Genomic DNA, 56,182 nt, shown 5'->3' with positions numbered 1-56,182 from the left:
GAATGGCTCTGGTCCTACAACAATGAGCGCCCAAACATGGGCAACGGCGGGATGACACCCGCACAGAAACTGAGAATGGCCGCGTAAATTCTACGACCAAGCCCCCACAAAAATGGGGGGATTACCCGCCCACCAAAACAATCCGCCATCGTCCGTTCTTGTCGAGAACTTCGGTGATGCCGCCGTCCGGTCGAATACTCGCGCTTTCGACGAATAGAGCCTGCCCGAGCCGCGCATCAAAACCCCGCAGCTTTTCGTTCATTTCTTTCTTGCTGAGAGATATGAGATGCCGGAACTCTAGCTCTGGGAACTGTTCAGCCAGCTTTGCCAGAACACCAACCATCACCTCACGGATGGACAGGTCGTGCTTCTGGGCAGCCGCTCCGAAGATGCTTAGCGGTCCTCCCCCGAGTTCTTGCTGCACCCCGAGTCTAAGTGCTTGACCCTTGCCCTTGAAATCAACCTCGCCCGCCACTGCGATCCCCCGAAATACACGATCTTGGGGTTTTCTCTATCAGACGGCACTACCACAAGATAGTGGGGATCGTCCTCATCTGTGAGGTGGCGTCAGCTTGCCGGCAGTCGTGATGGCAACGCTGGCTGGCAGTGACCAACCAATGCTGTGAGACGGTGCGAAAGTTCTTCGGCCATTACCAAACATTCTGAATGGGCATGCGCGTTCCGATAGGCGATTCTGTCGCCCATGCGGACTATTCTCCATCGCCTTCTCGGCCTCGCGCGCGCTCGCGGCTTCAACGCTGCGGGTGGCGGGCGGCGTTGGGAGGGCGCGCGGACGGTCGACGGGCTGAACGCGGCGATCCTCGCGGGCGCGACCACGGCGGCGCGGCGGGCCGGGTGGTATGCGCGGAACAACCCGTGGGTCGCGGCGGCGGTGGACAGCCTGGTCGGCAATGTCGTCGGCGCCGGGATCAAGCCGCAATCCACCCATCCCGACCGTGAGGTGCGCGAACGGCTGCAGGCACTCTGGCTGCGCTGGACCGATCATGCCGCTCCGGACGGGCTGGCGGATTTCTACGGGCTTCAGGCCATGGCCGTGCGTGCGATGGTCGAGAGCGGCGAAAGCTTCGCCCGGCTGCGCGTCGCCAGCGACGCCGCCACGGTCCCCCTCCACCTCGAGCTTCTGGATCGCGAGCAGGTTCCGATGGACCTGCACCGCGAGATCGGCGGCGGGGCGCGGATCCGCGCGGGCATCGAGTTCGATGCCGCCGGTCGCCGGGTCGCCTACCGGGTCTTGTCCTCCCGCCCGGGCGATCCGCTGGGGTCTCTCCGCATTGACCCGCTCCGCGTCCCTGCCGCCGATTGTTTGCATCTGTTCAAGCCGCTCGCGGCGGGCCAGCTGCGCGGAATCACCTGGCTCGCACCGGTGCTGCTGCGGCTTCACGAGCTCGACCAGTTCGAGGACGCCGCGCTGGTGAAGGCCAAGGTCGCGGCGCTGTTCACCGGCTTCATCACCGACCCGGACGGCACGGCGGGCGGGCTGAGCGGCACCAACACCGGCGGCGCGCTGACCGTGGGCATGGAGCCCGGCAGCCTGATCCCGCTGCCGCCCGGCACCGACATCCGCTTCTCGAACCCGACCGAGCACGATGCCTACGCGCCGTTCGTGAAGAACCATCTGCGCGCCGTCGCAGCGGGGATGGGCCTGCCCTACGAGCTGGTTTCGGGCGACCTGGAGGGCGTGACCTATTCCTCGATCCGCGCCGGGCTCATCGAGTTCCGCCGCCGCGTCGAGCAGCTGCAGCACAACGTGGTCGTTCACCTGTTCTGCCGCCCGGTCTGGGAGCGGTTCGTGCGGCTGGCGGTGCTCACGGGCGAGCTGCCCGCGCGGGACTTCGACCGGAACCCCGAGGCTTACCTCGGCTGCGAATGGCTGCCGCCGAAGTTCGACTACGTCGATCCGATGAAGGACGTGCAGGCCGAGATCATGGCGATCGGCGCGGGGCTCAAGAGCCGGTCCCAAGCGATCTCTGAACGCGGCTACGACGCCGAACAGGTGGATGCCGAGATCGCCGCCGACCGCGAGCGCGCGGAGGGGCTGGGGCTCGCCTTCGGCCAGACGGGGTCGCCGCAGAAGGAGGAGACCGATGGCTGATACTGCGATAGACACCCTGCCAGGCCAGGCGCCGCAAACCCTTATAGACGGAAAGGGTATCCTTACCCGCCGCGCGACGCTGGCGCCCGCGACCGCCGATCCGGGGGCCCGCACCGTCGAGGTGGTCTGGTCGACCGGCGCGCCCGTGCGCCGTCGCGACATGGCGGGCCAATACATCGAGCGCCTCAGCCTTGATCCGCAGGCCGTGGACCTGTCACGCCTCGAAGGCGCCAGCGTCCTCGATGCGCATCGCCAGACCGCCGTCCGCGATGTGCTGGGCTCGGTGCGCAGCGCCGCCGTCGACAGCAAGCGTGGCACCGCCTTCATCCAGTTCTCGGCCCGGCCCGAGGTGGAGCCGGTCTGGCAGGACGTGCTGGCGGGGATCCTGCGCCATGTCTCGGTCGGCTACTCGGTCGAGGACTGGGCCGAGACGACCGAGAACGGCGTGCGCGTGCTGACCGCCGTGCGCTGGACCCCCCACGAGATTTCCCTGGTGCCGACGCCCGCCGATCCCGGCGCCCACATTCGCATGGAGACAGAGATGACCGACACAAACACCACCCCGGCCCCGTGCGAGGCGCAGACCCGCGCCGAGGCAAACGCCGAGATCCGCTCCATCGCCCGCATCGCCGGGCTGGACCAGTCCTGGATCGACGGCCAGATTGACGGAGGCGCCGATCCCGACACCGCGCGCCGCGCGGCCTTCGAGGCGCTGGCGAAGCGATCCGCGCCCGCGATCCGCACCGAACAGGTCCGCGTCGAGATGGGCGAGAGCCAGGACGATCCCGCGCTCCGCGCCCGGCAGATGGGCGAAGCGCTCTATGCCCGGATCAATCCGCGGCACGACCTCTCCGAGCCCGCCCGGCGCTATGCCTACGCGACGCCGGTCGACATGGCGAAGGAACTGCTGACCCTGCGCGGCGAGTCCACCATGGCGCTGTCGCCCGCGAGCCTCGTCACCCGCGCGCTGCACACCACCTCTGACTTCCCGATCATCCTCGGGGACACCGTGGGCCGCGTCCTGCGCGACGCCTACCAGGCCGCACCCTCGGGCATCCGCCGCCTCGGCCGCCAGACCACGGCGCGAGACTTCCGGGCGGTGAACAAGATCATGCTGGGCGAGGCCCCGCTGCTGGAGAAGCTGAACGAGCACGGCGAGATCAAGGCCGGGACCATGGCCGAGGCGCGCGAGGCCTACAAGGTCGAGACCTGGGCGCGGAAGATCGGCGTCACGCGGCAAGTGCTGGTGAACGACGATCTTGGCGCCTTCGCGGACCTCGCGCGGCGCATGGGCCAGGCCGCGGCCGAGACCGAGGCGCGCATCCTCGTCACCCTCCTCGAGGCGGGCAGCGGCAACGGGCCTACGATGTCCGACGGCAAGACCCTGTTCCACGCCGATCACGGCAACAAGGCAGGGACCGGGGCGGTGATCTCCGACGCGACGCTCTCGGCCGCCCGGCTGGCGCTGCGAACGCAGAAGGGCATCGAGGACCGCACCATCCGCGTGACGCCCCGCAACCTGCTGGTGCCGCCCGCGCTGGAGACCACCGCCGAGAAGTGGCTGGCGAGCATCGCGCCCGCGACGGCCGCCGATGTGAACCCGTTCTCCGGGTCGTTGTCGCTGGTGGTCGAGCCGCGCCTGTCCTCGGCCACGCGCTGGTACGTCACTGCCGATCCCGGCGAAATCGACGGGCTGGAGTTTGCCTACCTCTCGGGCGCGGAAGGCCCGCAGGTCGAGAGCCGCTCGGGCTGGGACGTGGATGGCGTGGAGATCCGGGTGATCCTCGATTTCGGGGCCGGGTTCATCGACCATCGGGGCTGGTTCATGAACGCCGGGGCGTGAGCATGGCCGACCTCGCCCAGCTCACCGCCTGGCGGGACGCCCTGATGGCCGCGCGCTATCGGGGCATCCGCACCGTCGAATACGACGGCAAGCGCGTCACCTACGCGAGCGACGGCGAGATGGCCGCCGCGCTTGCGGACCTCACCCGGCAGATCACAGGGGCGACCGACCGCATCTCGGTCGTCCGCATCCAATCCTCGAAAGGGCTCTGACCATGCGCAACTACCTCCAGAACGGCCACATCCTCCGTGTCACCACGCCCGCGGGCGGCATCGCCTCGGGCGACGCGCTGATCGTGGGCACCATCTTCGGCATCGCCGCCTATTCTTCGGCCGAGGGCGACCCGGTCGAGCTCTCCACCACCGGGGTGTTCCAGCTGCCGAAGGCCAGCGCCGCGGTCGTCACGGTCGGTGCGCGCGTCGCCTGGGACAACACGGCCAAGGAAGTCACCACACCAGCAGCTGGGCGCTACCCTATCGGCGTCGCGGTGGAGGCCGCAGGGAATGGCGTCACCGGCGTCGCGGTGCGGCTGGACGGCGTGGCGACGGCGGCGGCGTGATACGGCAAATCGCGTTGGCGGCGACAACGCGTTCGCATTTCCGGTTTCGGCTGCCATTCCTCGATCCTACTCTGGGCCCGGAAGACGAATCTTTCGGGCGTTTTCATGGACGGCGGTACGACACGAACAGCAAAGGACCTCTCCCGCGAGGAGCTCTATGAGCTCGTATGGGAACGGCCGCTCAATCGTGTCGGCCCGGAACTTGGTCTCGACGGCCCGCGGCTCGCCAAGCTCTGCGACAAGCGCCAAGTGCCCTATCCGCCTCCGGGATATTGGCAGAAGAAGGCTGTCGGCCGCGCCCCTGCTCCCACGCTCCTGCCCCCGGAAGAGGTGGTTGCCGTAAAGGAACTCGCGCCTCGGACGTCGCGCACTCCGCGTCCGACCGCCGTAGCACCACAGAACTCTCCGGCGGAGGCGCTGCCGAAAGAGGCACGCGCACCTGAACCTCCGTCCATCACAGACGCCAAGGAGACCGTGAAGGACGACGGGCTGGATCTGCTCGACGGGCTGCATCCCAAGATCAAAGCGTGGATCGCGGAACACAAACGGGAGCAGAAGGAGCGCTCGCAGGAAAACCGGCGACGGAGGAACGACATCTGGTCCTGGGGCAAGTCCCTCTTGGACGATCTCACGCCGCGCGATCTGTACCGCTTTCGTGCCTGCAGCACGCTCTGCCGCGCCATCGAGGCGGCAGGCGGCCGCGTCAAGGAGGCCGACATACACGGCAAGCTGACCTTTACCGTCGGGGGTCGGGACATCGAGTGCATGGTCAAGGAGAAGATGTCGCGGCCAATCAAGCGGCCGGAGGGTGAAGCTGCGAAGTGGACGTCCTACCCTCACCATCACAATTCGGGGCTGACCTCATCGGGATTCCTCCGGGCGCAGATCACAACATTGCTTCCGGGCGAACAGCCTCAGTGGATCGAGAGCCCGAGGAAGCCATTCTCGCAGCTGATCCCGTCAATCGTGGAAACGGTCGTGGCGAGCGTTCCGCGTCTGATCGAGTGGGAGCGCAAGCGTGAAGAGGATCGCCGCCGATATCAAGAAGAGGAGCGGCGCCGGTGGGAGAGGCGGCGACTCAAGGAGATCGATGACACCCACTGGGCTCGCTTCCGGTCTGCAGCGACGAACTGGCAGGAGAAGCAGCTTCTCGATGAGTTCATCACCGAGCTTGAAGCGCGGCTCGCATTCGAAGGGGAGCAAGCAATCGGGGAGAAGTCGACCTCCGAGTGGCTGGACTGGGCGAAGCACCGCGCCGCGGAACTAGATCCTTTCGCCGAGGGTCTGGCCGGGCTGTTTCGCGATGTGCAGCGCCCGTGAGGGCTGACTATGCCTTGGCGCTCCACAGTGGGGCATGCTCCCCTTCGGCGTAGATCGCGTCCGTGATCCGCTTGAGCAGTGCGGCGTGATCTCCAAGGGCCGTGACGTGGCCCCAGTGCACGTCCTCGGGGTTGGCAAAGAAGTGGTCCTCGCTGGCTGCTCGGATGCGGTCGAGGGCTTCGTCGATCTCGGCCTTCCGCGCGGTGAAGGCGGCGAGAGCGGCGACATTGGTCTTGTGCATGATGGTCTCCGGCAGAACATCCTGATCCATCACGCTCTTGTCGACTACGATAGCAAGTCGGGACCGACCGCTATTCGGAGGGCAGGAACGCGATTCCCTGATCCGGGAAGGCGTCGCGTAGGTTGATCATGGCCTGCTCCCAATCGGTGCCGCCCCACTGGCTGGAGAACGCATAGGTGCGACCGCGGAAGTGGAGAAGTTCGTCATCGTCGCTGAAGAAGCGTTTCGAGTCGAAGTTCCGCCCTTCCGCGGCGCGGGCTTCCTTCGCCAAGCGATAGAAGTCGTCGCCCGTCACCTTGCCCTCGGCCGACACGAGGGCCCGATTGGCTCGCGGGCCACAATGCTTGGCGACCTCCTCCGGTGCGACTCCGCTCTCCACCAGATGGCGGAACACCTGATAGATCGCGTGTCGCTTCCGCAGTCCCGTCAACTGGCGCCCACCGAGGGCGACGTCGTAGCTGGTCCAGTCTCGCGTGTCTGTGCGCGCCTCGCGCTCCTTGCGCTTCTTCTCGGTGACGCGGACCTGGTATTCTGCCACCTCGGGGAGCGGTATGATCTGCTGGACATCCACGAGAACCCGCCCATCAAGCCCGTAGGGCTGGAGGCGCACGCAGCGGATGTCGATGCCGCGCTCGATAAGCCAGAGAACCGATGTTGTCAGCTCGCGGCTGAACTCGGCCGACGCCAAGACGATGCGGACGTCCTGCGCGAAGGCATCCTCGTCGGGCTCGTCCCACCCGAGGAAATCGAGCAGCTCGGCCCGCGCATCTGTATCGGCCTTGCCGATCTGCGCGAGGTAGCGTCCGAACACATCGGCGGCCTGAGCGAAGGTCATGGTCGAGACCATCGCCGCGTAGCGGATAGACTGCAGTTCCATATGACCGCCGTCTTCCGTCCGCTTGAGCTCGATCACCACGAGGTTCGCGTCGCGGTCGATGCCGAGAAGATCGATGCGCCGACGCGACTCGTCCCAATCCCCGAACTCCTCCGCGATCACCAGCGTGTCCGGCGCGACCACTGAGATGTTCGCCCGCAGCAGGCGCTGCAGATCGCGCCGTTCCTGCAGTTGGGCGAGACTGAAGGTGGTCTTGCTCAGGGGACGGATTTCTTCGCTGGCAAACTCGTAGATCGGCATGGGCAATTCGGACCTTTCGGGAATTGCCCTATCCAAGCGCAGCGGCACCGCATGGGCAAGCACGATCAGTCGCGAACGTCTGCGGAACATCGGCTCGGTCCCGTGTCGCATCCGTGTTGCACGGAGGAATCGGGGCTGGTTGTAAGCCTTTGGATTCTTTGGGGAGTATTCGGGAATGGCTTGCAACACGACGCGACACGCAAAAGCCGCCCGGAGGGCGGCCTAAGTGTTTGATATCTTGTCGGAAAGTTTGGTTGCGGGGGTAGGATTTGAACCTACGACCTTCAGGTTATGAGCCGATCAGAGGCGAAATTGCGAAACTGAAGGATTTCAGCGCCTTACGCGATAACCGTTTGATTTCTTGCGATTTCCATTCCGGCATTCGACCGCATCATGCGGCTTTCGACGGCACAACCCGCGCGAAAACTGCAGCCAAGGGTTGAGGTGGCGTTGAGGTGAACGATTTTGAAGCTGCATCAAATGCTGCCCTGCGCGCCGGCAAATACTCGGAAAACCATGCGCTGCGGCATCTACCATCGCTTGCCGCAGCATTTCTTTAATTTATGTTCGAACCTTCCTCTGGCATGCAGCGAAGGCAATTTTCACGCTGATTTCCCAAAAATCAGCATAGCGCGAAAATCATTAACGTTTGTCAACGTAGGGCCCGGGGCGATCTGATCGCCCAGCCTACGAAAGAAGCTGTGGCTGTCGTTATCGTCCAGAAATGCCTGTGCGGAAAGACCGGCGGATGTCGCGCGCTGCAGGGTCGTTTCGTCAATCAGAGCGCCGGCAACCTCGGCCGCCCCGTCGACACCGTCGGTATCGCAAGCAATGGCAGCAATGCCTGCTACACCGTCCAACGCGCAACTCAGGGCAAGGCAATACTCGGCATTGGGTCCCCCGATCCCTCGTCCGCGTTGTGTCACCGTGCATTCGCCTCCCGAGAGGAGCAGCGTAACCTCGTCGACAGCAAGTCCTGCCTGTGCTTCAAGCGCGATCTTCGCATGGTCGGCTGCGACATCACGCGCCTCACCCTCAATCGCATCCCCGAGAATCCGGACAGAGACCCCAGCGAACCGGGCCAGATCTGCCGCCGCTTGCAGCGACAATGCCGGCGCGGCGACAATCCGGTTCTCGGTCCGAGAAATGCGTATATCGCCTTTGCTTACAGTGGTCGAATGACCATCAAGAACCGCCTGCATGGAGGGGGAAAGCGGAATATTCCATCTGCGGGCGATCTCGCGTGCTTCCCGCTGGGTCGTATCGTCAATAACGGTGGGACCAGAGGCGATCATGGCGGGATCATCGCCCGGCACATCCGAGACGATCAGCGACAGCATTCTTGCAGGCCAGGCCGCTGCTGCCAGATTACCACCCTTGGCACGGGATAGGTGCTTGCGCAGGGCGTTCATCGCGGTGATCGGGGCGCCCGATGCAAGCAACGCCTGCGTCATGGCCCGCTCTTCCTCAAGCGTGACATCGCCCGCCGGCCAAGTCAGAAGCGATGATCCACCACCTGAAATGAGTGCGAGGACAAAGTCCTCCTCGCCGCATTGGTCAAGCAGATCGAACATTCGGCGCGTGGCCTCCAACCCTCGCACATCCGGCACCGGATGCGCGGCTTCGGCAACCTCAACGCCTTGGAGGTACCTGCCATAGCCGTCGCGGGTAATGACAAGGCCCTCGCAAGGCCCCCATCGGGCTTCAACCGCCTCGGCCATCCGTGCCGAGGCTTTTCCCGCCCCGATAACGATGACCCGGCCTGCCGGGCGAGCCGGCAGAGCCTTGGGTATGACACGCATCGGGTCGGATGCAGCAACAGCCGCATCGAAAAGCTGACGCAGAAACAAACGCCGCGCTGGCAAGCTTTTCAGAGCACCGACCCGGTCTTCACCCGAGCGCATCGACCACAGCCTTGCCACATGTGACGGTATCTGCAGCCCCGCCAAGGTCGCGCGTGCGCAGCGCGGGTTCTGACAGCACGCGCTCGATGGCTACCATGATGTCAGACGCGGCATCGGGGTGGCCCAGATGGTCCAGCATCATCGCCCCGGCCCAGATCTGCCCAATCGGGTTGGCCACGCCCTGCCCGGCAATGTCGGGGGCCGATCCATGAACCGGCTCGAACAGCGACGGGAACTTGCCTTCGGGGTTGATATTTCCCGAGGGTGCGATGCCGATGGTGCCCGTGCAGGCCGGACCCAGATCCGACAGGATATCGCCGAACAGGTTCGAGGCGACGACCACGTCAAAGCGATCCGGGTTCAGCACGAAATGCGCGGTCAGGATGTCGATGTGATATTTGTCGACCACAATATCGGGAAAGGATTTTGCCATCTCCTCGACCCGCTTGTCCCAATAAGGCATGCTGATCGAAATGCCGTTCGACTTGGTGGCCGAGGTCAGCCTCTTGCGCGGACGCTTCTGCGCAAGATCGAACGCGTATTTCAGCACCCGGTCCACCCCGTGCCGGGTCATGACGGTCTCCTGCAGCACGACCTCTCGATCCGTGTCGGGGAACATGATCCCCCCGACCGAGGAGTACTCGCCCTCGGTATTCTCGCGCACAATCCACATGTCGATATCGCCGGGGCCGCGCCCGGCCAGCGGACTGGACACGCCGGGCATCAGGCGTGCCGGGCGCAGGCTGATATACTGGTCGAACTGGCGGCGGAACTGGATCAGCGACCCCCAAAGAGAGATATGGTCCGGCACCGTATCCGGCCAGCCGACCGCGCCGAAGAACAGCGCGTCATGCCCGCCGATCTGGTCCTTCCAGTCATCCGGCATCATCTGGCCGTGCTTCTGATAGTAATCGCAGGACGAGAAGTCGAATTCGTCAAAGCGCATGTCGATGCCGCGTCGGGACGCCACTGCTTCCAGCACGCGCAGCCCCTCCGGGACGACTTCCTTGCCGATGCCGTCACCGGGAATGACGGCGATTTTCAGGTGATTGGTGGACATCGTAAACCCTTTCAGGAATTGCGGCCGCGCAGGTGGTCGATCACGGCGTCGGTCACGATGCGCGTCGTGGCCTTGCCGCCAAGATCGGGGGTGTGCAGGTCGGGATCGGCCGTCACCGCCTCGACCGCTTGCATCAGGCGTTCGGCGGCGGGCTTTTCGTTCAGATGATCCAGCATCATCGCGGCGGTCCAGAAGGTCGCGACGGGGTTCGCGACCCCTTTGCCCGTGATATCAAAGGCCGAGCCGTGGATCGGTTCGAACATCGACGGCGTGTCGCGTTCCGGGTTCAGGTTCGCGGTCGGCGCGACGCCGATGCTGCCCGACAGGGCGGCAGCCAGGTCGGACAAGATATCGGCATGCAGATTCGTGGCGACAATGGTGTCCAGCGAGGCCGGGTCCATCACCATGCGCACCGTCATCGCATCGACCAGCATCTTGTCCCAAGCGACATCGGGGAATTCAGCCGCGACCTCTGCAGCGATCTGGTCCCACAGGACCATGCCATGCCGCTGCGCGTTGGATTTCGTCACCACCGTCAGCCGCTTGCGCGGACGCGACAGCGCAAGCTGGAAGGCAAAGCGCATGATCCGCTCGATCCCCGCGCGGGTGAAGATCGACACATCTGTCGCCACTTCGAGCGGAAGGCCGGGATGGGAGCGCCCGCCCTGCCCGGCATATTCACCTTCTGAGTTCTCGCGCACGATCACCCAGTCCAGTTCCTTGTCATTCACTCCACGCAACGGCGACTTGATGCCCGGCAGCATGCGCGTCGGGCGAACATTGGCGTATTGATCCAGCGGCTGACAGATCGCCAGACGCAGGCCCCACAGCGTCAGATGGTCGGGCACATCGGGCGCACCCACCGCGCCGAACAGGATCGCATCGAAGGCGCGCAGTTGATCGGCGCCGTCTTCCGGCATGAATGCGCCGGTCTTCTTGAAACGGTCGGTGCCCCAATCGAAAGTCTCGACCTCGAAGGCGAAATTGCCGTCACGCTCGGCCAGGGCATCAAGGACTTCCAGGCAGGCATCGACGACTTCGACACCGATCCCGTCACCGCCAATCGCGGCGATCTTGTGCAGACGTTTGTTCATATCACTGTTCCTGTTCAGAAAAATATTCCGGCGGGCATACGCAGCAGCAGCACATTGGCCATCAGCCACCAGAAGCCCGTGCAGATAACGGCGCCAGAGATCAGCCAGATCGCCCATGTCCGGGCCGGCACGCGGTCGTAATTGGCGATGACCATGATCAGCGCAAAGGCAATCAGGCTGGTCACGAGAAAGCCCAATTCGGGCATCAAGACGACCCAGCCCATCATCGCCGCGCCAAGTGCAAGCCGGCGCTTGCCGCCTTCGTCCAGCACAATGCCCTCGGCAGGGCCGGCGGGCCGACGAAGCTGCTGGCCGATCAGCAGAAGCGACAGCGCGATCAGCGCGACCGCAATGGTCACGGGGAAGACCGCGCCCAACATCGACATGGACCGCGCGCCCATGATGATCCAGATTCCGATCAGCACGAATATAACCGCGATGATGATCGAGGGGATGCTGCGCGTCTTCACCTCATCCGGGATTTCGGCGCCGGCATCGCTGACTGCCTCGCCCGCCGTATCAAGCTGAGCGCGGCGGCGGGCCTTCCAGTCGGCCCAGATCGGGAAGGCCAGCGTGATCAGCGCGGCAAGGATGATGCCGATGCTGATGGGGCGGTTGAAGAACATCTCGGGCAGGCGGCCGGACGCGTTGCCGATCAGCCAGGTCTGAACAAAGCCCTGTTCTGCGATGGACCCCAGCACCAGACCCAGCACGATGGGCGAGGGCTGGAATCCATAGCGGTTCAGGATCCAGGCCAGAATGCCCAACCCTACCATAAGCTGCGCATCTTCGACATTCGAATGAATGGCAAAGGCGCCGATGATGGTCAGCAGCGCCACGGTGGGCGCCAACACGGCCTTGGGCACCTTGACGATGGACGCATAGGCATAGCGCCCGATCAGCAGCCCGACCGGCAGCATCAGCAGCGTCGCGATCAGCAGGCCCCAGATGAAGGTGTAGACAATATTGCCGTCTGTCGTGAACAGCGTCGGACCGATCTTGATCCCCTGCACCAGCAGCGCGCCAAGAATGATTGCATCGGGCGGCGTGCCGGGAATGCCCAGAACCAGCGTCGGGATGAAGCCGCCGCCGACGGTCGCGTTATTGGCAGCCTCGGTCGCGATGACGCCATCGGGGTTGCCCTTGCCGAAGCTGTCGGGATCGCGCGACGACCGTCGCGCCTCGGAGTAGGACACCAGCCCGGCGATGGACCCGCCCGCGCCCGGCAGAATGCCGATGATCGTGCCGATCACCGAAGATCGGATCACGTTCAGCTTGCGCGCCAGCGACATGCGCAGCCCTTCGGCAACGCGCAGCCCGCCGGTGACGGAGGGCTTCAGATGCGGGTCACGCGTGGCCACAAGATCCAGAATGACCGGCACGCAATACAGCCCGATAATGGCCGAGGTCAGGTCGATCCCGGCCAGAAAGCGCTGCATTCCCATAGTATAACGCACGTCGCCGCCGACAACGGCCACGCCAATCATCGACAGGAACAGCCCGATACAGGCCCCGATCAGCCCTTTCAGCGTATTGCCGACCGACAGTGCTGCGATCAGGGTCAGGCCGAACATGGCCAGCCAGAAATACTCGGTCGGCCCGAACGCAAGCGCCACCCGCGCAAGCGGCGGCGCCAGCACCAGCAGCGCCACCGCGCCCACGACGCCCCCCACGACCGAGGCGATGGTGGCCAGCGAAATCGCCAGCCCCCCATCACCCCGCTTGGCCATGGGGAAACCGTCGAAGGTTGTCGCAATCGCGGATGGCGTGCCGGGCGTATTGACCAGAATGGCGGCGTAGGCACCGCCATAGATCGCGCCGGTATAGATCGCTCCGAGCGCGATCAGGCCCGCCGCGGGGTCCATCGTGAAGGTGAAGGGGACAAGAACCGCCACCGCCATCGTCGCCGAAAGGCCCGGAAGCGCGCCGATCACCGTCCCCAGGATCACGCCAACCAATGCCAGCAACAGGTTGAACGGCGTTAGCGCATCCAGCAGATAGCCGAGAATCTCCATCCCCTGCCCCTTTACTCGATGATGCCCAGAGCCTTCGCGCCGGCGGTGTATTCCTCGACACGCGCGGCCACGAACTCATCCATCTGGTCATAGGTGACGTCGGTCAGAACGAAGCCTGCCTCTTCCATCTTTTCGACGAAAGCGGGGGCCGCGTTTATTTCGGCCACAATGTCGGAGACGCGCTGGCGCAGCTCTTCCGAGGCGGAATTGGGCAGCGCAACACCGCGATAGGCACCGCCGACAATGTCATAGCCAAGCTCTTTGAAGGTCGGCACGTCGGGGAAGGCCGGCAGACGTTCTTCCGACGCAACCGCCAGCATCCGCAGCGCATCACCCTGCGCCACGCCCGAGGTGGCATAGTTGAACCCCGCCATGGTCGACCCTCCCAGCACGGCCGTGATTGAGGGCCCGGTGCCCGAGAACGGCACATAGGTCGTCATCACCTCGGCCAGTTCATTGAAGCGGATCGCCGCCAGATTGTTCGACGAGTTCGAGCCAGAGCCGGCCATCGTCACCAGCCCCGGATTTTCCTTCGCATAGTTCACGAGGTCTTCCAGCGTCTGGAACTGGCTATCCTGCTTCACGAAGATCGCGTCGGGGGTATAGTGAAAGTAGTGAACCGGGGTCAGATCCTCGGTCGCGTAGCCCACCGAACCAGCCAGCGGCTGCAGAACGGTATGGGGCAGGTTGATGCCCATGATCGTATAGCCGTCGCCCGGCAGCGAATTCAGCTGCGACCAGGCCTGCGCGCCACCGGCGCCGGGCTGATACTGGATGACGACCTGCTGGCCAGTGACGTTCTCCCATTCGCTTTGCTGAAAGCGCGCCGAGATATCGGATTCGCCACCCGCGTTGAACGGGATGATATAGGTCATCGGCTTGGTCGGAAAATCAGCCGCGTCCTGCGCAGCCAGCGGTGTGGCCGCGACAAGCCCGGCAAAGATGGTCACAAGTGCAATTTTCATCATATCCTCCTCCTGGTTGGGTCTGGCGCGTCCCGGCCCCCACCGGGTCATGCGACGCCACAGCAGGCGCGCCGCAAGTGTCACCAGACCAGAAAAGACTATACTGCTTCCAAAATTTTATTAATGTCGGAGTTGGAACAACATTAGTGCGTCAGGTTCAGCAATGAGTGAAGGCGATCTGGGCTTTTTCGTCCTGCTGGCGCAGCGCGGCAGCTTTGTGGCGACAGCGCGCGAGATGGGCGTCACCGCCTCGGCCGTGTCGCGGCGGCTGGCGCGGCTGGAAGACCGGCTGGGGGTGCGCCTGATGAACCGCACCACCCGCCGCGTCAGCCTGACCGGCGAGGGCGAGGCTTATTTCACTAAGGCCGCCCGCCTTCTGGCCGAGATCGAGGATCTGGAAAGCAGCCTGCGCGCTGGGCGCGACACGCCTTCGGGCCTGCTGCGCATCAACGCGACCTTCGGTTTCAGCCGCCAGCATATCGCCCCGGTCATTCAGGAATATTGCGCGACCTATTCCGGCATAGACGTGCAGCTTGTCGTGACCGACGCGCCGATGAACCTTGTCGAACAAGGGGTCGACCTTAACATCCGCTTCGGCGATCCGCCAACCAGCAATCTGGTTCAGCGGCTGTTGCAGCGGAACCGGCGCTTCATGTGCGCCTCGCCGGAATATCTGGACCGGCACGGCACGCCCGCCAGCCTGCAGGATCTGGGGCGGCACGACTGCATCGTGCTGCGTCAGGAACATGATCTTTACGATGTCTGGCGCTTCGACGATCTGGGGCGGCAAAGCCCTTCGGCCCGCGTTGGTGGCAGGCTCAGCACCAATGACGGCGATATTGCGCGCGAATGGATGCTGGGCGGTCGCGGGATCATGCTGCGCTCGGAATGGGATATCGCGCGGCATGTTCGGCAGGGGCGGCTGCGGGTCGTGTTGCCGGATTATTGCCAGACCGCAAATATCGCCGCTATCTACCCCGAGCGGCATCATCTAGCGGCGAAGGTGCGCGTCTTCGTCGATCTGCTTGCTGAACGCATCCGCGCCAGCGATGCCCATGACCCGATGCAGTTGACGGCGGCAGAACTGCGTCCGCGCTAGCCAGGATTGTGCGGCGCTTCCATGCCGATTATGCATATGTCAGGGGGTGTGCCGATGGATCTGGCCCTGCTGGAGGATTTTCTGGAACTTGCGCGAGAGATGAATTTCTCGCGCGCGGCGGCCAATCGCAACATGACCCAGCCCGCCTTCAGCCGCCGCATCCGCGCGTTGGAAGACGCGATGCAGACCCCGCTAGTCACGCGCACCACCCGGCAGGTCGCACTGACGCCTGCGGGCGCGGCCTTCCATCCGCGCGCCGCCGCCATCATCCGCCAGCTTGCCGATGCCCGCGCCGAAGCGTTGGAGACCGCGGGCCGCGCCGCGCGCAGCCTGAACCTGGCGGCGACACATGCGCTGTCTTACACCTTCATTCCGCGTTGGCTGATGCAAGTCGCGGACCCCGCCGAATTCGGCGCGCTGAACATGGTATCCGACACGCAGCGCCAATGTCTGCTGCTGATGCAGCGGGCCGAGGCGAGCTTCTTCATCTGCCATCGCGGTATGTCCGGCGCGCCGATCCTGCCGGAACGCCAGTTCCTTTCGCAAGTCATCGGACGCGACGATCTGGTCCCGCTATCCGCGTCGGATGTGTCGGGCCGGCCGCGCTGGCGGCTTGGCGATGCAGGTGCGCCGGTCATCGCCTATGGCCCTGCATCCGGCCTTCACTCCATTATCGATGCGCATTGGGCGCGCCACGGCCGCCCCGATATGGCCCCGGCGATGAGCTCGATTCTGGCGGCCACGAATATGGAAATGGCAAAGGCGGGCCATGGCATCGCCTTTCTTCCGGCCTCGCTTGCCGAAGGCGACATGCAGGCAGGGCACCTGATCCAGGCGGGCGGGCCGGCGGATCATATCCCCGTCGAAATCGCGATCTATCGCCCCCGGTCGCGACTTTCGCCGCATGGCGAGGCGTTCTGGCAGAAGGTGCTGGCGTGGAATTAATACCTTTCTAGCATGAATAACCGCGCAATCGGCATTGGCCCTGCCCGCCCCTGATCGCTTAGCTTCGCGTCAACTCTGGACCGGAATCTTTGCCTCAGAAAGGGCCGCATATGCGTATCGTCGACATTCGGGAAGTGACCAAGCCGATCTCTTCCCCCATCCGCAACGCCTATATCGATTTCAGCAAGATGACCGCCAGCCTTGTCGCCGTGGTCACGGATGTGGTGCGCGACGGGCGGCGGGTCGTGGGATACGGCTTCAACTCGAACGGGCGATACGGTCAGGGCGGGCTGATCCGCGAGCGCTTCCGCGACCGGATACTGGAAGCCGATCCAGCCTCGCTGATGAATTGCGAAGGCACCAATCTGGACGGCCACAAGATATGGGCTGCAATGATGCAGAACGAAAAGCCGGGCGGGCATGGCGAACGCTCGGTCGCGGTCGGCACCATCGACATGGCTGTCTGGGACGCCATCGCGAAGATCGAGGAAAAGCCCCTGTTCCGCCTGCTGGCCGACCGCAAGGGCGTTCAGGCCGATCCGCGCGTCTTCGTCTATGCTGCCGGCGGATACTATTACCCCGGCAAGGACGACAGCGCGTTGCGCAAGGAAATGCGCGGCTATTTGGATCGCGGCTATAACGTGGTGAAAATGAAAATCGGCGGCGCGCCCTTGGACGAAGATCAGCGCCGGATCGACGCGGTGCTGGACGAGATCGGCGATCAGGCGCAGCTTGCGGTCGATGCGAATGGCCGCTTCGATCTGGAAACGGCCATCGCCTATGCCAAGATGCTGCGCCAATATCCGCTGTTCTGGTACGAAGAGATCGGCGACCCGCTGGATTATCAGCTTCAGGCGGCGATGGCCGAGTTCTATCCCGGCCCGATGGCGACGGGCGAGAATCTGTTCTCGCATCAGGATGCTCGTAACCTGATCCGATATGGCGGGATGCGCCCGGATCGCGACTGGCTGCAATTCGACTGCGCGCTGTCTTACGGGCTGGTCGAATATCTGCGGACGCTGGATGTGCTGGATCAACTGGGCTGGTCGCCCTCGCGTTGCATTCCTCATGGTGGCCACCAGATGTCACTGAATATCGCTGCTGGCCTTGGCCTTGGCGGCAATGAAAGTTATCCGGATCTGTTCCAGCCCTATGGTGGTTTTCCGGATGGCGTGAAAGTCGAGAACGGCCATATCGTGATGCCTGAACTGCCCGGCATTGGATTCGAAGGGAAGTCCGACCTGATCAAGGTAATGCGCGAACTTGCCGAGTAGATTTGCACTAGGCCGGCGCTATGACTCAGCGTCAGAAGCGCCCGCCTCATATTACCCGCTCCAGAACATTCCCATTTGCCCGGCACCCTTCCCTCCGACTTCCGCCCCTTTCCGCCTCCCTGCCGGTCTGGTGTGCGATGTATGACTTGCCATGCGCGCGAGGCTGAGCCTTGTGTGGGATGCAAGAAGGAGGCGCCGGGCATGGTGAAGCGATTGAGGTTGAACGAGAAATCGGTGCGGGAGGCGGCGCCGCAACCGGGTCGGGACTATCAGATCTTCGACAGCGAGGTGCGGGGATTTGCGATCTGCATCTACCGATCCGGCAACCGGGCCTTCACGCTGGATTACCGCCATGCCGGGCGGCAGCGGCGCATGACGCTGGGGCGCTGGCCGGAATGGTCAACGGCAGCGGCACGGGAGCGGGCCAAGGAGTTGCGGCGTGACATCGACGCCGGTGGCGATCCGCTGGGCGCGAAGGAGGACTGGCGGGAGGCGCCTCGGGTGAAGGATCTGATCGCGCGCTATGCCGAGGTGCATCTGCCGAACCTCGCCAAGACCAATGCCTCTGACCAGCGTTCGATGCTGACCAAACGCGTCGGGCCGGACTGGAACAACCGTCTCGTGACCGAGATCACGCCTTACGACGTGGAAAAGCTGCTGAACCGCATCGCCGAGGGCCGCGTCCGGCCGCACAAGGCCAAGCCCAACAACCGGGCCCGCAAGCTACAGGGATCGAAGCCCACGCCCATCCGCGCCAATCGCGTCGGCGAGGTGCTTCGCAAGATGTTCACCTATGCACAGAGCTGGGGCTGGCGCGAGGATAACCCGGCCTCGGGCTTCCGCCGCCGGATCGAGAATCCGCGCGAGCGGTTTCTCTCACAGGAGGAAATCCGCAAGCTCGCTGCGGCGCTGGACGCAGCCGAGGATCGCCGCGCGGCGGATATCATCCGGCTCTGCATGCTGACCGGCGCGCGCGTGGGCGAGGTCAGGCAGGCCCGGTTCGAGCATTTCAACCTCGAACATCTCAGCTGGTCGAAGCCCGCCAGCATGACCAAGCAGCGGAAGATCCACCGGCTGCCGATCTCGGATGAAGCCGCCGCCATCGTGCGCCAGCGCCAGTTGCTGGTCCCACGCGGCTGCCCGCTGCTGTTCCCGGGCGATGTCCCCGGCGAGCCGGTGAAGGAAATCCGCCGGTTCTGGAAGCAGATCCAGAAGCAGGTCGGCATCGAGGATGTCCGCATCCACGACCTGCGCCACACCTTTGCTTCGCTACTGGTCAGCGGCGGCGCCTCGCTGGAAATGATCGGCAAGCTACTGGGCCACAGCCAGACCCAGACCACCGCGCGCTATGCCCATCTGATCGATTCGCCCCTGCGCGCCGGGGTCGATGCCGTGGCCAGCGCGTTCTGGCCGAAGCCGGTGCTGGTTCATGATACTGAGGAACAGGCGCGCAGAAGCGCCTGATCACTCAGATCGCCGCCGCGCTGGGCGGTCAACGCCCTGCCCTACACCGTCTCCTGCAACGACTTCCAGACCGGCCCGAGCCTGCGGCGGATCGTGCTTTCGTCGGGAACCTCGCCATCTTCGGAATGCTGCGCGAACCAGTCGAGCGCGATGGCAGTCCATTCGCCCTGCGTTGCAGGCACACCCTCAACATGAACGCGCCGGATCAGGTAGGCCAGGACGCCCTCCCAGTCATGGCGTGACGGGGCACCGCTGCTGACGCGTCGCATCAGCCCGTTCGCGGTCTCGAAGCGCTGCATCTCCTCGGCGGCAATCATCAGACGAGAAAGACGAACCTCAACGAAATCCGCAGGATTTTCGATCAGCACCCAATCCTCACCCTCAACCGGGCGAAAACGCCGAAGCGTTATCCTTCCGGTCGTGCCGTCACCGGGCCAGAACAGGTCCAGAATATCCGACACCGGCACGGCGACGAAGCCAGCATGGATGTGGCCGCCCTGAATCACCGGCCGTATCGCTGTCACAATCTCCAGCCGTCCGGACGCGGCCCATCCTGCGAGCCCGCCCAATGTACAATCCCATCGGAGCGCGGCCTCCTGGACCGTGTAAAATGCACGTTGCGGCAATGGCATGTCTGCCTCATCTCCCTTTATTCGTTGGCGCTGGCCACCCTTCCCCCAAGCCCACGCGCCTGCTTCATTTTCCGATCATGCAGGCACATCTCTCCCGATCACGGGCTCTGAAAAAACCCGCGTCGCTCGACCGCATCCGGCGTGATTGGGCCGCTTTGTTCACCACCGGGACGCGACTTGTCCAGCCGATTTCATTGTGGAAAAGCGAGTCTTTGTTCTTGACATGTTCTTCTCGCAGCAGGCGCTGATCCTGTTAGCGGCAACCGGCATAATCAATTCCGCCGGTTGTGGTTTCGACCGCATTCGACGGCATTCAGACCCGGCACCGGCTCACGCTGATTGGCCGCGAACTGCGTCAAACCCAGCAAAACATGGGGCGGCATAACTTCCCGGCAATTACGCCACCTTCCGCCTCCCCGCCGGTCGATCCGATGTGATTGTTCTTCTCCCCGTCAGCCGCCGGGTTCGCTGTTCGTGGGCCGGGCGATGCGAGAAGGAGGCAAGAGCATGACACAACCCATGAGTGCAGATCCCGGAATTGAACCGCGCCTGCTACGTGGCTGGATCAGCCGCTACGATCTGGCCCAGGAGCTGGGCCTGACGGTAGACACGCTGGGGCGTTGGGAGCGGCGGCGGAAGGGCCCCGCCTGCGTCCGCGCCGGTCGCAAGATCTTCTATCGGATGAGCGTGGTGCAGGACTGGCTGCAGTCGCAGGAAATGCCGCGGGTCGCCGAAGCGAAATCCAGCAAGGCACGGGGGCGGAAATGAACGCCATGAGCCCAATCCGCGACACCAACTGCAACAGCACGCCTGCGGCGCCCTGCTCCGGAGACTGGCCCGCCCAGCGCCTCTCTGAGGCCCGCGGCATCGTCGCCGATTTCGTCCACCACCCGGACAGCCTGATCATCCTCGCCTGTCGCGCCATCGCCGCCCACAGCCCGGATCCGCAGGAACGCCGCGAAGCCCTGGCACTGGCCGGTCCGCTGATCGCCGTGTCGACCCGGAAGCCGAAAGGCGGTGAGGCATGACCCGTCGGACACCCGAGGCCGATATCCAGCGCGCCATCGTTCACACCCTCCGCGTCGTGCTGCCGCGTGAGGCCATCATCCACCATTCCGCCAATGAGGTTGGCAGCGGTGGCAAGGCCGCACGCCAGCGGCAGGCCATCCTGACTGGCATGGGTGTGTTTCCGGGCTTTGCCGATCTGATCATCCTGACCGGAGGCCGGGTGCTGTTTCTGGAGGTGAAGAGCCAATCTGGCCGTCTCAGCCCCGCCCAGCGCGACTTCCGGGACAGGGTGCAGGCCCAGGGTTTCGGCTGGGCGTTGATCCGCTCGGTCGAGGACGCGCTGGGTGCTCTGGCCGATCACGGTATCACCACCCGCGTCCAGGCGTTGAACCCCCGCCGGAGGGCCCACGCATGAGCCATTTCGCGACCAACTGGGCGATCCAGCAGCGGGGGCTGAAGCCCGCGACCAAGATCGTGCTCTGGCATCTCTGCGACCGGCACAATCCCGATTTCGGCTGCTTTCCGACGCAAGCGCGGCTGGCGGTGGATTGCGAGATGTCGGTCTCATCCCTGAACGATCATCTCCGGGCGCTGGAGGACGCCCGGCTGATCCACCGCCTCCGCTGCCACGATCCGCAGACGCATCGGCGGCAGGCGACCCGATACATCCTCGGCTTTGAAGACAGGTTCCCCGATCCGTTGAACGAAGGCGACGACGGCGGTTCCGACGCCGGTGACGATGGTGACAGCGGCGATCCATGTCCGGATTCCGGAGATGGGGCCATCTCCGAAAAATCGCCAAAGCCATCTCCGAGTTTGGCCGGTTTCCATCTCCGAAATTCGGAGACTAACCCTGTAAGAGAACCTTTAAGGGAACCAGTAAAGGAGGAGGAGGGCGCGCGAGCGCGCGATGATCGATTTGAGGAATTTTTCGGAAGGCTGCTCGACGCGCTCGGTTTTGACACCAAGGCCAGTCTCCCCGGCTGGTGGCAGGGCTGGCCGCCCCGCGAGCACGTTCGCCGCTGGATCACCGATCTCGGGCTGACCGAGGAGCGGATTGTCGCTGTGGCCCGGAACAGCCGCAGCACGCACCCCGAACCACCGGACGGGCCGAGGGCACTGGACAGGACCATGGAGCGGGCGGCACGGACTGTCGGGGCCCCGAAACCAGCCGAGGGCGACAAGCGCCGCAAGCGCGGCCGCAAGCCTTCCGACACGCCGCGCGCCAGCATGGACGCGATCGCGGATTTCTACGCCGGGCTGGTGAACGGCGATGGCTACCTGCCCTCCAACGCCATCTCCAACACCGTGCGCAATGCCATGCTGGAGCGTGGCCTAGTCACGGCGGAACGCCTCAAGGCACGAGGTGTCGCATGACCGCACATGCTCGCTTCCCAAACCGATCTGCCCGCACGAAACGCGCGCTGGGCATCCAGCAGGCCCTGGAATGGGCCTTTCGCACCGAGAGGGCCCGGCTGGAACTGCCCGAGCCGCCCGATCCAGAAAGAGACGGCAGCCCGGGCTTCGGCCTCGAATACGTGCTGATGCAGCGCGCCGCGCTGGGCTGCCGGATCGACGGCGGTCGCTACAAGCCGGACAGCTCTACCCACGAGGATGCCGAGGTCATCGCCGCCTGTGTGGCGAACCTGCCGACGCCGCTCGGCGGGTTGCGCATGGCCATCCGCATCGCCGAGCTGGCCCGCGCTGGGATGACCCCGGACTGGATGCCCGGCGCCGTGCCCCGCTGCGTGCCGGTTGAGATGAAGCGCAACCAGCATGGCACCCGCTCGGTGACCATCGCGGTCGGGACCCTTCGGGTGCAATCACGCGGCAAGTGGCGAACCGTCGAGCTGCGCGCCTGTCCCGTCGCCTGGTCACCGCATCCCGAGCAGATCGAAGCCGCACATCGCCATTACGTGCAATGGTGGCTGGCGCTGGACTGGGTGCGGGACGGATTGCTTGCGGGTGGCATGCTGCGAAGCATCGACGTGACGGATGCCATGCCGAAGCGGGAACCGTGGGCATAAGTTGGCACTGTCAAAGACATTCGGTCATTCGCTGCACGGCCCAGAAATTCACGCAATGCGGGACGAAGCCGCCGTTTGCTTCTTGGCTTCACGCGTAACTAACAGCCCGCAAAACACGCGACTTTTCCAGGTCAGTGAAGGTGTGAATAGCTTTCGCTCAGGCGTAGTGAGGTCTTACATTCGCGAGCGCTCTGCATGCTTACCTCGCTTCTTAAACTGAGCGGAAAGTAGAATAGCGGTGAATCATCTCGCTTGCTAGAGTGAGAGGATGTGAACGCCATTGGTAGCCGCCGAGGGACTTCATCGGCTTTTCGACTTAGAACTTTGAACCCAACGACTGTCGAGATGGAGGATCGGCTTGGTGGGAGGGTTGATTCCCTTTGAGGAATTGCCGGAGTGGGTTCCGGGAAAGGTGCTTCTGGCCAGCGATGGACAGAACTGGAAGAGGGTCGCGTTAAGATCCTATCACTACCAAGGCCAAGATGTCGTCGTACCCGCGATGCGCGACTTCATGCTCGTGAGCTACAGGACCGGCACGACCCCGATGCAGCGTCGTTTCGATGGCCGATGGAAGAAGGAAACTCTGGGACCGGGCGCGGCTTCGCTTTTGACGCGGGCGCAGCAGGCCTACTGGAACTGGCACGAGCCGATCGACGTGACCCACATTTATCTCTCGGGCGAAATGGTCGCCGAGGTGGCGAGCGAGGTCATGGATTGCGCGGTCAGCGAGGTCACCCTCGACGATGTGCTTCGGGTGGACGACCCGGTCATGTCGAGTGCGGCTGATGCGATTGCCGGCGAAGCACGAAACCGCGCTTTGGGCGGTTCACTCTACGTCGACACCGTGGCACGCGGTCTCATCATTCATCTCCTGCGGCGCTACGCCTCCGTACGCCAGCTTGAGCCTGAGCGCACCGGCGTCCTGACCCCTCAGCAGGAAAAGCGTATCGTTGAGTTCATCGAGACGGAGATTGAAACGCCGCTCGACCTCAAGGTGATGGCCGACGCTCTCAATATGACTCCCTGCCTCTTCGCCCGGCAATTCCGCCGCAGCTTCAACATGCCGGCCTATGCCTTCGTGAAGGCTCGCCGGCTCGAAAGGGCCCGTCGCCTGCTGGCCACCACCGAACTGCCGATCAAGGCAATCGCGGCCGATTGCGGCTTCTGCGACCAGGCCCACCTCACGCGCATGTTTTCCTCGGAGTTTGGCATGCCGCCTGGCGAGTTCCGTCGCCGCGCGCACTGAGTGGGCGACAGAAACATACAAAGATTGGTTGCGGTTCGTTCAAGATCGGCGACCTGCAGCACTGCCAAGCTGACCGGGTGCCGCGACGAAGACCGATTGGCTCGACACTACGGCACAGCCCGTGACCGGCAGGAGGCGGTTGCGGCCAGCTCGGAGGAAATCATGCTAGATTCTAACCAAACCGCCACCGTGGCGGATCGCAAACCTGTGCCCGCCGAACTCGATGCATTGGTCATCGGAACTGGTTTCGCGGGTCTCTATCAGCTGCACCAGCTTCGCGAAATGGGCCTCAAGGTCCACGCGTGCGACACCGCGACAGACGTCGGCGGCACCTGGTACTGGAACCGTTACCCGGGTGCCAAGTTCGACAGCGAAGCCTACATATACCAGTATCTTTTCGACGAAAGCCTCTACAAGGACTGGACCTGGAGCGAACGGTTCCCCGGCCAGCGCGAGATCGAACGCTGGATGCACTACATCGCCGACCGGCTTGACCTCCGCCGTGACATTTCCTTCTCGACCACGATCACAAAGGCCAGCTTCGACGAGACGACCGGCCTCTGGACCGTGGAAACCGACAAGGGCGATACCGTCCTCGCGCGCTACCTGATCGGCTGCACCGGGATGCTTTCCGCTCCGCTGGAGGACCGCTTCCCCGGGCAGGCCAGCTTCAAGGGCAAGATCGTCCACACCGGGCGCTACCCAAAGGGCGGTCTCGACCTCGAAGGCAAGCGCGTCGCCGTCATCGGCACCGGGGCGACCGGCATCCAGGTGATCCAGACCATTGCACCCGAGGTCGAGCACCTGACGGTCTTCGTACGCACGCCGCAATACGTACTGCCGATGAAGAACCCCAAATACGGGCCGGGTGAAGCGGCATGGTACAAGGATCGCTTCGACGAACTGAAGGCCAATCTCCCGCACACGTTCTCGGGCTTCGAGCACGCCTTCGAGAACACGTGGGCCGACCTGACGCCCGAGCTGCGCCGCGAGGTGCTGGAGGAGATTCATGCGGACGGATCGCTGAAGCTCTGGCTGGCCTCCTTCGCCGAAATGTTCTTCGACGAAGAGGTCAGCGAGGAGATCTCCGAATTCGTGCGGGAAAAGATGCGGGCCCGCCTGAAGGATCCGAGGCTGATCGACATCCTCGTGCCGAAAAAGGGAGACTACGGCTTCGGCACACACCGCGTTCCGCTCGAGACACACTACCTCGAGACCTACCTGCGCGACAATGTCGAGGCGGTCAGCGTCCGTGATAACCCGATCGCCGAGATCGTGCCCGAAGGCGTCAGGTTGGAGGACGGCACCGTCTACGAGGTGGACACGATCATCATGGCGGTGGGCTTCGATGCCGGCTCGGGGGCGCTTGCGCGGATCGACATCACCGGCCGCAATGGCATGAAGCTCGCCGAAGAATGGGGCAAGGACATCCGCACCACCATGGGGCTGATGAAGTTCGGGTTCCCCAACCTCTTCATGACCGGCGCGCCGCTCGCGCCTGCAGCCGCGCTCTGCAACATGCCCACCTGCCTGCAACAGCAGACCGAATGGATCACGGAGTGCATCGGCGCGATGCGGGCGCGCGGCCACGACGTGATCGAGCCGACGGAGGAAGGCGAGTCCGACTGGGTCAAGCACCATGACGAGACCGCGAATGCCACGCTGATCGCGAAGACGAACTCGTGGTACACTGGGTCCAACGTGCCGGGCAAACCGCGCCGCGTCCTGTCCTATACCGGCGGGGTCGGCACGTACCGCGACAAATGCGACGAGATGGCCCGGAACGGCTATCCGTCCTTCGCGATGACCAAAGCCGGCGTTCCCGCTGACGCCTGAAATCCAGCAAACGACAAGACCGCCCTGTCCCCGCGACGGGGCGTTCCCAAGACCGGCTTCAAAGAATGGGAGGAAACCATGGGCCACAAATTCAACGCTGATTCCGTCCTGAATGGTGTCGTGACGTCCGATCCACGCGTGCCCGGCGTCGTGGCGATGGTCACGGACCGCGAGAAGAACATCTACGAAGGTGCCGCGGGTGTCCGCCGGATCGACGGTGACACGGCGATGACCACCGACGACGTCTTCGCGATCTTCTCGACCACGAAGGCTATCACCGCGACGGCCGCGTTGCAGCTTGTCGAGGAGGGCAAGCTCGACCTAGACGCACCGGCGAGCGACTACGCGCCCGATATCGGAAAGCTCAAGGTGATCGACGGCTTCGACGACGCCGGCGAGCCGATCCTGCGCGACCCGAAACGCCCGATCACGACGAAGCACCTGCTGCTCCATACCGCCGGCTTTGGATACGACTTCTTCTCCAAAACATACAACCGGCTTGCGCAGGAGAAGGGCCAGCCCAGCGTCATCACCGCATCGAAGGCCTCGTTGATGACGCCCTTGCAGTTCGACCCGGGCGACAAGTGGGAATACGGCACCAACATCGACTGGTGCGGGCAGGTGGTCGAGGGGATCACCGACAAGCGTCTGGGCGAAGTCTTCCAGAGTCGGATCTTCGAGCCGCTCGGGATTGAAGACATGACCTTCGAGTTGAACGACAGTCTCCGCAAGCGGCTTGCGGACATGCATGCGCGCGGGGAAGACGGCTCGCTGACGCCGATGGACTTCGAGCTGCCCGATAGGCCCGAGATCCACATGGGCGGGCACGGCCTATACGGCACGGTCGGCGACTACATGAAGTTCATCCGCATGTGGCTGAACGACGGCATGGGGCCGAACGGGCGCGTCCTGAAGCCCGAGACGGTGGTGATGGCCGAGAAGAACCACCTTGGCGAGAAGAAGATCGGCATGTTGCCGGGGGTGATCCCGTCCTTGTCGAACGACGCCGAGTTCTTCCCGGGCCTTTTGAAGTCATGGTCCTATAGCTTCATGGTGAACGACGAGGCAGCCCCCACAGGTCGGCCGGCAGGGGCGTTGGGCTGGGCGGGGCTCGCGAACCTGTATTACTGGATCGATCGGGCGAACGGGTTCGGAGGCTTCTGGGCGACACAGATTTTCCCATTCGGAGATCCCGTCTCCTTCGTCGGCTACATGGACTTCGAAAGCGCCTTCTACGCCTCGCTCAAGTCTGCAAAAGCTGCCTGAGTTAGACCGTGATCGCCGGCACCGCCGGCGATCGCCCTCCGTCGTTCAAGAGCCGTCTTAGGGCTGGAGAGCGATTGGACGGGGCACGGTCCGAGCTCTTGCTGAATCCAAAGCTTACGTCGTATTTGGGCTCGAAGCCGAACTTCGCCGCTCTGATCGTCAAGGTCCGCAATGCCCACAATAAGAACGAATCGAAAACCTGTTGACATTCGTGCCCCTGTTGCCTCATAACCCAAGCATCGGAGACGAGCGCGAGAAGAACAGACCCGCTCTTTCGATCTGTCCCTCCATCCCTACCTCCCTGCCTTGGTTCCTTCCCGGCGCGATCTGTATTCGGGGGGGCGCAGCGCAGAAGATTTCCAGCGCCAGGCATTTTCACCGGGGAATCCACCCGGAATCCACCTGAGCCAACCGAGCGTCGTTTCGATCAATAAAACAAGGCTTTAGGCGCCGCCGCAGGGTGGATTCCGGCGGAATCCAGGAAGCCACCTGCAGGATCCAATTCGCGGAAGCCACCGCCACCGGAAGCCAGCGGAATCCACCCGCCGAGAAGCCACCCAACACCACAGGACCACCCTGCCCCATGGACCTCGCCTTCGCGCCGCGCCAGATCGAGTTCTGGCCAATCGAGCGCCTGCACCCCTATGCCCGGAATGCGAAGATGCACGGGGCGGATCAGGTCGCCCGCATCGCTGCCAGCATGGCCCGCTTCGGCTGGACCGTGCCATGCATCGTGGGCTACGATTGCGACGAACTGGCCGACCCCGCGCGCCTGCTCTGGCAACCGCTCGAGCGGCGGGAACCGGACGGAATTCTTGCGCCTCTGGGCGACGCCCCGGGCTAGCGCCAACGAGAACCGGCAGACGAAACCGACGCCATCGCAGGCGGCAGGCAAACACGGGATGAACCTCGCGACAACGGCGGCGCAATGGACGACGCCGCTGGCGACGGACGGCAACAAACCGAGCGCGGGCAATCGCAAATCGGCCGATCTGACCCATGCCAGCCAGATGTGGATGACGCCGACGGCGCGGGATCACAAGGACGGGGCAACGACGCTGGCGAACACGCCGGTGAACGGCCTCCTTGGCCGCCAGGTCCTCACGACGCCGATGGCTGGACCCGATACCTGCAATCAGCGCCGGACGCTGAACCCGCTATTCGTCGAGGCGCTGATGGGCTGGCCAACCGGGTGGACCGGCTCCGCCTCTGTGGCAATGGCGTGGTCCCCCTGGTTGCGGCGCATGCGCTCCGAACTCTGGCGCATCAGTTGCTGGAGGATGGATGACGCGGCGCCGGATCAGGTAGAGCTCAGCTTATAGACGCGGCCCCCTTCGGCAAGTTTTTCGGAGGTCACCGTCAGCCCCAGTTTCTTCTTCAGCGAGCCGGAAATGGCGCCCCTGATGCTATGGTGCTGCCAGCCCGTCGCCTCGGCGATCTCGGCGATGGTCGCGCCGCCCTCCGCCTGTAACATGGCGATCAACTGGGCCAGCTTCGTGCCGGGGCGCTGGGCGGCGGCGATGGCCTCGGGCTTCGCATCGCGCAAGCCTGCCATGGTCCTGACCACCAACGGGTCGATGCCGATGGCGTCCAGCCCGGTATCGGTCGCGATCAGCGTGGTGCCATGTCCATCGCCGGTCTCACGCCAAAGCGGCTCGCCGCGCCGGAGATTGGCCTCGACCTCTTCGATCCAGCCGAGCTTGATCATCCGGCCGATGGCCATTTTCGCCGCCGCGCCATGCAGCCCCTCGGGCAGCGGCAGCGCAAGATTTCCCGGCCGGGCGCTGGCGCGGGTTAGGATCAGGGTCTGGGTGTCGGTGAGTATCGTCATAGAAGGCTCCGTGGATTGCCGTCGCATGCTGCGGTCGGCTTCTACGGAGGCGGGCCCCGCATCGCACGGGGCTCAGCGGTCGGTGTCCGCAGTGGCGTCAGGCGGCGTGTTCGCGCTCGCCAAAGGCGAAATCGCTGATCTGCTTCAGCAGGTGGGCCTGATATTCGAGGCTGCCGAGGTCACTCCAGTTCAGCCGCTCGGTATCGATGCCGGAATGGTCATCGCTGAAACCCTGCAACCGGGCCAGCATGGCGTCGATCTCCGCCTTCTTCGCGATGAAGGCGGCAAGGGCGGCGTCATTGCTGCGAGTGGTGTTGCGGGTCATGTGCATGCTCCGGTTCGTTTCGTGACGGCGGCAAAGTCGGCGGCATAGGCATTATCGAGGGCGTGCCGGATCGCCCAGACCGCGACATCGTGGAAATCCTGCGCGTCGCGGTTGCGGGTCTCCAGTGTCTCAAGCCCGTGAAAATGGCGCCGGGCAATCCCGGTCAGCGGGGTGTCGGTGTCCGGCTCGGTCGGTCGGGCCATGCTCTGCTTTCCGGCGGTGAATTGCATAGATTTCGTGCGATCAGAATCGCTCAGCCGCCCGACCACATCAAGTAAATTACTAGCAATATCATAGTCCTAAAATCGCACAGGCAGCCCCGATGCAAGGCACGACCGAACGCACCTCCCTGCATTGGCCAGCTGAGCTTCTTTCGTTTCGAGGTCACGCCGAACCTCCTGCCCTTGGTGCCGTTGGGCGTTCCCGCCAGTAGCCAGAAAGCCCGCTCACCACCTTTCGATCCTAATGGCCAAAAACTTTCTTGCCATTGCATCGATGAATGGGTTCATTTCGAAACCACCATTTTTCTGGTCCGCTGCATGGATGGTTCCAACAGCTTCAGCCCGAACTGCATCCGATCCGTCGCCTCAACCAGCCAAAGTATAAGCGGTCTTGACAGCGGTATAGAACTCCATCGCCATCGGACCCTGCTCCCGCGATCCCACGCTGGATGCCTTGCGACCGCCGAAAGGCACATGATAGTCCACCCCCGCCGTCGGCAGATTGACCATCACCATTCCTGCGGTCGAGCCTCTGCGAAAAGCCGTCGCGTGTTTCAATGAGGTCGTGCAGATACCAGAGGACAGGCCGAAGGGCGTATCATTCGCGACCGCAAGCGCCTCGTCAAAATCCGCAACATGAATTACCGAGGCGCAGGGCCCGAATATCTCTTCTCGCGCGCTACGCATCTGGTTGCGTGCTCCCAGAAACAGTGCGGGGATCTGGAACGTGCCGTCGCGGTCCAGCCGCTCGCCTCCGCGCACCTCACAACCCTCGCTGGCCGCCAGCGTGACATAGTCCAGATTTCCGGCAAGCTGGTTTTCCGACACGACCGGCCCGATCTGGATTCCGACCTCCAGCGGATCGCCAATGCGCAATGCCACGCGCGCGGCGTCCAGCGCCTCCACGAAGCGGTCATGAATACCCTTCTGCACGATCAGCCGCGATGAGGCGGTGCAGCGTTGTCCCGTCGAGAAGAACGCGCCGTTCAGGCAGGACGCTACGGCCACGTCCAGATCGGCATCGTCCAGAACCACCATCGGGTTCTTGCCGCCCATCTCAAGCTGCACCTTTTTCAGCCGCTGTGCGCAACCAAGTGCGATCTGGCGTCCAACCCGTTCAGACCCGGTGAAAGAGATTGCGGCGACATCGGGACTGTCCACCAACGCCTGCCCGACGGTCGAACCGGCCCCCATGACCAAATTGAAAACCCCGGCCGGGCAACCCGCTTCGTCAAGAATCTGCGCCATGACATGGGCGCAACCCGGCGTGATCTCGGCCGGCTTCAGGATCACAGCATTGCCTGCGGCCAGCGCCGGGGCGGTCTTCCATGCCGGGATCGCGATGGGAAAATTCCAGGGCGTGATCAGCCCGACCACGCCAAGAGGCTCTCGGGTCACATCGACCTCGACGCCAGGGCGGATCGAGTCGATCTTGATGCCCGCCAGTCGCAAGGCTTCGCCGGCAAAGAACTGGAACAGGTGGCCCGCGCGCGTGGCCTCGCCAACCGCCTCGGGCAGCGTCTTGCCTTCCTCGCGCGCCAGCAGGCGCCCTATTTCGTCAGCACGCGACAGGATCGCCGCACCGGCACGCGCCAGCACGTCGGCGCGGGTCTGTGGCGTGGCGGCTGCCCAGACGGGTTGCGCCGCGCGAGCAACAGCTATCGCCGCCTCGACATCGGCCCGCGACGACTTGGTATAAAGCCCGATCAGGTCGTCTGGCCGGGCGGGACTACGGTTTTCGCTTACCCCCTCGCCCTCAACCCAGTTTCCGCCGATGAAGTTCCGGAATTGATCTTGCATGACACCCTCGTTTTGCAGGCTCTCGCGCCCTTACTGATGTTTAGTTATCTCGGTGGACTCAGCCGGCAGAGGCGCCGTCGGCCAGCATATCGGCGATCAGGCCAAGCGGGTGGCGCGGCGCCCTGCCAGTCAGCCGCGCGGACTGACAGCGGCAGGAAAAGCCGGTGGCGAGAACCGGCATGTCAGCCTCGACATGCCCGCGCCAGGACAGGTCGAACAGCTTGTGCGATGTGGGCTGATGTCGCCTCTGGTGTCCGAAAAGCCCCGCCATGCCGCAGCAGCCGGTCGCGGGCGTCTCGATAGTCAGGCCGAGGGCGGTGAAGACCTCGGCCCATTGCCGGCCGGATTGCGGCGCAGCGGTCGCCTCGGTGCAATGCGACAGAAGCCGGGCCGATGTGCTGGCTGGGGCCTGCGGCAGGCCGCGGGTCCTTGCTTCGTCCGCCAGAAACTCCTGCACCATCAGGACCTGCGGCAGCGCGATCCCCGCTCTGACATATTCCTGCCGCAGCATCATGCCGAATGCGGGTTCAAAGGCGACCAGCGGCGCACCGGTTGCCGCAGCACGGTGCAACAGGTCCGCAAATGACTTGGCCATGCGACGGAACCCTTCCATGTCGCCAGCGGTATAGGCCGCCTTGCCCGTCGGGCGCATCTCCAGCAGGTGCGGGTGATAGCCAAGCGCTTTTAAACCGGCGATCACATCGCGCTGCGCCTCCGCGTCGAAAAGCGCGGTAAACCAGTCCTGCACCAGAATAACGGTGCGTTCGGGCAGAGGGCTGTTCAGGTCTGCAGCGCGCAGCCAATTGCCTTCAGGCAGGCTAGTCGCCAGTCGCGCAGGCATATCCACGCTGCCGGTCAGCTTCTCGCCTAGCTTCGATAACAGCGGCCAGATGGGCGCGAGCATTGGCGCAAGACGGTGCGTCAGCGAGCTGTGACGCTCGGCCGCAAGAACCAGACGATCCGCCAACGACCGGGCATGGCGCTGGAAATAATTGGCATAGAAGGCGCTGCGCATCGAGGGGATATCCACCTGCACCGGACAATTGGAGGCGCAGGCCTTGCAGCCAAGGCAACTGTCCATGACGCCCATCAGATCGGCCTCACGCAGGGCAAGATCGGGCGCATCCTCGGCTCGCGCCCGGTGCCAGGCGCGCAGGGCATCGGCGCGGCCCTTGGGGCTGTGGCGCAGATCCGCGCTGGCCTTGAAGCTGGGACACATCGGCGTCGCCGCCGCATAGCTGAGGCATTGCGCATTGCCATTGCAGCGAAACGCCTTTTCCAGCGGATCGCCGTCGGGCACGTTAAAGGCGCGAAAGGGCGTTGTCGCGATGCCCATGATTGGCGCGTCATTGCTGACCAGCTTGCCCGGATTATAGCGTCCCGCCGGATCGAAGGCGGCCTTCACGCCTTGCAGCGCGCTATAGGCTTCTGCGCCGATCCAGTCGCGCAGATAGGCACCGCGCACGCCCTTGCCATGCTCGCCCCAGAAGATGCCGCCGTATTTCCGGGTCAACTCGTAAACCGCGTCCGAAACGGCGACCAGTCGGGCGCGATCCGCTTCCGCGTCGATATTCAGTGCCGGGCGAATGTGCAGACAACCGACGTCGACATGGCCATAAATGCCAAAGCCCAGCCCGTTTTCCGACAAAACCTCAAGAAAATCGTCGATAAAGGCGGGCAGGTTCTCGGGCGGGACGACCGTATCCTCGACAAAAGCCACGGGCCGCGCAGGCCCGTCCACCCTGCCCAGCAGTCCAACCCCGGCAGAGCGGATCGCCCAGAGTTCGCGGATCTCGGCCAAATCGGCGGCGACATGCACGGCACCCGCCCCGGCAAGCCCCGTCAGGATCTGGCGGCAATGCCGCACCCGGTCATCCATCAGGGCGGCATCGTCACCATTGATCTCGATGAAGACATAGGCGACGCGCTGATCCTTCCCGGCGCGCAGCCCTACCGGCAGGCGGTTCAGGATGCCCGCCTGACCGGCAATGGCCTGCACGGTCTCATCCATGACTTCAATGGCCGTCGGCTCCGCCGCCAGCAGCGGCGTGGCCGCAGCCAATGCGTTGCGGAAGCTGTCGAAACCTGCAACGATCAAGCGCTTTTCGGCCTCAATTCGGCGTAGCCTGACGCGAATGCGGCTGATCAGGCCGAGCGTGCCTTCGGACCCCGGAAACAGCCGCCACCATTCGAAGCCGCCGGTTTCGGGGCAGGCCCGCTCCAGATCATAGCCGGTAAAGCGGCGGTTCAGGCGCGGCGTGTGGTCGATAAAGGCCTGCCGCCCGGCGCGCGCCGCAGCCTCGGCCTGCGACAGCATCCCGCGCGCCCAGTCCGGCGTTCCATCCATGCTGAACAAAAGCCCCTGCGGACGCGCGATCTCCAGCCCGAGGATATTATCCGAGGTCTTGCCATAGACCCGCGAGCCCTTGCCCGAGGCATCGGTCGATACCATCCCGCCCATCGTGCAGCGGGTCGAGGTCGAGGTTTCCGGCGCAAAGAACCAGCCCGAGGCGCGGATCTGCGCGTTCAGGTCATCCAGCACCATGCCAGGCTGGACATCGGCCCAACCTACCTCGGCATTCAGTTCGATCAGTTCGTTCATGTGTCGACGCATGTCGACGATGACACCGCGGTTCAGGCTCTGGCCATTGGTGCCGGTGCCACCGCCGCGCCCTGTCAGCGCGAGACCCGTGAATTCCGCCCGCTCCATCACCTTGAGCAGCGTTACCAGATCATCAGCGGAGCGCGGCGCAACGATAACGTCGGGCGCGATCTGATAGACCGAATTGTCGGTGGACATGGCCGCGCGCAATGCCGTGTCGGTTTCAACCTCACCCGCGAAACCCGCCGCACGCAGGGTAGCCGCAAGCTGTGCGATCAGGTCGGGAGCAGGTTGCGCGGACTGGTCCAGCATCAGCGGATCCTCATGTCAATATGCGGCACTGCTGACATGCTAGTCGCGCACGACCAGCACAGAGCATTCGGCGTGACGAACAACGCGGGCGGCCGTCATCCCCAACAGGAACTCCTTCATTCCCGGTTTGTGGGCCATAACAATGATCAGATCGGCCTCCACCTCCCTGGCCGCCTCAAGCACCTTGGAATAGGAACGCCCGTTCAGCACTAGAAATTCAGCTGACATATCGTCGGGCATGTGCCGGTCGACCACGTCGCGTAGCAATCCGCGCGCAGATTTGACAAAATCGTTCCGCACCGAATCGTAGCTCTGCAGCATCGGGCTATCGAGGTCGATATCCACTGCATTCATGAATGCCAGCGCCGCGCCGCAGAACCGGGCCAGCGAAACCGCGGTGTCGATCAGGGTGGCACAATCTGCCCCCTCGTGAAGATCGATCGGCACCAGAATTTTCTTGTAGGTGAGCATGGTTATTGACCTCATGCGTTAGACTGTGCCCGCGACCGCAAATCCGGTCGCGCGCGATTTCTTAAAGCTTCAGCATCGTGTCGCTGATCTGCGAGCCCGGCAGCAGCACACCATCGACCAGCACCGGCTCGTCGCGCTCCTGCCATTGCGCGACGTCATTTTCGGTCGCCGCTGGGATGAACATCCCGGTCGCCGCATAGACGATGTCGATGACGATCGACACCCAGCAGGCAATGGCCCAGACCCAGTAGTCCAGCGTCGCAACGCCCAGCGTGCTGGCCACGAAAACCCCACCTGTGGACCAGGGGATCAGCGGTGCAGCCAGCGTCGCCCCGTCTTCCATCGTGCGCGACAGTCCGGTGACATGGATGCCCTTGCCACGAAAGGCGGGGGCAAACATCCGGCCGGGCAGCGCCATGGCCAGAAACACATCGCCGGTCGCGAGATGGATCCCAAGAACCGAGGCCAGACTGGACATCAGCAGTCGGAACCGGGTCGTGGCGAATTTGATGATCGCGTTCAGCAGGGTTTCCAGACAGCGCGTCGCCTCCAGCGCGCCGCCAAGCGCCAGCGCAATAAGGACCAGCGTCACCGTCCAGTTCATCGACATGATGCCGCCCTTGGACAGTAGCGTATCGACCGAGGCGACGCCGGTATCGGCCTTGTAGCCGTTCAGCAGCGCATCGAAAGCCTGATGCACCCCCACCCCCTGCACAAGGATGGCGCAGATCACGCCCGCGACGACGCCAGCCATCAGACCCGGCAGCGCAGGGTATTTTCGGATCGACAGATACATGACAATGATCGCCGGCAGCAGCATGAAGGCTGACAGGTTGAAATTCGCCTTCAGCGTCGTCGTCGTTGCGGCCAGCGCGGCGGTGTCGATCTCTCCGCTGATGTTGTGACCGGCCCACAGATAGACGCCCAGCGCGATCAGCATGGCCGGCGCCGTCACCGGCAGCATGTTGCGGATATGGGTGAAGAGATCCGTGCCAACCACCGCTGGCGAGAAATTGGTGGTATCCGACAAGGGCGACATCTTGTCACCGAAGAAGGCACCCGAGACGATGGCACCTGCGGTCATTGCCAAGGGCACGCCCAGCCCCTCGCCGATCCCCATCAGCGCGAGCCCCATCGTGCCGACCGTGCCCCAACTCGTCCCTGTCGCAATCGAGACGATGGAACAGACGATGCAGGCGGCAAACAGGAACATGCTGGGCGATAGCACCTGCAGGCCGTAATAGATCATCAAGGGCACGGTGCCCGCCATGATCCAGCTCGCAATGATCAATCCGATGGTATAAAGGATAAAGATCGCAGGCAGCGCCACATGGATCACGTTGAACATGCCTTCCTGCATGTCAGCCCAGCGATAGCCCCGAAACCATCCCAAGGTGGTGGTGATCAGCACGCCGATCGCTAGCGGGATATGGGGCGAACCGTCCTTGAAGTAAAACACCTGGATGGCGACCAGCACGATTGTCGAAATCAGCGGGATCAGTGCCATAAGCACTGAGGGCTTTTCGATCTGCGCAGCTTTGCGATTTGCGGAAGTCATGTAATGGATCTCCTAGCTGTTCCTGTCTCGGAGCGCTTGACACGCAATGCGGCTGTCCGGTCGGACCTTTGCGGGAATGCTCCTGCAACACCGTCCGGCATTCGGCGGCGGCATCTGACTTTGGGCAGTCTTCCTTTTCTGATGAGCTTCGGCATCTCGCGAAGCTGGCTTTATGCTTGGGTCGGCGAGATCCGATCAATTGCCGCAGGGGCAATCATCTCGGCGCAGCGTGCCTTTTTACGGAAACCCCGTTTCCCGCGCGTCCCTTCGACAAAGCTACGCAGCTCAAGTCCGTGAGTCAGGCAACTATTTCCTCAAAGCGGAAAGGAGTTCTTGTCAAAGGGATGGCTGGCGACTCTCGCGCCTGCCCTGATTAGGGCCGAGGGTTGCGATATTATATCCGCCCGAAAGCCAGTGCACAGAGGTCCGACATATAGAACGACGGCCATCAATCCCGAATTTTCCGGTTGACGCTATAGGAAAAGGTATAGTTTCGGTTTTCAAGAAAAACTTGCTAATCGCGACCACACCGCGCGGCCAAGATGAGCATATAAAAATTCGCCGCCAAACCGTTGCGGCTATCACCCAACACGGAGAACCGATCTATGCATATGCCTGTTTTACCGCGTTCGTTCTGTCGGCTTGTCGTTGCCGGACTGACGGCATCGATCTCTGCCGGCACGGCAATCGCCGAAACCACATGGATCATGGCCTCGGGTTATCCCGAAACAAGCTTCTTCACCCAGAACATCCAGCAATTCGCCGATGAGGTCGAAGAGCGCTCGGGCGGCGAGTTGAAGATCGACCTGCGGTCGAATGACAGTCTGATCAAGCTGGATGCGATCAAACGGGCCGTGCAGTCCGGTCAGGTTCAAGCTGGCGAGATCCGGCTGAGCGTCTATGGGAACGAGGATCCGATCTACAATCTCGACAACACGCCCGGCGTGGCTGTCGACTATGATCAGGCTTGGACGTTGATGGAGGCCTCGAAACCCTATTTGGACGAGTTGTTCGGCAAGGACGGAATGCGTGTCGTCGCCTATGCGCCCTGGCCGGGTCAGGGATTTTACACGAAAGAGCCGATCAAAAGTCTGGACGATCTTTCGGGTCTGAAACTGCGCATCTATTCGCAGCAGACGCAAAAACTTGGCTCGGACCTTGGTGCTGAGGCGATCATCCTGCCTTTCGCCGAAGTCCCGCAGGCCTTTGCGACGAACATGATCGACTCGCTCTGGACCTCTGCGCAGACCGGGGTAGACATTCAGGCTTGGGACTATCTCAAAGCTTTCAGCTATACAGGCACGATGTTCCAGAAAAACGCGGTCATCGTGAATGAGCGCGCCTTTCGTGCACTGCCCGAAGAAATTCAACAGATCGTTCTGGACGAGGGTGCAAAGGCTACCGAGCGCGGCTGGAAACTGTCGCAAGAGGCCAGCGACGCGACCATGAAAACGCTGGAAGAACACGGCATGGCGCTGGCTGAGCCTCCGGCTGATCTGGTCGCAAAGATGGACCAGATCGGCACCGCAATGGCCGATGACTGGCGCAGCACGGCCTCGGCCGAAGAGATCGCGGTGCTGGACGCTTATCTGGCCGCAAGAAGGTAACGCGCCATTACAGGTCTTACATGGGCGGGGGCGGTGATGATCCGGCATATCCTTGACAGAATATACCTGCTGGCCGGGTATCTTGCGGCGCTGTTCGTGGCCGGCATCGCGGTCGCCATCGTCATCCAGATGGCGGCACGCCTGACCGGACACACTTTCGATTCGACCGAGGCGGCTGGCTTCTGTCTGGCTGCCTCGACCTTCTTCGGACTGGCCTATACGCTGCGCTCGGGCGGCCATGTCCGCATCACGCTGGCCATCGACCGCCTGCCGCCGCGTGCAAGGCGCACTGTCGAGGTGCTGAACTGCCTAATCGCCTCGGCCGGGGTGTCGTTTCTGGCTTGGCATGTGATCCTGCTGGCGGTGCAGTCCTGGCAATATCACGATATCAGCCCCGGCCTGCTGGCCATACCCTTCTGGATCCCGCAGGCCGGGGCCGCGCTTGGCGTGACCATATTCGCCATCGCCCTGATCGATGAGCTGATCTGGATCCTTCTTGGCCGCGCCCCGCATTACGACGCCGGGGACGAGACGCATTACGAATGAGACCGACATGGACATGACACTGATCGCCGGACTGACCCTTGGGGCACTGGTCTTCGGGATGCTCGCGCTGGGCATGTGGGTCTCGGTCACGCTGCTGGTCAGCGGCATCGCGATGATGGCGCTGTTCACGCCGGCGCCCGTCGGCTCGCTGATTGCCTCGACGGTCTGGGACAGTTCTTGGGGCTGGGCACTGACCTCGCTGCCACTTTTCGTCTGGATGGGAGAGATCCTGTTCCGCTCGAACCTGTCGCGCGACCTGTTCCGGGGGCTGGCCCCTTGGGTCGCGCCGCTGCCCGGCGGGCTTTTGCATGTCAACGTGCTGGGCTGCGCGGTCATGGCAGCGATCACCGGCTCATCCGCTGTGACCTGCGCCACCATCGGCCGCCTCAGCGTGCCAGAGCTGGAAAAGCGCGGCTATCCGATCCAGCAGACCATCGGCACGCTGGCGGGTTCGGGCACGATGGGGCTGCTGATCCCGCCCTCGATCATCATGATCGTCTATGGCGTCTCGTCGGGGCAATCCATCGCCCGGCTGTTCATGGCCGGCGTGATCCCGGGGCTGGTTCTGGTGCTGCTTTACATGGGCTATGTCGGGCTGCGCAGCCTCGTTCGTCCCGACGAAATGCCCCGGCGCGATCCGCCGACCAGCCTTGCCAAAAAGCTTTTGGCACTGCGCAACCTCGCGCCGTCGATCACGCTGGTGATTGCGGTGATCGGGTCGATATATGGCGGCTATGCCACCCCGACCGAGGCCGCGGCAATCGGTGTCTGCGGCTCTCTTCTGCTGTCGATGCTCTATCGCACGCTGGATCTGCAGGGCTTCATGGACGGGCTTTTGGCGACCGTCCGCACCAGTTGCATGATCGCCTTCATCATCGCGGCGGCATCCTGCCTGACAATCGCCGTTGCCTTCATCGATCTGCCGCGGCAGCTGGCCGAATGGGTCGGCACGCTGGGGCTGCCACCCATGGCGCAGCTTGCGGTGATCGCGTTGCTGATTCTGGTCCTTGGCTGCTTCCTTGAGGGGATCTCGATCATCGTGCTGACCTCATCGGTCATGCTGCCGATGGTGCAGGCGGCGGGCATAGATCTGATCTGGTTCGGGATATTTCTTGTGATCCTGATCGAGGCGGCACAGATCACGCCTCCGGTCGGTTTCAACCTGTTCGTGCTGCAAAACCTGACGGGCAAGGACATCTTGTTCATCGCCCGCGCGACGCTGCCCTATTTCCTTCTGCTGATCGTGCTGCTGATCCTAATAACCCTGTTCCCTGTCATTGTGTTGGGCCTTACTCAGGTGATGGGTTAGCAGCCCGGCGATTGAATCTTGCCCCCATTGCCGCGCCCTTCATCGCCTCTTCCTGACGAAAGAAATACTTGCCGAAGCCCGCACTTTTATTGATTTCCCGCCAGCCTTTGCGCAGGCACCATTCCCCTAACAAGGAGATCCGATGTATGAAGACGGCATTCGTGACAGGAGCGACGCGGAAAACGGGGCGGGCCATCGCCATCGCGCTCTCCCGGTCAGGCTGGCGTGTTCTTGCACTGGGTCGCGACCGCAGCATTCTGGAGGCCCTGCGCGCCGATCACGGCATCGAACCGCTGGCCATGGATCTGACCGATCGCGACGAAATGCGCGCGATCATGGTAAATCAGCATATCGATGCGCTGGTGATTGCGACCATGCGCTGGCCCGATACAAAGCCTTATGTCGAATATACCGAAGCCGAGATCGACATGGCGATGGAGGTCAATCTGGCCGCAGCGCTGCATCTGACGCGGAACGTGTTGCCCGTCATGGCGGCACGCAAGTCCGGTGCCATGGTTTTTGTCGGGCCGGGCAAAACCCCGATGCGCAGCACGGTCCAGACCACAGCCGAAGCAGCGATGACCGCTTTTGCTGCGGCATTGGCCGCAGAATATGCCGAAAGCGGCCTGATCATCCAATGTCTTGACCGGGATGGCCAGCAGCCGAACGAAACAGCGACGCGTGTCGTGCAAATGCTCGACATCCTGCCGCAGCATCACCCATCCCGGCCAGCCACGGTCGAAACAATCTACTGACAGCGAGGACGCAGCACTATGACGCGCAATGGCGGGCAACTTCTTGTGGAAAGTCTTGTCGCTCTGGGGGCGGTGAAGTGCTTCGGCATTCCCGGTGAAAGCTATCTGGCGGTGCTGGACGCATTGCACGATACGCAGGGTCGGCTCGACTATATTCTGTGCCGCAACGAAGGAGGCGCCGCGTTCATGGCGGCGGCCTATGGCAAGCTGACCGGCCAGCCCGGCATCTGCTTCGTGACGCGCGGGCCGGGCGTCACCAACGCCTCGATCGGCATTCACACCGCCATGCAGGACAGCGCGCCAATGCTGGTCTTCGTCGGACAGGTCGGCACCGACATGAAAGGCCGCGAGGCGTTTCAGGAAATCGACTACCGCGCCGTCTTTGGCACCATGGCGAAATGGGCGGTCGAGATCGACGATGTGGATCGCATTCCGGAAATTCTGTCCCGCGCCTGGACACAGGCCACGACCGGCCGCCCCGGCCCCGTCGTCGTGGCCCTGCCCGAGGACATGCTGACCAGTCTGACCGACACCGCCCCGCTGAGCGGCCCCATCGAAATCACCGAACCTGCGCCGACACCAGCCACCATGGCCCGCATCCGCGATATGCTGGCAGGTGCAGTACGTCCGCTGATCGTGATTGGCGGCTGCAACTGGAAAAACGGCAGCACCCGCGCTATTCAGGAATTTGCCGAAGCCTCGGATATCCCGGTCGCCGCGATCTTCCGCTATCAGGATCAATTCGACAATAATTCGCCCGTCTTCATTGGCGAGATGGGCGTCGGCATGACCCCGAAAATCCGCGGGATGGTCGGCAAGGCCGATGTGATCCTGGCGATCAACAACCGCTTCGGTGAGATGTCCACGGACGGCTATACCCTGCTGGAAGTGCCGCAGCCGAAACAGGCCGTAATCCATGTCCATGGCTCGGATCTGGAAATCGGCAAGGTCTATCGCCCTGCGCTTGGCGTGCATGCCGGCCCCAACGCCTTTGCCGAGGCCCTTTCGGCCGTGGAACCCGTCAAGGGCGGCTGGGCCGAGTGGCGCGCTGACGCCCGCGCGGCGTATGAGGCGGGCTTCGAGTTGCCCGACCTGCCCTCGCCCGTCGACATGGGCAAGGTCTGCGCCTATCTGCGCGACCGGCTACCCGAGGATTTCGTGCTGACGAACGGCGCCGGCAACTTCACGGTCTGGCCGGGCAAGTTCTTCCGCTATGGCCCCAAGGCACGCCTGCTGGGTCCGCAATCAGGCGCCATGGGTTATGGCGTTCCGGCAGCGATTGCCGCGAAGGTCGCCTGTCCCGAGCGCACGGTGGTCTGCTTCGCGGGCGACGGCGATTTCCAGATGAACAATACGGAACTGGCGACCGCACTGCAGCATGATGCCCAGCCCATCATTCTGGTGCTGAACAACGGTATCTATGGCACAATTCGCGCCCATCAGGAACGCAACTACCCTGCCCGCGTCTCGGGCACGACCATGGTGAAGAACCCCGATTTCGTCACATTCGGCAAAGCTTATGGCTTTCACGCCGAACGGGTCGAGACGACCGCCGATTTCGCCGCCGCCTTCGAACGTGCCATGGCCTCGAATACCGGCGCGCTTCTGGAACTCAACATCTCGCCCGAGGCGCTTACGCCACGTCAGACCCTGACGCAGATGCGTGACGCCGCGCTTGCTGCAAAGGAAAACGCATGAGCTATGGTCAGGACATCCGTCTGGGCGCGGATATCGGCGGCACCTTCACCGATATCGCACTCGATCTGCGCGGCAGCATCTTCTCGACCAAGGTGCTGACGAACTACACCGCGCCCGAACAGGCCATTCTGGACGGGATCGAGATTGTAACCCGAGATGCGGGCATCCCGCCTTCAGATATCGACATCATCATCCACGGCACGACGCTGGCCACAAATGCCCTGATCGAACGTCGCGGTGCCCGCACCGTCCTGATCACGACCGAGGGTTTTCGTGACGTGATCGAGATGCGGACCGAGAACCGGTTCGAGCAATACGACCTGTCGCTGGTCCTGCCTGCGCCGCTGATCCCACGCGAGGACCGCTTTACCGTCAAAGGCCGGATCAGCGCTCAGGGCGAGGAATTGCAGGCACTGGACGAAGCCGCGCTGGAACAGATCGCTCGGACCATCAAGGCGCAGGATTTCGGCGCCGTCGCCATCGGCTTCATCCATTCCTATATGAACGGCGCCCATGAACAACGCGCCCGCGAGATACTTTTGCGCCATCTCGACCTGCCGATCTCGATCTCGTCCGAGGTCTCGCCCCAGATGCGCGAGTTCGAGCGTTTCAACACCGTCTGCGCCAATGCCTATGTGCGGCCCCAGATGGCCAGCTATCTGGCCCGGCTGCAGGACCGGCTGAAGGACATGGGCGCGACCTGCCCGGTCTTCATGATCCATTCGGGCGGCGGGCTGGTCTCGGTCGAGACGGCGGCGGAATTTCCTGTGCGGCTGGTCGAATCCGGGCCGGCCGGGGGCGCGATCTTTGCCGCCGACGTGGCGCGGCGTTTCGATCTGGACCGGGTGGTCAGCTATGACATGGGTGGCACCACGGCCAAGATCTGCCTGATCGAGGATTTCCAACCGCAGACCGCCCGCAGTTTCGAGGTCGCGCGGACCTATCGCTTCTGCAAGGGCTCGGGCATGCCGATCTCGATCCCGGTGATCGAGATGATCGAGATTGGCGCGGGCGGTGGCTCGATCGCCTGGGTCGACGATATGGGCCGCATCCAGACCGGCCCGGAATCGGCCGCCTCGGAGCCGGGGCCGGCATGTTATCAGCGCGGCGGCGAGCGCCCCGCGATCACCGATGCCGATCTGGTGCTGGGCAAGCTTGACCCCGACAATTTTGCCGGCGGCAAGATCAGGCTTTCGACCGAAAACGCACGCAATGCCATTTCCCGCGACGTGGGCAACAGCCTGCACCTTGACGCGACTGCTGCCGCCTTTGGCATCGTCGAGGTGGTCGACGAGAACATGGCCAATGCCGCCCGTGTCCATGCGGTCGAAAATGGCAAGAACGTCTCGGACAACACCATGATCGCCTTTGGCGGCGCGGCCCCCCTGCACGCCGCGCGCCTGTGCGAAAAGCTGGGCATCGATCGCTGCCTGATCCCGCAGGGCGCTGGCGTCGGTTCGGCCATCGGCTTTCTCAAGGCGCCTTTCGGATACGAGGCGGTCGGTTCGCAGATCGCGACGCTGTCGGGCTTTGATATCAACCGGCTGAACACCATGCTGGACGGGCTGAAGGCCACCGCCGAAGGCTTTGTCCGCGCCGGAACCGAAGGCGATATCAGCCGCGAAGTCGTGGCCTTCATGCGTTATGCCGGTCAGGGTTGGGAAATCCCGGTCGCCATGCCCGACCGCCATTTCACCGCCCAGGATCGCCCGATGATCGAAGAGGCCTTCAAGGCACGCTATGCGCAGTTCTTTGGCCGTGCCGTCGACGGACCCGAGATCGAATTCGTGACTTTCTCGGTCAAGGCACAGGATATCCGACCGGATGTGGCGCGAGTGCATCTGGTTCAGGACGGCACGCCGACCGCCGTGCCCGGAACCCGTCAGGTCTTTGACCCCGCCAGCGGCGATGCGCAGGAAACCGCGATTGTCCCGCGCGAGAGCCTCTCTGCTGGTCAGCGCGTAACTGGCCCCGCCGTCATCGTCGAGCGCGAGACCTCGACCGTTGTCACCTCACCCTTCGACGCCGTCATTCAGACAGATGGCACGATCCTGATGCTTCGCAAAGGACTGAACGCATGAGCCAGCTTGACGAAATCCGCATGCAGGTGATGTGGAACCGCCTGATCTCGGTGGTCGAGGAACAGGCGTTGACCCTGTTGCGCACCGCCTTTTCAACCTCGGTGCGCGAGGCGGGCGATCTGTCCGCCGGGGTCTATAACGCCAAGGGCGAGATGCTGGCCCAGGCCGTGACCGGCACGCCGGGCCATGTGAACACCATGGCCGAGGCCGTGATGCATTTCATCAATGAAATCCCGCGCGACGAGATGTTCCCCGGCGACACCTATGTCACCAACGATCCGTGGAAAGGCACCGGCCATCTGCATGACATCACCATGGTCTCGCCCAGCTTCAAGGGTGACGAGCTGATCGGCTTTTTCGCCTGTACGGCCCATGTCGTCGATGTCGGCGGGCGCGGCTTTGGCGCAGACGGCAAGTCGGTCTATGAAGAGGGCATCCAGATCCCGATCATGAAATTCGCCGAACGCGGTCAGGTGAATCGGGATCTGCTGAAAATTCTGCGTCTGAACGTGCGCGAGCCCAATCAGGTCATCGGCGATTTCTTCTCGCTCGCAGCGTGCAACGATGTCGGCCACAAGCGCCTAATCGAGATGCTGGACGAAACTGGCATGGCCAATCTGGACCCAATTGGCGATTTCATCCTGTCACGGACCCGCACTGCGATCATGGAACGCATCGCCGCCCTGCCCAAGGGAAGCTGGTCCTACGAGATGGTCACCGACGGCTATGACGAGCCAATCAAACTGCGCGCGCAAGTCAGCTTCGGCAATGACAGCGTGAACGTTGACTTCACCGGCACCGATCCGATGAGCCGCTGGGGAATCAACGTGCCGCTGATCTATACTAAGGCCTATGCCTGCTACGCGATGAAATGCGTGGTAGCGCCCGATATTCCGAACAACGCGGCGTCGCTGGCGGTGTTCGATGTCACATCGCCGGTCAATATCCTGAACGCCGAACGCCCCGCGCCGGTCTCGGTGCGTCACGTTCTGGGCCATATGGTGCCCGACCTGATCCTGGGCGCGATGGCGCAGGCGCTGCCCGGCAGGATACCGGCTGAGGGTGCCGCAGCCTTATGGAATATCCATATCTCGGCCCGTCCGGTCGTCGGCGGCACGGGGCGTCAGGCCGAGGTTCTAATGTTCAATTCGGGCGGCATGGGCGCGCGGCCGACGCTGGACGGCCTGTCCTCGACCGCCTTCCCCTCGGGCGTTCATACCATGCCGATCGAGGCGACCGAGCATACCGGCCCCATCGTCGTATGGCGCAAGGAACTGCGCCCCGATTCAGGCGGCGATGGCAAATATCGCGGCGGTCTTGGCCAGATCATCGAGATCGCGCCAGCCGAGGGGCATGAGTTCGACTTTTCCGCCATGTTCGACCGGATCGGCGCAGCTCCGCGTGGCCGCGATGGTGGTGCGCCGGGCGCGGCTGGCCGCGCTGCGCTGGATGACGGCACAAGCTTGCGCCCCAAGGGCTGGCAGCATGTGCCACAGGGTCGCAGGCTGGTCCTGCATCTGCCCGGCGGCGGCGGCTACGGCGAGCCAACTGAGCGCAGCAATGACGCACGGGCCGAAGATCTGGCCAAGGGCTATGTGACGGAGGCGAAATAACATGACGCAAATCGCAGATCGTCTTTCGGCTGTAAAGCCTTCGGCCTCGATGGCAGTGTCGCAGGCGGCCAAGGACCTGGCCGCAACCGGGGTCGATGTGATCGACCTTGGCCTGGGCGAGCCGGATTTCGCCGCCCCCGCCCATGTGAGCGAGGCGGCCTTTGCGGCGGCCAAAGCGGGCCGCATGCTTTACACCGCCTCGCTGGGCACGCCCGCCCTGCGTCAGGCCATCGCCGCCAAGTTCAGGCATGAAAACCGCCTCGATTATGCAATTGACGAGATTGCGGTCGCCAATGGCGCCAAGCAGATCATCTTCAACGCATTGATGGCAACGGTGAACGCGGGCGACGAGGCGATCCTGCCGGCGCCCTATTTCGTCTCTTACCCCGAAATGGTGAAGCTGTTTGGCGGCGTGCCCGTCACCCCGGAATGTTCCGCCGATGCGGGCTTTCGGCTGACGCCCGAGGTTCTGGAGGCAGCGATCACACCCCGCACGAAATGGCTGTTTCTGAACTTGCCCGGCAACCCCTCGGGAGCGGTCTACAGCAAGGCGCAGCTTCAGGCCCTAGGCAAGGTTCTGGCCCGACACCCGCAGGTGCTGATCCTTTCGGACGAAATCTATGAGCATATCATCTTTGACGGCCGCAGTTTCGTCAGTTTCGGCGAAGCCTGCCCCGAACTGCGCGACCGGACGCTGGTGATCAATGGCGTTTCGAAAGCCTATGCGATGACCGGCTGGCGCGTCGGCTATGCCGCTGGACCTAAGGATCTGGTCAAGGCGATGGGCACGGTGCAAAGCCAGTCCTGCACCTCGGTCAGTCAGATCGCACAGATCGCCGCGCAGGCCGCGCTGGAAGGGCCACAGGACGATGTCGCCCGCTTTCGCGAGGCCTTCGAGCGCCGCCGCGATCTGGTGGTCGAGGGCATTGCCGGAATCGACGGGCTGACGCTGGAGCCGCCCGAAGGCGCCTTTTATGCCTATATCGGTTGCGCGGATTTCATCGGCAGCACGACACCGGACGGCGAGACCATCGCGAATGACCAGGACTTCGCCCAATATCTGCTGCATCACGCCCATGTCGCCGCCGTTCCCGGCGCCGCTTACGGGCTGTCGCCGTTTTTCCGCATTTCAACGGCAACCTCTGACGAACAACTTGGCGAAGCCATCGCGCGCATCGGGTCAGCCGTCGCCGGGCTCAGAACATAAGGACAGGTCATGGCGAAAGATTATGAACGCATCCTGATAACCGGTGCCGCCGGTCGTTTGGGGGGCCATCTGCGCAAAGGTCTGGCGCATCTGGCCAACCATATCCGGCTGGCTGACCTGACCGAGATCACCGATCTGGCACCGCATGAAGAGGCAATGAGCTTCGATCTTGCCGATACTGACGCGGTTGCGCGCGCGATGGAGGGCGTCGATGCGGTGGTGCATTTCGGCGGTGCACCGCTGGAAACCCAATGGAATACCATTCTCGCCTCGAATATCGAGGGCACCTATAACATTTACGAAGCCGCGCGGCGGAAGGGCGTCAAGCGCGTGGTCTATGCGTCATCGGTCCATGCCATCGGCTATCACAAGCTGACCTCGCATATCGACGAGGCCGCGCCGGTGCGGCCCGACAGCCTTTATGGCGTGTCGAAATGCTTTGTCGAGGCGCTTGCCCGGCTCTACTGGGACAAGTTCGGCATGGAAAGCGTCTGCCTGCGGATCTTTTCGTCCTTTCCCGAACCGCCCGAACGGCGGATGCTCTGGTCCTGGCTCAGCTTTACCGATTGCGTGCGGCTGGTCGAGGCCAGCCTGACCGCGCCGCATGTCGGCTTTACCATCGCTTATGGCCTGTCCGACAACAAAGTCTGCCCGGTCGACACGTCGAACTGGAAGCTGCTTGGCTATCACCCGCAGGACAATACCGAATTCGTGCGGGCAAAGGTCGAATCCACCGTGCCGCCTCTGGACCCGCATGCCCCCGCCACACAATATCTGGGCGGCTGGTTCGTCGATCTGCCCCATCCCGACGACGAGGTCGCGAAATGAAGGACAGCTATGACGTCGTCATCGTCGGCGGGGCCGTGATCGGCTCGGCCGTTGCCTATTACCTGACGGCGAACCCCGATTTCCAGGGCTCGGTGCTGGTCGTGGAACGCGATCCGACTTACATCCATTCCTCGACGGCATTGTCGTCGTCGTCGATCCGCACCCAGTTCTCGAACCCGATCAACGTGAAGATCAGCCAGTACGGCTCGGAGGTCATCCGCAATTTTGCCGAGATGATGCGGCATGGTGATGAAGAGCACGACCTCCACTTCCACGCGGGCGGATACCTGTTTTTGGCGAACACGCCCGAACAGGTCGAAACCATGCGCGAGAACCACGCCGTGCAGATGAATTGCGGCGCCGATACGATCCTGTGGAATCAGGAGCAGTTGGCGCAGGCCTTCCCGCATCTGCGCGTCGAGGACGTGCTGCTGGCCTCTTACGGCCGATCGGGCGAGGGCTGGTTCAACAATACCGGTCTGATGTACGGCTTCAAGGCCAAGGCACGGTCGCAAGGCGCCGCCTACATCAAGGACAATGTCGTGGCGATCGGCCGCGAGGGCAATCGGGTGACCTCGGTGACGCTGGAATCGGGGCGGGAGATCAAGGCCGGTACCATTGTCAACGCTTCCGGTCCGCGGGCGGCGCTGACTGCTCTCATGGCCGACCTGCACATCCCGGTGGAGCCGCGCAAGCGCACGCTCTTTGTCTTCGACTGCGCGAAAACGCCGGAAGGGTCAGCCAATGTCAACCACGGGCGCCTGCCGCTGATGATCGCGCCGTCGGGCGTATTCTGCCGGCCGGAAGGCAAGTTCTTTCTGGCAGGCTGTCCGCCGGCGGATGATACGGCCGTGGACTGGGAAGATTTCGACCCGCGTTATGACGAATTCGAGGATGTGATCTGGCCGGCGCTGGCAGAGCGTTCGGAATCTTTCGAGGCGATCAAGGTGGTGAACCAGTGGGCAGGGCATTACGCCTTCAATACGCTCGATCACAACATGATCGTGGGCCGCCACCCGGAGGTGACCAATTTCATCTTCGCCAACGGCTTCTCAGGTCACGGGTTGCAGCAGGGTCCGGCCACCGGGCGCGGGGTATCGGAGTTGATCATCTATAATGGCTTCCGCACGTTGGACCTTTCCGACCTCGGATTCGAGCGTATTATCCAGAAGCGGCCGTTTCTGGAAAAGGCCGTCATATGACCCCATGCCCCTGCCCCCAGCAGCGGCACCTGCTGCCGGGATGTGATGAGACAGACACAAGCCTCTGACAAGATGCGAGACGGGCGATGAGCGGTCGTGGGCTTCGGCTTCCGCCGCTGAACGCCCTGCGCGCCTTCTGGGTCGTGATGCGCAAGGGCAGCTTTCGTGCCGCTGCCGATGATATGCTGGTCACGCCGCAGGCCGTGAGCCAGCAGATCAAGCTGCTTGAGGACACGCTGAATGTGCCTCTGTTCGAGCGTAAGGGTCGCGTCGTCGAGCCGACCGAACACGCGATCCTGTTGTCGCATTTCGTGCAGGCGGGGTTCGATGAGTTCACCGAAGGCATCCAGCGGGTCACGAATTCCAGCTATCGCAACCGCATCAACATCAATGTCAGCCCCTATTTTGCTACCCGGTTTCTGGTCGAGCGGCTGGAGAATTTCCGCGACAGGATGCCCGGCGCCGATCTGCGGCTGACCACGATGATCGAGCTGCCCGACTTTGCTGCCGATGAGGTCGACGTCGCGATCCAATGGGGTTTCGGGAACTGGAAAGAGTTCGAAACGACGCTGCTGGTGCAAGATCCCAAGATCATCTGCTGCTCGCCCGACATGGCGGACAGGATCAGGACCCCGGCAGATCTGACTATGCAGACGTTGCTGCACCCGATTCTGGCCCGCGATCTGTGGACAAGAGTGCTGCGTCACCTTGGGGTGGAGGCCAGCGACAATACCGGCGAGATCCAGTTCCAGGATGCCGCCACAATGCGGCGCGGAACCGCTTCTGGCATCGGTGTCGGCCTGATTTCCCGCATCGACGCGATGGAAGACCTGCAAAGCGGCCGTCTGGTCGCGCCGCTAGGCCAGGATCTTCTGAAAGATATGGCTGTCCGTGACATTCCCGGCTTCTATCTGATCGTGCCACGTGCGCATCGACGGGTGCAGATCATCCAGAATTTCTGCACCTGGATCACCTCGGAAGACTGGCAAGACCTGCTTTATCGCGACTAGCTCCGCGCAGTAGGACGGCGCCGCCACGTTTCTCTGCGCATGAGATATATCCCTAAGCGGGGTGCAACTTAGCGCGACGCGGCCTCGAAACAGACAAGTAAATCTTGTGGTTTCTCTTGATTTACTGGTTATGAGAAGCACCGAATTCGCATCTACCTTCATGAAATCAGTAGGATTCTCGCGGAGTGGATGCAGATGGCGACAGCATTGGTCACGGGGGCAAGCAGCGGCATCGGCCGGGCCATCGCCGTCTTGCTTGCCGAAGCGGGATGGAAGGTTCTTGCCATCGGCCGCGACCCGGACCGGCTGCAGGAGTTGCGACGCATCCCGGGGATCGAGCCGGTCGGGCTGGATATAACCGAACGCGACGAGCTGCTGGCAGTAGCCTCCGGCGCCAGGATCGAGCTTCTGGCGAATAATGCCGGGATGATGCCGCCGCCCGGACCGTTTCAGACCGCCGACCAGTCCGGGCTTGATACTGCCATCGCCGTCAATCTGACCGCGCAGATTGCGCTGACCCGGATGGTGCTGCCGGGAATGGTGGCGCGCGGAAAGGGGCACATCTTCTTTACCGGCTCTATCGCCGGGCACGCCGCCTTTCCTGACATGGCAGTCTATTGCGCCACCAAGGCCGGGCTCAGCGGCTTTGCGCAGGCCTTGCGGCTAGATGTCGCCCAACACGGCGTACGGGTGACCGAGATCGTCGCGGGAAGGATCGAGACAGGAATTTATCGCGAGATCCTGCCCGACGACGCTCGCGCGACCATGTATGCAGGCCAGACCGCCGTTCAGCCCGAAGACGTGGCGCGGATGGTGCTGGCCATCCATGCGCTGCCCGAAAGAGCGGATGTCGCACGTTTCGACATTCTTCCCACCCGTAAGCCATCCCCGGAAAATCAAACCGATGCGAGGGCGAAATGAACGGCCTTTCTGTCGTGATCGTCGGCGGCGGCGCCGGGCTGGGTGCGCTTATCGGCGAGATGGCGCTTGAGGCGGGTGCAGTGGCACTTGGCATCATCGACCTGAATGGTGAGGCCGCCGAGGCCGCGCTGGAACCGGCGCGCAAGGCCGGGCTACCGGTCGCGGCGGCGACCTGCGATATCAGCGTAGGCGCCGATGCGCATGCCGCGTTTTCCCAGGTCGCAGGGCAACTTGGTCGGGTCGATACGCTGATCAACTCGGCCGCGATCTTTCCGCGCAAGCCGCTGCTGGAGATCACCGATGCGGATTGGGACGCCTCGAACGGCGTGAACGTCAAGGGCTCCTATCACATGATGGTCGCAGCTGCCCGGCAGATGCGTCAACAGCAACCCGTGGGCCAAGTCCGGGGCCGCATCGTCAACATCACCTCGGTCGATGCCTTCAAGGCGCATCCGCAGAACGCCCACTATGCCGCCACCAAGGCAGCCGTGGTCAGTCTGACCCGCAGCTTCGCGCATGAACTGGCGCCCGACGGCATCCTTGTGAACTCGGTCGCGCCGGCCGGGATGGCAACCGTCAAGGCCAGAGCGCTGGGCTTCCTGAGCGAGCTGGCCAAGGCCAGCCCCTTGGGCCGCGGCGGCGAGCCGCGCGAGATGGCCGAGTGGGTGCTGATGACCGGTGGCCCGAAGAACACCTATATGACCGGCGAAAACGTCATCGTTTCCGGTGGTTACATTTACGCCTGAGCAATCCGCGAGATGCATCCGGCAACAAGACCGAAGCCTCGCACCACATCATCCAACTGGGAGTTTGAGATGAAAAAAGTACTGAATATCGCTATACTTGCCACAGCGACCGTGATCGGCGCCTCGGCGGCGCATGCCGACAATGGCGACACGCTGAAGGAGGTCAAGGCGCGTGGCGCGCTGAATTGCCCGGGCCATACCGGATCCTATCTGGGCTTTGCCGAAGTCGACGACAAAGGCGTCTGGAACGGGCTGGATATCGACCTGTGTCGGGCCATGGCAACTGCCACGCTAGGCTCACCCGACAAGTTGAAGGTCATCCCGCTGAGCTGGGCGCAACGCTGGCCGTCGCTGCAGTCAGGCGATGTCGACATCATCATCAAGGCCTCGGGCGGGACGTTTTCGCGCGATACGGAACTGGGCTTCCAGTTCTCGAATTCCTATTACCTCGGCACGACCAAGGTCATGGCGCATAAGGAACTGGGGCTGACCAGCATGAAGGATGCCGATGGCGGCACCATCTGCATTCCCGCCGGTGCCAGCCAGGAACGTCAGGTCGCCTCTTATGCTGAAAAGTTGGGCATCGAGCTGGAAACGGTCGCCATCGAGAAGACGGAAGAATTGGAGGACGCCTATTTCTCGGGCCGCTGCGATCTTTATGCGCAATGGGGGCCGGTGCTGGCCATCGCGCGTTCGGTCTCGAAAAATCCCGACGATCACGTCCTTCTGCCTGACGTCCTGGCCGTCGAACCCGAGGTCATGATTTCGCGTCAGGGCGACGACAACTGGGTCGATATTTCGAACTGGGTCCTGTCGGTGCTACTGTTCGCGGAACAGGAAGGCGTTACCTCGCATAACGTGGACGAGATGAAGGCCAATCCACCCACCAACGAGATCGCCAAGATGCTGGGCGCGCAGCCGGGCTTTGGCAAGCCGCTGGGGCTTGAGGACGACTGGGGATATAACGTCATCAAGAATGTGGGTAATTATTCCGAAATCTTCGAGCGCAATCTGGGCCAGGACTCGCCCTACAAGATGCCGCGTGAAATGACGGCGCTTTGGAACAACGGCGGCGTGCTTTTCCCATTGGTGATCGACTAACCGGTTATACGATCCCGGCCCGAAGCTGTTCATGCATTCGTGCGCGGGCCGGGACTGCTTCAAGCTCAAAGGTGAACGGTCATGACCTTCTGGCGCAACCGCAGAGCGCGTGCGGCTATTCTGCAGTTCCTGTACGTCGGCAGCCTGATCGCCATCGTTGCGATCGGTGCAATCACAGCCAGGAAAAACCTTGACGCGCAGGGCATCACCTCCAGTTTCGACTTCCTGTGGAAATCGACCGGCTGGGACATTCCCTTTTCGCTGCTGCCGGCAAGTTCTGCCGATCCCTATTGGTGGTATCTGCTGATGGGGGTGCTGAATACGTTGTTTCTCGGCGTGATCGGCCTAGCCTGCGCGACAGTTGTCGGCGGGCTGGTCGGTTTAGCGCGGGTGTCAGAGAACCACGCAGCCCGGCTGTTGGGCACAATCTATGTCGAAACCTTCCGCAACATACCGCTGATCGTGCAGGTATTCTTCTGGTATGCGCTGGCCAACCGACTACCCCGCCCCAAGGACGCAATCGAAATCGGCGGACTGCTGATCAGCAATCGCGGCATCTATGTTCCCGGATTAAACGTCGTAGGTGGTTCGGTTGCAGGATTTTTCCTAATCCTGTTTGCGACGCTGTTCGGCTTGATCTGGTTCGCCTCTGCCCGCCGTTTCAAGCGAATCGATCCATCGCGCAAGCGTGCGGTCGGTTTGGGGGTCGCAGGTGCCGCCGCCCTACTGGCCATACTGGTGATCTGGATGGGCCATGAACCCGGAACCCCGATCATGACCATGCCAGAGGCCGGCGGACTTAACATCCGCGGCGGCTATCGCATTCAGCCCGAAATCTATACGCTGGCCTTTGCCATCGCCGTCTACGGTGGTGCCTATATCGGCGAGATCGTGCGTGGCGGCTTCAAATCCGTCGGGCGCGGTCAGACCGAAGCGGCGCGGTCGCTTGGCCTGACCGGCTGGCAGGTCTTCAGCCGCGTGCGGTTGCCGCTGGCGCTGCGTTCGATGCTGCCAATCCTGACGAACCAGTATGTCTGGCTGATCAAGGCCACGACACTGGGAATCGTGGTAGGTTTCTCTGACTTCTTCATGGTCATTGCCTCATCCATCACCCATTCGGGACAGACGCTGGAATTTGTCGGCATCCTGATGGCTGGCTTCCTGATCATCAATTTCTCGCTGGCAGCGGTCATGAACCGCATCAACAAGGCCGTGGCCCTGAAGGGCCACCAGCTGCGGAGCTGAGCCATGACACAGGCAGCGCTTATCCAGCAGCACTCGTTTCTGAACCGCGTCCGGCGTTACTACTTCTCAGGCGCGAGGTCGACCCTGCTCAGCCTGATCTGCTTTGCCTTTCTGGCCTGGCTGATCTGGACGCTGATCGACTGGGGCATAATGCGTGCAACGTTCGATGCCAGCGCCCGCCAGCCGGAATGCGATGCCAATGGCGGCGCCTGCTGGTCGGTCATTGCCAATCGATGGCGACTGATTATGTTCGGTCTTTACCCTTACGAGGAGCAATGGCGCTCGGCCCTGGCCTGCCTGGCGGTCGTCGTGACCATGGTACTCAGCTGCCTGCCCGCCTTCTGGACCGGCCGGCGACTGGCCGCGACCTGGTTTCTGGGATTCGCCACCTTCTTCATCCTGATGAAGGGTGGCATCCTTGGCCTGCCGCTGGTCCGCGAAGAACAATGGGGCGGCCTGTCGCTGACCCTGTTCATCTTTACCGGCACGGCGGTGATCGGAATGCCTCTGGCGATCTGTCTGGCGCTACTGCGCAGCAGCGAGATGCCCTGGATTGCCCGGACCACCGGTGCAGTGATCGACGCGGTGCGATCTCTGCCGCTGATCTCGATCCTGTTTACCTTTGCCATCGTCCTGCCTTTCATGCTGCCGGGATTTCTGATCGGAGAAAAGCTCTATCGCGTCATCTGCGGATCCGCGTTGTTCTTTGCTGCCTATCAGTCCGAAATCATCCGCGGCGGCATGCAGGGCGTCGCCAAAGGTCAGGACGAAGCCGCAAAGGCGCTGGGGATATCCTATCGACATCGGGTGTCGCGAATTCTGCTGCCACAGGCTTTCCGCAATGCTCTCCCCGCCACGATCAACCAGTTCGTCATCACCTTCATGGAGACATCTCTGGTCGTTATTGTCGGCTTCTTCGACCTACTGGCCTCTGGCAACGCAGCCTATGGTACCGGCGAGTGGACCTTCGCCTTTGTCGAGGTCTATGTCTTCGTCGCCGCGATCTATTTCATCTTCGTCTTCGGTCTGTCGCGCTATGGCGGCTATCTGGAACGCCGCATGTCGGTCGACCAACGCTAGGAATCCCCCATGACCAATCTTAACGCCCCCGCCATCGAAATCCGCGATCTGCAGAAATACTACGGTACCTATCATGCGTTACGCTCTATCAACCTGACTGTTGCGCGCGGCGAAAAGATCGTGATCTGCGGCCCGTCAGGATCGGGAAAGTCCACCATGATCCGCTGTATAAACCGGCTGGAAGAGCATGACGCCGGCCTGATCCGCGTTCTCGGCACCGAATTGAACGACGATCTGGACAGGATCGACGAGATCCGCCGCGAGGTGGGCATGGTCTTCCAGCATTTCAATTTATTCCCGCATATGACGGTGCTGGAAAATTGCACCTTGGCCCCGATGCTTGTGCGCAAGACCTCGCCGGCCGAGGCAGAGGCAATAGGATTGCGCTATCTTGAGAAGGTGCGCATCCCGGATCAGGCAGACAAGTTTCCTGGACAACTCTCGGGCGGCCAGCAGCAGCGCGTAGCCATCGCGCGCGCGCTTTGCATGAAGCCCGAGGTACTGCTTTTCGACGAGCCCACTTCAGCCCTTGACCCCGAAATGATTGCCGAGGTGCTGGACGTAATGACCTCTCTGGCCGCCGAGGGCATGACCATGATCTGCGTCACGCATGAAATGGGCTTCGCCCGCAAGGTCGCTGACCAGGTTATTTTCATGGATCAAGGTGAAATCATCGAGCAGAGCGCCCCCGACGAATTTTTCGATCACCCGAAAAGTGATCGAACGAAGGCATTCCTGTCTCAAATCCTGGGGCACTGACGACGGCCAGAGATCAAAGGCACGCGCACACGTCAACCTTGCCGGCCAACGCCTGTGGCTGCGCGCCAATGCACGTCGGTGCAGTTTTTGGTGTCCGGTGTTGATGTAGCGTTGATGTAGACGCGCGAAATGCCGGTGGTATTGGAATACCATCGACTTATCGTTTTGATCTTAGGTGATTTTTTGGTTGCGGGGACAGGATTTGAACCTGTGACCTTCAGGTTATGAGCCTGACGAGCTACCGGGCTGCTCTACCCCGCGCCAATTGCATCGCGGTGATCTGCGGTGCTTTTTGTCATCGTTTCAGA

51 protein-coding genes, 1 tRNA gene and 1 pseudogene are annotated in these 56,182 nt (G+C 62.8%); 36 read left to right on the top strand and 17 right to left on the bottom strand.

Going from position 1 to position 56,182, the window contains the following annotated elements:
* Positions 1-121: 121 nt before the first annotated feature.
* The gene (locus tag J7359_RS17680) at positions 122-475 is read right to left on the bottom strand and encodes an EcoRI family type II restriction endonuclease (RefSeq protein ID WP_209058569.1); all 354 of its coding nucleotides are present in this window, start codon (positions 473-475) and stop codon (positions 122-124) included.
* A 228-nt stretch (positions 476-703) separates the two neighbouring features.
* On the opposite strand from J7359_RS17680, the gene J7359_RS17675 reads away from it, so the two are divergent.
* The 5 genes from J7359_RS17675 (at position 704) to J7359_RS17655 (ending at position 5,835) form a co-directional block, all read left to right on the top strand.
* On the top strand, positions 704-2,113 hold the full coding sequence (locus J7359_RS17675) for a phage portal protein (protein ID WP_209058567.1): 1,410 nt from the start codon (positions 704-706) through the stop codon (positions 2,111-2,113).
* On the top strand, positions 2,106-3,956 hold the full coding sequence (locus J7359_RS17670) for a prohead protease/major capsid protein fusion protein (RefSeq protein ID WP_247740503.1): 1,851 nt from the start codon (positions 2,106-2,108) through the stop codon (positions 3,954-3,956). The genes J7359_RS17675 and J7359_RS17670 overlap by 8 nt, the downstream gene beginning before the upstream one ends.
* 2 nt (positions 3,957-3,958) lie before the next feature.
* Entirely contained in the window at positions 3,959-4,168 is a 210-nt protein-coding gene (locus J7359_RS17665) for a hypothetical protein (RefSeq protein ID WP_209058565.1), read from the top strand.
* A gap of 2 nt (positions 4,169-4,170) precedes the next feature.
* On the top strand, positions 4,171-4,515 hold the full coding sequence (locus J7359_RS17660; RefSeq protein WP_209058563.1) for a DUF2190 family protein: 345 nt from the start codon (positions 4,171-4,173) through the stop codon (positions 4,513-4,515).
* 105 nt (positions 4,516-4,620) lie between these two features.
* The gene (locus tag J7359_RS17655) at positions 4,621-5,835 is read left to right on the top strand and encodes a hypothetical protein (RefSeq protein WP_209058561.1); all 1,215 of its coding nucleotides are present in this window, start codon (positions 4,621-4,623) and stop codon (positions 5,833-5,835) included.
* Between the two features lie 7 nt (positions 5,836-5,842).
* On the opposite strand, the gene J7359_RS17650 is transcribed toward J7359_RS17655, so the two are convergent.
* From J7359_RS17650 to J7359_RS17620, 7 genes are all read right to left on the bottom strand, one after another.
* Entirely contained in the window at positions 5,843-6,106 is a 264-nt protein-coding gene (locus J7359_RS17650) for a hypothetical protein (RefSeq protein WP_247740502.1), read from the bottom strand.
* 40 nt (positions 6,107-6,146) lie between these two features.
* Entirely contained in the window at positions 6,147-7,301 is a 1,155-nt protein-coding gene (locus J7359_RS17645) for a hypothetical protein (protein ID WP_247740501.1), read from the bottom strand.
* A 512-nt stretch (positions 7,302-7,813) separates the two neighbouring features.
* Entirely contained in the window at positions 7,814-9,115 is a 1,302-nt protein-coding gene (locus J7359_RS17640) for a glycerate kinase (protein ID WP_209058559.1), read from the bottom strand.
* Entirely contained in the window at positions 9,102-10,175 is a 1,074-nt protein-coding gene (locus J7359_RS17635; protein ID WP_209058557.1) for a tartrate dehydrogenase, read from the bottom strand. The genes J7359_RS17640 and J7359_RS17635 overlap by 14 nt, the downstream gene beginning before the upstream one ends.
* Positions 10,176-10,186: 11 nt before the next feature.
* On the bottom strand, positions 10,187-11,269 hold the full coding sequence (locus J7359_RS17630; RefSeq protein ID WP_209058555.1) for a tartrate dehydrogenase: 1,083 nt from the start codon (positions 11,267-11,269) through the stop codon (positions 10,187-10,189).
* A 14-nt stretch (positions 11,270-11,283) separates the two neighbouring features.
* The gene (locus J7359_RS17625; RefSeq protein WP_209058553.1) at positions 11,284-13,284 is read right to left on the bottom strand and encodes a tripartite tricarboxylate transporter permease; all 2,001 of its coding nucleotides are present in this window, start codon (positions 13,282-13,284) and stop codon (positions 11,284-11,286) included.
* Between the two features lie 11 nt (positions 13,285-13,295).
* The gene (locus tag J7359_RS17620) at positions 13,296-14,249 is read right to left on the bottom strand and encodes a tripartite tricarboxylate transporter substrate binding protein (protein WP_247740500.1); all 954 of its coding nucleotides are present in this window, start codon (positions 14,247-14,249) and stop codon (positions 13,296-13,298) included.
* Between the two features lie 163 nt (positions 14,250-14,412).
* Here J7359_RS17620 and J7359_RS17615 point away from each other — a divergent pair, with 163 nt between their 5' ends.
* The 4 genes from J7359_RS17615 (at position 14,413) to J7359_RS17600 (ending at position 19,031) form a co-directional block, all read left to right on the top strand.
* Positions 14,413-15,348, top strand: a complete 936-nt coding sequence (locus J7359_RS17615; RefSeq protein ID WP_209058549.1) for a LysR family transcriptional regulator — start codon at positions 14,413-14,415, stop codon at positions 15,346-15,348.
* A 21-nt stretch (positions 15,349-15,369) separates the two neighbouring features.
* Positions 15,370-16,293 carry a LysR family transcriptional regulator gene (locus J7359_RS17610; RefSeq protein WP_209058547.1) on the top strand — a complete coding sequence of 308 codons (924 nt, stop codon included), beginning with the start codon at positions 15,370-15,372 and terminating at the stop codon, positions 16,291-16,293.
* Positions 16,294-16,403: 110 nt separating this feature from the next.
* Positions 16,404-17,567 carry a mandelate racemase/muconate lactonizing enzyme family protein gene (locus J7359_RS17605; protein ID WP_209058545.1) on the top strand — a complete coding sequence of 388 codons (1,164 nt, stop codon included), beginning with the start codon at positions 16,404-16,406 and terminating at the stop codon, positions 17,565-17,567.
* A 201-nt stretch (positions 17,568-17,768) separates the two neighbouring features.
* On the top strand, positions 17,769-19,031 hold the full coding sequence (locus J7359_RS17600; RefSeq protein ID WP_209058543.1) for a site-specific integrase: 1,263 nt from the start codon (positions 17,769-17,771) through the stop codon (positions 19,029-19,031).
* Between the two features lie 41 nt (positions 19,032-19,072).
* On the opposite strand, the gene J7359_RS17595 is transcribed toward J7359_RS17600, so the two are convergent.
* Positions 19,073-19,555, bottom strand: coding sequence for a hypothetical protein (locus tag J7359_RS17595; RefSeq protein ID WP_348524415.1), 483 nt, complete (start codon positions 19,553-19,555; stop codon positions 19,073-19,075).
* Positions 19,556-20,170: 615 nt separating this feature from the next.
* Here J7359_RS17595 and J7359_RS17590 point away from each other — a divergent pair.
* The 10 genes and pseudogenes from J7359_RS17590 (at position 20,171) to J7359_RS17545 (ending at position 28,368) form a co-directional block, all read left to right on the top strand.
* The gene (locus J7359_RS17590) at positions 20,171-20,431 is read left to right on the top strand and encodes a helix-turn-helix transcriptional regulator (protein ID WP_209058539.1); all 261 of its coding nucleotides are present in this window, start codon (positions 20,171-20,173) and stop codon (positions 20,429-20,431) included.
* On the top strand, positions 20,428-20,691 hold the full coding sequence (locus J7359_RS17585; protein WP_209058537.1) for a hypothetical protein: 264 nt from the start codon (positions 20,428-20,430) through the stop codon (positions 20,689-20,691). Before J7359_RS17590 ends, J7359_RS17585 begins: the two co-directional genes overlap by 4 nt.
* Positions 20,688-21,086, top strand: coding sequence for a VRR-NUC domain-containing protein (locus J7359_RS17580; protein WP_209058535.1), 399 nt, complete (start codon positions 20,688-20,690; stop codon positions 21,084-21,086). The genes J7359_RS17585 and J7359_RS17580 overlap by 4 nt, the downstream gene beginning before the upstream one ends.
* Entirely contained in the window at positions 21,083-22,048 is a 966-nt protein-coding gene (locus tag J7359_RS17575; protein WP_209058531.1) for a helix-turn-helix domain-containing protein, read from the top strand. Before J7359_RS17580 ends, J7359_RS17575 begins: the two co-directional genes overlap by 4 nt.
* Positions 22,045-22,698 (top strand): hypothetical protein, encoded by a 654-nt coding sequence (locus J7359_RS17570; protein ID WP_209058529.1) that lies wholly within the window; start codon positions 22,045-22,047, stop codon positions 22,696-22,698. Before J7359_RS17575 ends, J7359_RS17570 begins: the two co-directional genes overlap by 4 nt.
* Before the next feature lie 361 nt (positions 22,699-23,059).
* Positions 23,060-23,944, top strand: a complete 885-nt coding sequence (locus J7359_RS17565; RefSeq protein ID WP_209058528.1) for an AraC family transcriptional regulator — start codon at positions 23,060-23,062, stop codon at positions 23,942-23,944.
* 96 nt (positions 23,945-24,040) lie between these two features.
* The gene (locus J7359_RS17560; RefSeq protein ID WP_247740499.1) at positions 24,041-25,780 is read left to right on the top strand and encodes an NAD(P)/FAD-dependent oxidoreductase; all 1,740 of its coding nucleotides are present in this window, start codon (positions 24,041-24,043) and stop codon (positions 25,778-25,780) included.
* A gap of 138 nt (positions 25,781-25,918) precedes the next feature.
* A complete protein-coding gene (locus J7359_RS17555; RefSeq protein WP_348524414.1) occupies positions 25,919-27,046 on the top strand; it encodes a serine hydrolase domain-containing protein in 1,128 nt (375 codons plus the stop codon).
* 583 nt (positions 27,047-27,629) lie between these two features.
* Positions 27,630-27,782 (top strand): annotated as a pseudogene (locus tag J7359_RS17550) (DNA methylase); the annotation flags it as partial.
* 166 nt (positions 27,783-27,948) lie between these two features.
* The gene (locus J7359_RS17545; RefSeq protein ID WP_209058524.1) at positions 27,949-28,368 is read left to right on the top strand and encodes a hypothetical protein; all 420 of its coding nucleotides are present in this window, start codon (positions 27,949-27,951) and stop codon (positions 28,366-28,368) included.
* Here J7359_RS17545 and J7359_RS17540 read toward each other — a convergent pair.
* The 7 genes from J7359_RS17540 to nhaC all read right to left on the bottom strand — a co-directional run bounded on the left by J7359_RS17540 (position 28,347) and on the right by nhaC (position 36,166).
* Complete coding sequence (locus tag J7359_RS17540; RefSeq protein ID WP_209058522.1) at positions 28,347-28,877, bottom strand: DUF3489 domain-containing protein; 531 nt, start codon at positions 28,875-28,877, stop codon at positions 28,347-28,349. The two genes, J7359_RS17545 and J7359_RS17540, sit on opposite strands and share 22 nt — an antisense overlap.
* Positions 28,878-28,974: 97 nt before the next feature.
* Positions 28,975-29,202 (bottom strand): hypothetical protein, encoded by a 228-nt coding sequence (locus J7359_RS17535; protein WP_209058521.1) that lies wholly within the window; start codon positions 29,200-29,202, stop codon positions 28,975-28,977.
* Positions 29,199-29,405: a hypothetical protein gene (locus tag J7359_RS17530; RefSeq protein ID WP_209058519.1), complete on the bottom strand. Its 207-nt coding sequence runs from the start codon at positions 29,403-29,405 to the stop codon at positions 29,199-29,201. The genes J7359_RS17535 and J7359_RS17530 overlap by 4 nt, the downstream gene beginning before the upstream one ends.
* Before the next feature lie 384 nt (positions 29,406-29,789).
* A complete protein-coding gene (locus J7359_RS17525; RefSeq protein WP_209058517.1) occupies positions 29,790-31,223 on the bottom strand; it encodes an aldehyde dehydrogenase family protein in 1,434 nt (477 codons plus the stop codon).
* A gap of 58 nt (positions 31,224-31,281) precedes the next feature.
* The gene (locus tag J7359_RS17520) at positions 31,282-34,137 is read right to left on the bottom strand and encodes an FAD-binding and (Fe-S)-binding domain-containing protein (protein WP_209058515.1); all 2,856 of its coding nucleotides are present in this window, start codon (positions 34,135-34,137) and stop codon (positions 31,282-31,284) included.
* A gap of 39 nt (positions 34,138-34,176) precedes the next feature.
* A complete protein-coding gene (locus tag J7359_RS17515) occupies positions 34,177-34,608 on the bottom strand; it encodes a universal stress protein (RefSeq protein WP_209058513.1) in 432 nt (143 codons plus the stop codon).
* A 61-nt stretch (positions 34,609-34,669) separates the two neighbouring features.
* A complete protein-coding gene (nhaC, locus tag J7359_RS17510) occupies positions 34,670-36,166 on the bottom strand; it encodes a Na+/H+ antiporter NhaC (RefSeq protein ID WP_209058511.1) in 1,497 nt (498 codons plus the stop codon).
* Positions 36,167-36,771: 605 nt separating this feature from the next.
* Between nhaC and J7359_RS17505 the strand changes: the two genes are divergently transcribed.
* The 17 genes from J7359_RS17505 (at position 36,772) to J7359_RS17425 (ending at position 55,874) form a co-directional block, all read left to right on the top strand.
* On the top strand, positions 36,772-37,773 hold the full coding sequence (locus J7359_RS17505) for a TRAP transporter substrate-binding protein (RefSeq protein WP_209058510.1): 1,002 nt from the start codon (positions 36,772-36,774) through the stop codon (positions 37,771-37,773).
* Between the two features lie 36 nt (positions 37,774-37,809).
* Positions 37,810-38,319 (top strand): TRAP transporter small permease, encoded by a 510-nt coding sequence (locus J7359_RS17500; RefSeq protein ID WP_209058509.1) that lies wholly within the window; start codon positions 37,810-37,812, stop codon positions 38,317-38,319.
* 7 nt (positions 38,320-38,326) lie between these two features.
* Positions 38,327-39,628 carry a TRAP transporter large permease subunit gene (locus tag J7359_RS17495; protein ID WP_209058506.1) on the top strand — a complete coding sequence of 434 codons (1,302 nt, stop codon included), beginning with the start codon at positions 38,327-38,329 and terminating at the stop codon, positions 39,626-39,628.
* Positions 39,629-39,774: 146 nt separating this feature from the next.
* On the top strand, positions 39,775-40,383 hold the full coding sequence (locus tag J7359_RS17490) for an SDR family oxidoreductase (RefSeq protein ID WP_209058504.1): 609 nt from the start codon (positions 39,775-39,777) through the stop codon (positions 40,381-40,383).
* Positions 40,384-40,401: 18 nt separating this feature from the next.
* On the top strand, positions 40,402-42,081 hold the full coding sequence (locus J7359_RS17485; RefSeq protein ID WP_209058502.1) for a thiamine pyrophosphate-binding protein: 1,680 nt from the start codon (positions 40,402-40,404) through the stop codon (positions 42,079-42,081).
* Positions 42,078-44,162 (top strand): hydantoinase/oxoprolinase family protein, encoded by a 2,085-nt coding sequence (locus J7359_RS17480; protein ID WP_209058500.1) that lies wholly within the window; start codon positions 42,078-42,080, stop codon positions 44,160-44,162. The genes J7359_RS17485 and J7359_RS17480 overlap by 4 nt, the downstream gene beginning before the upstream one ends.
* Positions 44,159-45,775, top strand: a complete 1,617-nt coding sequence (locus J7359_RS17475; RefSeq protein ID WP_209058499.1) for a hydantoinase B/oxoprolinase family protein — start codon at positions 44,159-44,161, stop codon at positions 45,773-45,775. Before J7359_RS17480 ends, J7359_RS17475 begins: the two co-directional genes overlap by 4 nt.
* A gap of 1 nt (position 45,776) precedes the next feature.
* Positions 45,777-46,982 (top strand): pyridoxal phosphate-dependent aminotransferase, encoded by a 1,206-nt coding sequence (locus J7359_RS17470; protein WP_209058496.1) that lies wholly within the window; start codon positions 45,777-45,779, stop codon positions 46,980-46,982.
* 9 nt (positions 46,983-46,991) lie between these two features.
* On the top strand, positions 46,992-47,810 hold the full coding sequence (locus tag J7359_RS17465; RefSeq protein ID WP_209058494.1) for an NAD(P)-dependent oxidoreductase: 819 nt from the start codon (positions 46,992-46,994) through the stop codon (positions 47,808-47,810).
* Positions 47,807-49,012, top strand: a complete 1,206-nt coding sequence (locus tag J7359_RS17460) for an FAD-binding oxidoreductase (protein WP_209058492.1) — start codon at positions 47,807-47,809, stop codon at positions 49,010-49,012. The genes J7359_RS17465 and J7359_RS17460 overlap by 4 nt, the downstream gene beginning before the upstream one ends.
* A gap of 86 nt (positions 49,013-49,098) precedes the next feature.
* Complete coding sequence (locus tag J7359_RS17455; protein ID WP_209058490.1) at positions 49,099-50,022, top strand: LysR substrate-binding domain-containing protein; 924 nt, start codon at positions 49,099-49,101, stop codon at positions 50,020-50,022.
* Positions 50,023-50,217: 195 nt separating this feature from the next.
* Positions 50,218-50,943 carry an SDR family oxidoreductase gene (locus J7359_RS17450; protein ID WP_209058487.1) on the top strand — a complete coding sequence of 242 codons (726 nt, stop codon included), beginning with the start codon at positions 50,218-50,220 and terminating at the stop codon, positions 50,941-50,943.
* On the top strand, positions 50,940-51,689 hold the full coding sequence (locus J7359_RS17445) for an SDR family oxidoreductase (RefSeq protein WP_209058485.1): 750 nt from the start codon (positions 50,940-50,942) through the stop codon (positions 51,687-51,689). Before J7359_RS17450 ends, J7359_RS17445 begins: the two co-directional genes overlap by 4 nt.
* 69 nt (positions 51,690-51,758) lie before the next feature.
* Positions 51,759-52,790 carry an amino acid ABC transporter substrate-binding protein gene (locus tag J7359_RS17440; RefSeq protein WP_209058483.1) on the top strand — a complete coding sequence of 344 codons (1,032 nt, stop codon included), beginning with the start codon at positions 51,759-51,761 and terminating at the stop codon, positions 52,788-52,790.
* Between the two features lie 81 nt (positions 52,791-52,871).
* The gene (locus J7359_RS20190; protein ID WP_209058482.1) at positions 52,872-54,035 is read left to right on the top strand and encodes an ABC transporter permease subunit; all 1,164 of its coding nucleotides are present in this window, start codon (positions 52,872-52,874) and stop codon (positions 54,033-54,035) included.
* 3 nt (positions 54,036-54,038) lie between these two features.
* A complete protein-coding gene (locus tag J7359_RS17430; RefSeq protein ID WP_209058481.1) occupies positions 54,039-55,115 on the top strand; it encodes an amino acid ABC transporter permease in 1,077 nt (358 codons plus the stop codon).
* Positions 55,116-55,124: 9 nt separating this feature from the next.
* The gene (locus J7359_RS17425; protein WP_209058480.1) at positions 55,125-55,874 is read left to right on the top strand and encodes an amino acid ABC transporter ATP-binding protein; all 750 of its coding nucleotides are present in this window, start codon (positions 55,125-55,127) and stop codon (positions 55,872-55,874) included.
* Between the two features lie 184 nt (positions 55,875-56,058).
* Here J7359_RS17425 and J7359_RS17420 read toward each other — a convergent pair.
* A tRNA-Met gene (locus J7359_RS17420) sits at positions 56,059-56,135 on the bottom strand.
* Between the last annotated feature and the right edge of the window lie 47 nt (positions 56,136-56,182).

It is taken from the genome of Paracoccus sp. R12_2, from assembly GCF_017744015.1.
GTDB lineage: Bacteria > Pseudomonadota > Alphaproteobacteria > Rhodobacterales > Rhodobacteraceae > Paracoccus.
This window is presented reverse-complemented; position numbering and strand designations above follow the sequence as displayed.

Coding starts and splice junctions, on each gene's coding strand:
- J7359_RS17445 (WP_209058485.1), top strand. CDS start 50,940: ATGAACGGCCTTTCTGTCGTGATCGTCGGCGGCGGCGCCGGGCTGGGT.
- J7359_RS17590 (WP_209058539.1), top strand. CDS start 20,171: ATGACACAACCCATGAGTGCAGATCCCGGAATTGAACCGCGCCTGCTA.
- J7359_RS17635 (WP_209058557.1), bottom strand. CDS start 10,175: ATGTCCACCAATCACCTGAAAATCGCCGTCATTCCCGGTGACGGCATC.
- J7359_RS17430 (WP_209058481.1), top strand. CDS start 54,039: ATGACACAGGCAGCGCTTATCCAGCAGCACTCGTTTCTGAACCGCGTC.
- J7359_RS17630 (WP_209058555.1), bottom strand. CDS start 11,269: ATGAACAAACGTCTGCACAAGATCGCCGCGATTGGCGGTGACGGGATC.
- J7359_RS17465 (WP_209058494.1), top strand. CDS start 46,992: ATGGCGAAAGATTATGAACGCATCCTGATAACCGGTGCCGCCGGTCGT.
- J7359_RS17425 (WP_209058480.1), top strand. CDS start 55,125: ATGACCAATCTTAACGCCCCCGCCATCGAAATCCGCGATCTGCAGAAA.
- J7359_RS17520 (WP_209058515.1), bottom strand. CDS start 34,137: ATGCTGGACCAGTCCGCGCAACCTGCTCCCGACCTGATCGCACAGCTT.
- J7359_RS17455 (WP_209058490.1), top strand. CDS start 49,099: ATGAGCGGTCGTGGGCTTCGGCTTCCGCCGCTGAACGCCCTGCGCGCC.
- J7359_RS17485 (WP_209058502.1), top strand. CDS start 40,402: ATGACGCGCAATGGCGGGCAACTTCTTGTGGAAAGTCTTGTCGCTCTG.
- J7359_RS17600 (WP_209058543.1), top strand. CDS start 17,769: ATGGTGAAGCGATTGAGGTTGAACGAGAAATCGGTGCGGGAGGCGGCG.
- J7359_RS17515 (WP_209058513.1), bottom strand. CDS start 34,608: ATGCTCACCTACAAGAAAATTCTGGTGCCGATCGATCTTCACGAGGGG.
- J7359_RS17540 (WP_209058522.1), bottom strand. CDS start 28,877: ATGACGATACTCACCGACACCCAGACCCTGATCCTAACCCGCGCCAGC.
- J7359_RS17460 (WP_209058492.1), top strand. CDS start 47,807: ATGAAGGACAGCTATGACGTCGTCATCGTCGGCGGGGCCGTGATCGGC.
- J7359_RS17575 (WP_209058531.1), top strand. CDS start 21,083: ATGAGCCATTTCGCGACCAACTGGGCGATCCAGCAGCGGGGGCTGAAG.
- J7359_RS17655 (WP_209058561.1), top strand. CDS start 4,621: ATGGACGGCGGTACGACACGAACAGCAAAGGACCTCTCCCGCGAGGAG.
- nhaC (WP_209058511.1), bottom strand. CDS start 36,166: ATGACTTCCGCAAATCGCAAAGCTGCGCAGATCGAAAAGCCCTCAGTG.
- J7359_RS17610 (WP_209058547.1), top strand. CDS start 15,370: ATGCCGATTATGCATATGTCAGGGGGTGTGCCGATGGATCTGGCCCTG.
- J7359_RS17665 (WP_209058565.1), top strand. CDS start 3,959: ATGGCCGACCTCGCCCAGCTCACCGCCTGGCGGGACGCCCTGATGGCC.
- J7359_RS17530 (WP_209058519.1), bottom strand. CDS start 29,405: ATGGCCCGACCGACCGAGCCGGACACCGACACCCCGCTGACCGGGATT.
- J7359_RS17640 (WP_209058559.1), bottom strand. CDS start 9,115: ATGCGCTCGGGTGAAGACCGGGTCGGTGCTCTGAAAAGCTTGCCAGCG.
- J7359_RS20190 (WP_209058482.1), top strand. CDS start 52,872: ATGACCTTCTGGCGCAACCGCAGAGCGCGTGCGGCTATTCTGCAGTTC.
- J7359_RS17470 (WP_209058496.1), top strand. CDS start 45,777: ATGACGCAAATCGCAGATCGTCTTTCGGCTGTAAAGCCTTCGGCCTCG.
- J7359_RS17670 (WP_247740503.1), top strand. CDS start 2,106: ATGGCTGATACTGCGATAGACACCCTGCCAGGCCAGGCGCCGCAAACC.
- J7359_RS17480 (WP_209058500.1), top strand. CDS start 42,078: ATGAGCTATGGTCAGGACATCCGTCTGGGCGCGGATATCGGCGGCACC.
- J7359_RS17570 (WP_209058529.1), top strand. CDS start 22,045: ATGACCGCACATGCTCGCTTCCCAAACCGATCTGCCCGCACGAAACGC.
- J7359_RS17585 (WP_209058537.1), top strand. CDS start 20,428: ATGAACGCCATGAGCCCAATCCGCGACACCAACTGCAACAGCACGCCT.
- J7359_RS17535 (WP_209058521.1), bottom strand. CDS start 29,202: ATGACCCGCAACACCACTCGCAGCAATGACGCCGCCCTTGCCGCCTTC.
- J7359_RS17675 (WP_209058567.1), top strand. CDS start 704: ATGCGGACTATTCTCCATCGCCTTCTCGGCCTCGCGCGCGCTCGCGGC.
- J7359_RS17650 (WP_247740502.1), bottom strand. CDS start 6,106: ATGGATCAGGATGTTCTGCCGGAGACCATCATGCACAAGACCAATGTC.
- J7359_RS17440 (WP_209058483.1), top strand. CDS start 51,759: ATGAAAAAAGTACTGAATATCGCTATACTTGCCACAGCGACCGTGATC.
- J7359_RS17475 (WP_209058499.1), top strand. CDS start 44,159: ATGAGCCAGCTTGACGAAATCCGCATGCAGGTGATGTGGAACCGCCTG.
- J7359_RS17605 (WP_209058545.1), top strand. CDS start 16,404: ATGCGTATCGTCGACATTCGGGAAGTGACCAAGCCGATCTCTTCCCCC.
- J7359_RS17580 (WP_209058535.1), top strand. CDS start 20,688: ATGACCCGTCGGACACCCGAGGCCGATATCCAGCGCGCCATCGTTCAC.
- J7359_RS17545 (WP_209058524.1), top strand. CDS start 27,949: ATGAACCTCGCGACAACGGCGGCGCAATGGACGACGCCGCTGGCGACG.
- J7359_RS17490 (WP_209058504.1), top strand. CDS start 39,775: ATGAAGACGGCATTCGTGACAGGAGCGACGCGGAAAACGGGGCGGGCC.
- J7359_RS17495 (WP_209058506.1), top strand. CDS start 38,327: ATGGACATGACACTGATCGCCGGACTGACCCTTGGGGCACTGGTCTTC.
- J7359_RS17450 (WP_209058487.1), top strand. CDS start 50,218: ATGGCGACAGCATTGGTCACGGGGGCAAGCAGCGGCATCGGCCGGGCC.
- J7359_RS17620 (WP_247740500.1), bottom strand. CDS start 14,249: ATGAAAATTGCACTTGTGACCATCTTTGCCGGGCTTGTCGCGGCCACA.
- J7359_RS17505 (WP_209058510.1), top strand. CDS start 36,772: ATGCATATGCCTGTTTTACCGCGTTCGTTCTGTCGGCTTGTCGTTGCC.
- J7359_RS17625 (WP_209058553.1), bottom strand. CDS start 13,284: ATGGAGATTCTCGGCTATCTGCTGGATGCGCTAACGCCGTTCAACCTG.
- J7359_RS17615 (WP_209058549.1), top strand. CDS start 14,413: ATGAGTGAAGGCGATCTGGGCTTTTTCGTCCTGCTGGCGCAGCGCGGC.
- J7359_RS17660 (WP_209058563.1), top strand. CDS start 4,171: ATGCGCAACTACCTCCAGAACGGCCACATCCTCCGTGTCACCACGCCC.
- J7359_RS17645 (WP_247740501.1), bottom strand. CDS start 7,301: ATGTTCCGCAGACGTTCGCGACTGATCGTGCTTGCCCATGCGGTGCCG.
- J7359_RS17525 (WP_209058517.1), bottom strand. CDS start 31,223: ATGCAAGATCAATTCCGGAACTTCATCGGCGGAAACTGGGTTGAGGGC.
- J7359_RS17500 (WP_209058509.1), top strand. CDS start 37,810: ATGATCCGGCATATCCTTGACAGAATATACCTGCTGGCCGGGTATCTT.